This is a genomic window from Desulfobacter hydrogenophilus (assembly GCF_004319545.1).
GTDB classification, from domain to species: domain Bacteria; phylum Desulfobacterota; class Desulfobacteria; order Desulfobacterales; family Desulfobacteraceae; genus Desulfobacter; species Desulfobacter hydrogenophilus.
Map to the genome: position 1 here is coordinate 173,014 of NZ_CP036313.1, position 57,671 is coordinate 230,684.

The following is a 57,671-nucleotide window of genomic DNA, read 5'->3' on the forward strand; positions in this document are numbered from 1 at the left end:
TCCTGATTAAATTAAATAAAGATAAAATTAAGACATACCAGTCCTGAATGCAACGCGAATAAACAATATATTGGACTTAAGGGCCTCAGATGTACATTAAATATTTAAACGAGAGCCAGAAATGAGAAGCACTACCCAAAATGACAAAGCAGTGCCAGATCTCGTGAAAACCCAGAATCCGGGGAAAGGGATTGGGCCTTTTCAAGCTGTAAATAACAGCGCCGACGGTGTAGAAAAGCCCCCCTGCGGCCAGCCACATTAAAGCACCGGGTTCCAGATTTTTAACCAGGGGATATGCGGCAATCACGCAAAGCCAGCCCATGACAAGATATATCACGGTGGAAATCCATCTGGGCGCTCCCATAAAAAGAATCTTAATGAATATACCGGCACACGCAATGGCCCATACGGCCCCCAAAAGGCTCCAGCCCCATGCCCCCCGCAAAGGGACAAGACACAACGGGGTGTAGGAGCCTACAATGACAACAAATATCATGATATGGTCGATGCGGCGGAAAACTGTTAATGCCCGGTCTGAAATTTTTAAGGCATGATAGAGGCAACTTGAAGCGTACATTAGAATGAGAGTTCCGCCAAAGATAGAGAAAGACACCACATGCCAGACATCGGCATACAGGGCCGCAGATATCACCATTAACGTCAATGCAGCTATGGCGCCCACTGCTCCGGCCCCGTGAGAGATGGCATTGACAGGTTCCCTTAGAAATTTTTCACATATACACATAATTTGTCATTTATCCCTGAGATATGATTTAGACAAGGTGCGTCAGATCTAATTTACATTATTTTTACCCAATTCGGCCAATCTATTTCTTACAAATATGAGCATAAAAGGTTCTACATATCCGATCTATGCACAAAACAAGAAAATCTTTTGAAAAATAGACATAATATGCTAAATATTTACGAATGTTTCTTTAAATATCAAAAATCATTATTAAGGAGAAAGTTATCTATGAAGCGGTTAAATATTGCGTTTATCTGTATCATTTCACTGGTTCTCGTATCTGTTGCCGGAGCAGGAACACTGGATGACGTTAGAGCCCGCGGCTATCTTAAAGCCGGTGTAAACGGCGACCTGTTCGGGTTCAGCAAGCCAGACAAAAACGGCGAATGGAAAGGCCTGGATGTTGATGCAGCCAAAGCCGTTGCAGCCGCTGTTTTTGGCGATGCAACCAAGGTTCAATTTACTACATTGACCGCTGTACAGCGTTTGCCGGCAGTACAATCCGGTGAAGTGGACGTACTGTGCCGCAATACGACCGTAACCCTTTCTAGAGAAACCAAAAACGCCCTTAACTTTGTTCATCCCAACTACTATGACGGCCAGGGTTTTCTTGTATCCAAAAAACTGGGTGTCAAAAGTGCAAAAGACCTGGACGGTGCGACTGTCTGTGTTCTTCCCGGTACCACCACTGAGATGAATGTTGCCGACTACTTCAGGGGCCAAGGCATGGACTGGAAACCCGTTGTTATTGAAAAAACCGCAGAGCTGGCCAAGGCCTTTTTTGCCGGCCGTTGCGATGTGCTTACATCTGATGCGTCCCAGCTGGCTGGTGCCCGGGCGATAGCGCAGACACCGACTGATTATGAAATTCTACCGGAAATTATATCAAAGGAACCTTTGGCGCCTGTTGTCAAGCACGGTGATGACCAGTGGTATGATATTGTTAACTGGACCATCATGGCCATGATCCAGGCTGAAGAATTCGGCATTACGTCCCAAAATGTTGATAAAATGCTCAAATCCAAAAAACCGGATATCAAGCGTTTCCTTGGCGTAACGCCGGGTATGGGCGCCCAATTAGGCCTTGATAACAAATGGGCCTACAATATTGTAAAACAGGTGGGCAACTATGGTGAAAGTTTTGACCGCACCGTCGGCCCCAATACTCCACTTAGGCTGCAAAGAGGCCTCAATGCCTTGTGGACCGAAGGCGGTCTGATGTATGCATCGCCCATCAGATAGCAATTTTCCAATATAGCCCGGAGTCTGAGCATTCAGCCTCCGGGCCTTTTCATCTGAATTAATAAATTATGAAAAACAGTATTTTGGAAGAAAAAGTACCGTTTTGGCTGGACCCGGATAAACGGGCCATTGCCTACCAGGCACTGACCGTAATCATGGTGGGCCTTTTAGCCTGGTATCTGATCTCAAACACTCTGGCCAACCTTGAGCGACAAAATATTGCCTCTGGTTTCGGCTTCATGGATAAAGAAGCAGGCTTTGAAATCGGTGAAAGCCTGATCCCCTATTCGGCTGCAGACTCCTACGCCAGAGCGTTGGTCGTCGGCATCCTGAATACGCTTAAAGTCAGTGTCCTCGGCATTGCTTTGTGTCTTGTCCTCGGCGTATTTGTCGGTATATCCAGACTATCCGACAACTGGTTGGTGAAAAAACTGGCCGGCATTTACATTGAAGTCATGCAGAACATACCGATTTTGCTTCAGCTTTTCTTCTGGTATGCCCTTTTCTACGAAGCCCTGCCCCCGGTCAAACAAGCCCTGAATCCTTTTCCCGGTATGTATCTGTGTAATCGGGGAGTCATCATGGCGGCCCCGGTCTCCCATCCGGCCCATGTCTACATGTTTATTGCTTTCGGCTTAGGGATTGTGGGAGCATTGATCCTGAAATCCTGGGCCTGGCGGCGACTGACATCATCCGGAAAGGATTTTCCTGTTTTCTGGACCTCTTTGGGCATTATTATCGGCCTGCCGTTTCTGATATGGTTACTCTTTGGTGCACCGCATACCATGGATGTCCCTAAACTGAAGGGATTTAATTTCAAAGGCGGACTGATGCTTTCGCCTGAATTCATTGCCCTGCTGTTAGGCCTTGTAATTTACACATCAGCCTTTGTGGCAGAGATTGTACGCGCCGGTATCCAGGCCATCGACCGGGGCCAGACAGAAGCGGCCATGTCCCTTGGGCTTAAAAAAAGCCTTATCCTCAACCTGGTTATCCTTCCCCAGGCCCTTCGCGTCATCATCCCGCCGTTGACAAGCCAGATGCTCAACCTGCTTAAAAATTCGTCGCTGGCCATTGCCATCGGATATCCGGACTTTGTTTCTGTGGCCAACACCACCATTAACATCACCGGACAGTCCATTGAGGGGGTTGCACTGATCATGGGATGCTATCTTATGTTTAGCCTGACCACCTCCCTGTTCATGAACTGGTACAACAAAAAATCGCAATTGGTGGAAAGATAATATGACTGTCACCCCCATAAATATTGAGGAAATAAAAAGTATCAAACTACCGGTGACCCAAAGAGGCGTCATTGGCTGGTTTAAGGAAAACCTGTTTAATGGAATTTTTAATTCCGTTTTAACCCTCATTATCCTTGCCTTCCTCCTTAAATTTCTTCCACCCTTTATTCAGTGGGCCTTTATCAAGGCATCCTGGTTCACGACCCCGGATGTCTGCAAACAATGCGAAGGGGCCTGCTGGTCCGTGGTATTTAAAAACTTACGGTTTGTTATTTTCGGTTTTTACCCCCATGATCTTCACTGGCGGCCCTTTACGGCCATGATGATCCTTTTTGTGCTGTTATTTTTCTCCAGCAACCGCAGATTCTGGGTAAGAAAGCTGGCATACGCTTGGCCGATCGGTCTTGTGGCCATGGGGATTCTCATGAAGGGCGGAATTTTAGGATTAACCTCTGTGAACTCCATGAAATGGGGGGGGCTACCTTTAACACTGCTGCTTTCCGTCTTTGGACTGACCGCAGCATACCCCCTGGGTGTCATTCTCGCCCTTGGCAGGGGATCAAAGATGCCGTTGATCCGGCTGATGTCTGTTGCCTATATTGAACTTATCAGGGGCGTACCTCTCATTTCACTGCTTTTTATGTCATCCATTATTTTCCCATTATTTCTGCCCGAAGGGCTCACCATCAACAATATTCTTCGGGCACAGGTCGCCATTATTCTGTTTACGGGCGCCTATGTGGCCGAAGTGGTCAGAGGTGGGTTGCAGGCCATGCCCAAGGGGCAGTTTGAGGCCGCAGATGCCATAGGCCTGAACTACGTCCAGACCATGCGCTTGATTATTCTACCCCAGGCCCTTAAAATCGTCATCCCGCCCACAGTCAGCGTTCTGATTTCCGCGTTCAAGGACACCTCCCTTGTGGTTATCATTGCCCTGTTTGATTTTTTGATGACCGCAAAAAACGTCATCCAGAACCCTGAATGGATGGGATTTTCCACCGAAATGTATCTTTTTGTGTCCCTGATTTATTTTTTAGGCTGTTTTTCTATGTCCAATTTTTCACGCAAGCTTGAGCGGGAACTGGATACGGACAAACGATAAAGATCTTTTTTTGAAAGCATAAACTATGAACGATACCAGACAAGACGACGTAATTATCCAGATACAGAGCCTGAACAAATGGTATGGCGATTTCCATGTATTAAAAAACATCAACCTGGAAGTCAGAAAGCAGGAGAAAATAGTCATCTGCGGGCCTTCGGGTTCGGGAAAATCTACTTTGATCAGATGTATTAACCGTCTGGAAGAACACCAGAAGGGAAAAATCATTGTTGACGATATAGAACTGACTAACAATTTGAAAAATATTGAAAAGATTCGTACGGAAGTGGGTATGGTTTTCCAGCATTTCAATCTTTTCCCCCATCTGAGCATCTTGGACAACCTGACCATAGGCCCAATATGGGTAAGAAAAACACCAAAAAAAGAAGCCGAAGAAACCGCCATGTTCTATCTTGAAAAAGTCAAAATCGCAGAACAGGCAAATAAATTTCCAGGCCAGCTTTCCGGTGGGCAGCAGCAGCGGGTGGCCATTGCCAGAAGCCTTTGCATGAAGCCCAAAGTGATGCTTTTTGATGAACCCACCTCGGCCCTGGACCCAGAAATGGTCAAAGAAGTTCTGGATGTCATGGTCCAGCTTTCCGAAGAGGGCATGACCATGATTGTGGTCACCCATGAAATGGGGTTTGCCAAAACCGTAGCCCAGCGGGTCATGCTCATGGATGAAGGAATGATTCTTGAGGAAAATAATCCCACGGATTTCTTTGAGCATCCCGAGCATGAACGCACCAAGTTCTTCTTAAGTCAGATTTTAAACTAATTTACGGAAACACGTCCCATGAAATGCGTCAAAGGCGATTTAATTCAGCTGGCCCGGCAAGGGCAGTTTGATCTCATTATTCACGGCTGCAACTGTTTTTGCACCATGGACGCCGGAATTGCCAAACAGATCCGCACCCAATTTCCCCAAGCCTGGGAAGCCGACCTTGCAACGGAATCCGGTGACAGATCTAAACTTGGCAGTTATTCAAAGGCATGCGTAAATACGCCATCCAGCAAGTTATATGTGATCAATGCCTACACCCAATATCACTATTCGGGGGACGGGGTGCTGGTTGATTATGATGCCATAGCAAAGGTTTTTACCACACTGAAAAGACAATTCAGCGGTAATCGCATGGGATATCCTAAAATTGGGGCCGGGCTTGCCAAAGGCGACTGGAAAATTATCCGTAAAATAATAGACAGCGCTCTGGAAGGCGAGGCTCACACGCTGATTGAGCTTAGTTAATTACATCAGATAATTAAAAAATAATCAAATTAGGGTTTGCACAATTGCTGATTTTATCTTAGTGTTTGGACGAAAAATATACATTAAGACTAAAGATAAAGATTAAAAAAATGATTAAAACAGCAATTGTGGGCGCATCAGGCTATACCGGCCTGGAACTTGTCAAACTGATTTCCAACCACCCTGAGGCCAGCCTCGAAGCAGTCACCTCAAACTCGTACCAGGGCAAATCATTTACCGACATCTTTCCTTCCATGCGCGGATTTGAATCCCTGATATGCACGTCCTTTGATGCCAAAGCGCTTTCAGGTAAAGTGGATGTCGTATTTCTGGCCTTGCCCCACAAGGTTTCCATGGCATTTGCACCCGAACTCATAGATCAGGGTATAAAAGTTATAGATCTATCAGCGGACTTCAGGTTTGATGATGCCAAAGCATATGAAGCGGTATATCAGCCCCACACCGCCCTCAATCTTCTGGAAGAAAGCGTTTACGGTTTGTGTGAACTCAACCGTGAGCAGATCAGAAACGCAAGGATAATTGGGAACCCCGGGTGTTACCCAACATCCATCCTTATGCCTCTGGTTCCGCTGCTCAAGGAAAAGCTGATTTTCCCCCAGGGCCTGATTTCAGATTCGAAATCCGGGGTCAGCGGGGCAGGACGCTCTCTTTCCCTGACCACCCATTTTTGTGAGGTAAACGAGTCCTTTGGTCCCTATAAAGTGGGTAATCACAGGCACACCCCTGAAATCAACGAAGTGTTGACTAAAGCTGCCGGGGAAACAGTGTCCCTGACCTTTGTTCCCCACCTGGTACCCGTAATCCGTGGTATGGTTTCAACCATTTATGCCCAAATTTGTGAAGGTGTCGACGAAAAACAAATTCGCAACGCCCTAAATAAATGGTATAAAAATGAACCGTTCATCAGGATTCTGCCCCCGGATAAATTTCCGAACATGTCCCATATCAAGGGAACAAACTGTTGCGATATCGGTTTTTACCTGGAAGCTGAATCGGGCCGTCTTATACTGGTTTCAGCCATTGATAACTTGCTCAAGGGAGCTGCCGGCCAGGCAGTACAGAATATGAACATCATGTTCTCCATTGACGAAAAAGCAGGGTTGGATTGGGTGCAAACCCCGCTGTAAGTAAATTTCCACTTGACCGGATAATATATACCTTGTATTAATAGGCAGATGAAAAGTCGAATTAAAATATGGCTTCATTCAGGGGATAGTTCAAGGATCAAAGAAATTTCGCTTAGAAAATCATTTTTACTTTGTTCTATGTTTCTCTTCCTATCCTGCGTCGGGATAGTATCCTACTTCGGCTATGATTACTATTTGCTTAAGCGGACTGAGCGTGATAATGGCGTACTATTTGAAACCATCACCGCCCAAAAAACTGAACTTGAAGACCAGAGACGCCAAATTCAGATGTTTGCCGGAGAAATTCAGGGATTAAAAGAGCAGATCACAAAACTTGGACAATTAGAGAATCAGGTACGTCTTATTGCAGATATCGACAAATCAGGACGATCATCAGGCTTTTTGGGCATCGGTGGCGTATCGAAAACCGATCTTGATCAAGAAATCCCCCTTAACACCCACCATAACGCTCTGATACGGGAAATGCATCATCAGGTAAAACAGATCAAATCGGTTGCTGATAAAGAAAAACTTGATTTCAATGACCTGATTGACCAACTGACGAAAAAGAAAAACCTGCTGGCCTCCTCCCCATCCATCAAGCCGGTCTCAGGTGTTATCACCTCGCCCTTTGGTTACCGTAGATCTCCTTTCACCGGAAGGAGAAGCTTTCATTCAGGCCTTGATATCTCCAACCGAATAGGTACTAAAATTGTTTCAACTGCGACCGGAAAAGTGGTATTTGCCGGAAGAAAAACTGGATACGGAAAGGTTGTCGTTATTGACCACGGATATGGAAAAGCAACCAAATATGCACATTTAAGAGACATCCTCGTTCATAAAAGCCAACAGGTCAAACGAGGGGAAGCAATTGCCACATTAGGCAATACCGGTCGAACCACCGGCCCCCATCTTCACTATGAGGTTCTTGTCAACGGTACACCTGTCAACCCCTCAAAATACATCCTCAATTAGTGTATAGAGGTTTATTGTTCGTTGTTTCACCACCTGCTCAAAAAAAATTTGTATCTATTGAGAAATAAGCATGTTTGTTCAAATTCAAATCGGATAAAAATTTTAACTACAGTCATACACAACATATTTACGAAGAACTCTCCTTCGAGTCCGAGGATTAAAAATTTCATCCAACGAGTTCGAAAAAGAACTCTACTCAAAATCGGGCAAAAAACTTATTTCTGAATGAACACGAATTATTTTTTTCTTTTATTTCCTATAAGAATGCTTATATGTTGTACTGACAAATTAAATGACCTCATAATATAAACAGGCAGCGTTTACATGGTACTCAATTTTCTTACTAAACTCTTCGGATCCAACAATGATAGGATACTTAAAAAAATTCAGCCTATTATTGACCAGATAAACGAATTTGAACCCCAAATCCAGGCTTTATCGGATATCCAAATCGGTGAAAAAACAACTGAGTTTAAAAACCGTCTGGCAAAGGGAGAAACCCTGGACGACATTCTTCCCGAAGCTTTTGCCCTGGTCAGGGAAGCGTCGGTGCGTACCCTTGGACTTCGCCATTATGACGTCCAGCTCATTGGCGGCATTGCATTGCACCGCGGGACCATTGCAGAGATGAAAACGGGTGAAGGTAAAACCTTGATGTCCACCCTACCCGCTTACCTGAATGCCCTTTCGGGCAAAGGCGTTCACATTGTTACGGTCAATGACTATCTGGCCAAACGTGACGCTGAATGGATGTCCCAGGTGTATGATTTTTTAGGACTGAGCGTAGGGGTAGTTCTTCATGACCTGGATTCCCAGGAACGCAAACAGGCCTATGCCGCAGACATCACATACGGCACTAATAACGAATTTGGTTTTGACTACCTGCGGGACAACATGAAATTCGACCCCGAAGAGCTGGCCCAGGGAAATCTAAACTTTGCCATTGTGGACGAGGTGGACTCCATTCTCATTGACGAGGCAAGAACCCCGTTGATTATTTCAGGCCCGGCTGAAAAATCGACCCATCTGTATACCCAGATCAACACGATTATCCCGGCATTCGAAAAAGATACCGACTATACCCTGGATGAAGAATCAAAAACCGTGTCCCTTACCGAAGACGGCATTGCAAAGGGTGAAGAGCTGCTCAATGTCGATAATCTTTATGATCCGGCCAATATTGAACTTTTGCACCACCTCAACCAGGCTTTAAAGGCCCATGTAATTTTCAAACGTGACACAGACTACATTGTAAAAAATGACCAGGTTATCATTGTAGATGAATTTACAGGCCGGCTTATGAGTGGCCGGCGGTACTCGGAAGGTCTTCACCAGGCCCTTGAGGCCAAGGAGGGGGTTAAAATTGAAAATGAAAACCAAACCCTTGCCTCCATCACCTTTCAGAACTATTTTAGAATGTATGACAAACTGTCTGGCATGACCGGAACAGCGGAAACGGAAGCAGAAGAATTTAAAAAGATTTATAATCTTGATGTGCTCGTCATTCCGACAGACAAGCCCATGGTCCGTGAAGACCGGGCAGATCTTATCTACAAAACCCAGAAGGAAAAATACGATGCCGCCATCCAAGAGATCATCCGGCTGCATAAAAAAGGACAGCCTGTACTGGTGGGTACCATTTCAATTGATGTCTCAGAAGCCCTAAGCGAAAAGCTCAAAAAAAAGGGGATTAAGCATGCTGTTCTCAATGCTAAGCATCACAAAGAAGAGGCGGAAATTGTGGCCAATGCCGGCCAGAAAGGCGCTGTGACCATCTCCACCAACATGGCCGGCCGTGGTACTGACATAAAACTAGGAGAAGGGGTTAAAGCGCTTGGTGGCCTTCATATTCTCGGCACATCCCGCCATGAATCCCGGCGTATTGACAACCAGTTACGGGGTCGGTCCGGGCGCCAGGGCGACCCAGGAAGCTCCCGGTTTTATTTGAGTCTGGAAGACGATCTGCTCAGAATTTTTGGCGGTGATCGTATCCATTCCGTAATGGACCGGCTGGGCATAGAAGAAGGCGAGCATATTGAGCATAAATTTATTTCCAAAGCCATTGAAAACGCCCAATCCAAGGTGGAAGGACACAACTTTGAAATCAGAAAGCACCTGCTCGAATATGACGATGTCATGAACCAGCAGCGCGAGATCATTTACCGCCAGCGTCGTCAGGCACTGACAGCCAAAGATCTCAGACAGGTGACCCACGATATGATGGAAGATGTTTCCTATGACCTTTTGGAAGGATTCGTTTTAGACAAAACAGCAATCACGGAGTGGGACCTGGAAGGACTTTCGGCAGCGATCAAAAGTCAATTCAATATGGATCTGTCCTTAGATGAGCCTGTGCAAAAAGCTTTTTCGGCCGACCAGCTGGGGCAATTTATATTTGATGCAGCCCAGGCCCGATACCAGAGTAGAGAAGAGATGTACGGCCCTGAAATCATACGCCACGTTGAACGGTTTATTATTCTTCAGACCGTAGACACCCGATGGAAGGAACATCTTTTGAACATGGACCATCTAAAAGAAGGCATCGGCCTTCGTGGGTATGCCCAGCAGGATCCTTTGCGTATCTATAAAAAAGAAGGGTTCGATATGTTCCAGGACCTGATGAACCGGATCAAACAGGAAGTGGTGGATATCCTGTTTAAAATTCAAATCGCCTCCCCCAACCAGGTTGAAGAGATGAAGCAGGAAGAACAGCAGGACCTGACTTTTTCTTCCCATTCTGACGAATCCGCCCCCAAACAGCCGGTCAGGCGCTCATCTGAAAAGGTCCAAAGAAATGCCCCCTGCCCCTGCGGCTCAGGCAAGAAATATAAGAAATGCTGCGGGCAATGACAACCATGGGTCGGCCTCTGGTCTTTCAACCCAGACTCAACCCACAACAAAATATGAAATGTAATTTAACAACTTATTGGGACCTTTATATAAATCAATTGAACCCAAGGTTAAGGTATGACATCCACTGATTCCAAAACCCGACCCAAAGTATCCCATGATGCAAGTGAGGATCATCCGCCTATGTATAAAGTGCTTTTACACAATGATGATTATACAACCATGGATTTTGTGGTGGATATTCTGGTCCGGGTATTCGGAAAATCTCTTGAAAAAGCCACACAAATAATGCTTAATGTACATAATAAGGGGAAAGCCGTGTGCGGTATTTATCCCCGGGAAATAGCGGAAACAAAAGTTCAGACAGTGCATAATCTGGCAAGCAGCAAAGGGTTTCCCTTAAAAAGTACAATGGAAAAGGAGTAAATGGTATATGATCAGCAAAGAACTATCCACAGCTCTCGGGTTTGCCGTTCGGGAAGCAAAAAAAAGAAGACATGAGTACGTATGTGTCGAACATGTTCTTTACGCCATTGTCAATCATGAATCCGGTTTTGAAACCATTGAAAAATGCGGGGGCAGCCCTGATCACATCAAAGAGGATCTTGAAAAATTTTTTGATGAGAAACTAACCAAAATAGAGACCAGTGAAGAGTATGTACTCCAGCAGACCATCGGTTTCCAACGAATGATTCAGCGAGCCATTAATCATGCCAGATCCGCTGAAAAATCTGAAGTAAATCTCGGGGATATCCTGGCATCCATTTTTCAGGAAAAGGATTCCCATGCAGCCTTTTACCTGGAATCCGAAGGCATTACACGCATCGATGTACTCAGGCTCATCTCCCATGATGGAGATAAAGAAAAAAAAGAGTTGCCTAATGAGGACAAGCCCCAGCAACTTTTCCAGCATGCCGACCCAAAACCCAAGCGCCAGAAGAAAAAAGATCCGCTGGCGTTATTTACTTCAGATCTGATTAAGCGGGCCCAGGACAATAAAATTGATCCCCTTATCGGTAGAACGCTTGAAACCGAGCGGGTGATGCAGGTCCTTTGCCGACGGCGGAAAAACAATCCCATCCTTGTGGGGGATCCCGGCGTTGGAAAAACTGCCATTGCAGAAGGCCTGGCATTGAAAATAAATGGCAAAACCGTGCCGGATCTGCTTCAAAACTGTGAATTGTACTCCCTGGATATGGGCGCTCTTTTAGCCGGCACCAAATACAGGGGCGATTTTGAACAGCGACTCAAAGACGTCATTTCCGCTTTGGAAGAAAAGGAAAATGCGCTTTTGGTGATTGATGAAATTCATACGGTTGTGGGTGCCGGTGCCACCACATCAGGCTCCATGGATGCCTCCAACATCCTCAAACCGGCCTTATCCTCCGGAGACATCAAGTGTCTTGGTACTACCACCTATGAGGAGTACAAAAACCATTTTGAAAAAGACCGGGCCTTCTCCAGACGGTTTGAAAAAATAGAAGTTTCAGAGCCCAGCGTGGAGGAAACCACCGAGATTCTCAAAGGTCTACGCACCTGCTACGAAGAACACCATGGCCTGAAATACCCGGATAAAACCATTGAAGCTGCGGCCTACCTGTCAGATAAATACATCAATGACCGATTCTTACCGGATAAGGCCATTGACGTTATCGACGAGGCCGGTGCCTTTTTAAAGCTTACGGCAAACGGCCGGCGTAAAACCGTCAGTCCTAAGGATATTGAAAAAATTGTGGCTAAAATAGCCAAAGTGCCGGTTTCCAGTGTGACTGCGACGGACAAGTCGTCCCTGGAATCTTTGCCCGGCAAACTGCTCAACGTTATATTTGGCCAGGATGATGCCATCGAAACCTTGACCACAGCGATCAAAAGATCCCGGGCCGGACTTGCAGCGCCGGACCATCCCATTGGTTCTTTTCTTTTCATGGGTCCCACAGGGGTTGGCAAAACAGAAGTGGCCAGGCAGCTGGCCGACAACATGGGCATTAAATTCCTACGCTTTGACATGAGCGAATACATGGAAAAACATGCCGTTTCCAGACTTATTGGTGCGCCTCCAGGGTATGTAGGGTTTGAACAAGGCGGCATTTTAACCGACAGCATCCGAAAACACCCCCATTGCGTGCTTCTTCTGGATGAAATTGAAAAGGCCCATATGGACCTTTACAACATTCTGCTCCAGGTTATGGATTATGCCACCCTTACTGACAATAATGGTAAATCCGCTGATTTCAGAAATGTGATCATTATCATGACATCCAATGCCGGTGCCAGGGAAATGAGCACCAACAGCATCGGGTTTGGGTCCCAAAACGCCAATTCCGATTCCCAAGGCATAAAAGCGGTGAAAAACACTTTCAGTCCGGAATTTAGAAACCGCCTTGACGGTATTGTCCAGTTTAACCATTTATCTAAAAAGGTGATGGAACTGATTGTGGACAAAAACATGAAGGAACTCAAAGCCATGCTCAGTGACCAGGGTATTTCTTTAAGCTATTCAGCCGGTGTCCGGACTCATCTGGCCAAGAAAGGCCATGATCCCAAATTCGGTGCCAGACCCCTGGCCCGTCTAATCCAGACCGAAATCAAAGACAAGCTCACCGATGAAATTCTTTTCGGACAGCTTGCAAAAGGGGGAAAACTCTCGGTGGGCCTAAAGGACGGTAAACTAACATTTAATATCAAATCGGCCTGATGCCCCTTTTCAGGTTATCTGAAAAAATTGAATTCCCGCCGGCTTGGCTGGCGAGATCTGACGGTTTGTTATGTATTGGGGGAGACCTGTGCGCAAAGCGTTTGATCCTGGCATATAGAAACGGTATTTTCCCCTGGTTTTCCAACAGTGAACCCATTCTCTGGTGGTCCCCTGATCCCCGGCTGGTACTTTTTCCCTCCAAAGTAAGGGTGTCGAAAAGCCTAAAAAAAACCATTCGAAAGGCTTGCTTTTCCATTCGGATCAACACCGCCTTTGAACAGACCATTGTGGCCTGTTCACAACCCAGGCAGGACAAACCAGAAGGCACCTGGCTGGTGGATGAAATGATTGATGCCTATATCACGTTGCACAAAATGGGGATCGCCCACTCCGTGGAAGCCTGGCAGGGTGACCGGCTGGCAGGCGGCCTGTACGGGGTCAGCCTGGGAAAAACCTTTTTTGGAGAATCCATGTTTTCCCTTGTACCCAATGCATCCAAGGTCGCTCTTGTGGCCCTGGCCCGGGAACTTGACAGTCAGGGATTTGGGATGATTGACTGCCAGGTCACCTCCGGCCATCTGCTTCGCATGGGAGCCCAGGAAATAACCAGAAACTTGTTTCTTGATATTCTATACCACGGTGTCGATCAAAAAGTACCGGAGAGCCTGTGGCAGTTCGGACGACATCTTTTCCCCCAAAACAAAACAGATTCAGCCCCAAGTAGTTTTGCACATGCCGTATAAGCAATGTATTGCTTGTACCTTGACAACCCCGGGTCCATAGTCATTATTTGTTTAGGTATTTTTTAAGCTAGGAGTATTATATGTTGTTCAGACTATTTTTATGTTTTACCCTGATCCCGGTGGCTGAATTATATATCCTTATCCAGCTTGGCGGTATTATCGGCGGATTAAACACCATAATTCTTGTCATTCTAACCGGATTCATTGGTGCCTATCTTGCCCGGATGGAAGGGTTAAACACCATGTTAAAAGTTCGCCAAAATTTAAACCAGGGAGTGATGCCGGCCGAGGAACTCCTGGATGCATTTATAATCCTTATTGCCGGATTAATGCTCATTACACCGGGTCTCTTAACGGACACAGCAGGCCTTTTGCTGTTATGGCCCCCCACTCGAAACAAACTTAAACGCTTTTTACGAAAAAAGTTTGACGAGATGGCTGCCAACGGGAGCATTAACATCACCCGATTTCATTGAACCGGTCAGGTAATCTGTATTCAATGGAAATAAGAAAACGCATCCTTGAAATGGTTCAAAAAAAGGAAAGCGATTTACCCACGCTCCCGGCTGTTGTGGATAACCTGATCCGGGCTGTTTCCAACGAAAATACGACCACCGAAACCTTAGCCAAAATCATTTCATATGACCTGGCTATGACCAATAAATTGCTCAAGCTTGCAAATTCTGTTTATTATGCCCAAAAAAATAAAGTCCAGACCGTTAAACGGGCCATTTCCGTTATCGGATTTGATGAAATCATCGGCATTGCACTAGGCATGGGCATCCTATCCAGCGTATCAGAAACGTCGAACCTAAGCCTTGATATGAAAGCATTGTGGATACACGGTATCGGCGTGGCCACGGCTTCAAAGCGGCTGGCAAAGCAGACCAATCCGGGAATTGCAGCAAAGATCTTTATCCCGGCCCTGCTCCACGATATGGGGAAAGTAATTTTTTCGATTTATTTTAAAAACGAATATAATGAAGTCCGGCAGTATGCACTGGAAAACAAACGTCCCCTTTATTTAAGTGAAAACAGTCTGTTAAAGCTTGATCATGCAGCATTATCCGCTCTTTTGATGACACGGTGGAATTTTCCTGCATCCATCATTCTGCCCTGCAGGTTTCATCATGCCCCGGAATCGGCGCCGGTTAAATACCGTCATCAGGCTATGATCATCAATCTTGCAAACTATCTTACACAGAAAGCCCAACTGGGTCATTCCGGCAATCCGGTACCTGTTACCATCAAAAATGCGTCCCAAAAAGTCGGCGTTAATGAATCCGGAATGATGCAGATGATAGGGTTGCTAAAGGCCCGAGAACCGCAGATCAAAGAATTTTTCAACATTACCACAGGCGTTGGCTGATCATTTGCTCGGCATCCATCGCGTTGGTCAAACCCCACAGACGTTATTTGTCAGATATCTTTAATCAACCGCTCTCCATTACATGCCCGGGCTGCCCTGTCAAACCCATCCAGGCTGTCCTCCAGGGCTTGGGCCAGCAGGGTACCCGCCGTATACGCCCTTGAATCACCCTGATGCTCTACGGCACAAAGCACATCCATGATACTCATGCACTCAATATCCATGGCCGGGGTATACCCGGTTGTATTGCCTCCAAGATTGACTGAATACAAAACATCCGCATTCATCAGAATTTCTAGAAGATAATGTACAATAGTCAAGGGCAGATTTAGTTCCCTTGCAATACGGATATCTGTGGCCGGGGGCTTTTTTTCGGCAAAACGCTGCACACATCCCTTGACAATTTCCAGCATGACAAGTTTTCTAGCCCGAATGCTCGTGGCATTTAAAGTCAGGTTCGGGGTTTTTTCATTTTCGATATTTTCCCACTCAAAAGCGATTTCCGTGCCGTAGAGCAGTACCCCCCAGGAGACCTGCAACCAAATCAGAAACATGGGCAATGCGGTAAAACTGCCATAGATGGCATTATAGCCTGTGACAAAAACCTGAAATTTCAAAAAGGCGGTCTGGATAATCTGAAACAGGGTGCCGGCAAACACCGCCCCTATGGCCGCTGCCCTGAAATTTATCTTTTTATGGGGTATGATCACATAAAAAAACATGAATAGCGACCAGGTGACCACATAGGGAACAATGCTGATAAAAAAAGAAATTATACCTTTAATGTCAATGGGAACGCCAAGATAGGCCCATAAGGATTCCAGACGTGGAATCATGAACAAATTCACGGATCCGGACAAAAGGGCGAGGAGTCCTGCAGCCAGTGCAATGGTCAGATAATCAGTGAGCTTTCTAATCAAAGGCCGGCCATCCCTGACCCACCAGATAGAGTTGAATGTATCTTCAATATGAAACATCAATTTAATCAGGGAGTATAAAAGAAGCAGAACACCCAGCACAGCCATGAGCCCGCCCTGGGTTTTTTCCAGCAGGTTATTGGAGAAAACCAGGATATTTTGGACAATCTCCTCATGGCCCTCAAACAAAGCCATCACCTCTGCCTCAAGGAACTGCCGGAACCCGAAGCCCTTGGCAATACCAAAGGCCATGGCCATAACAGGCACAATACTGAAAAGGGTATACAGGCTCAAAGCCGATGCACGCAGCGCACAACTGTCCCGTTGATACCCCCTAGCCGCTCTGTAAAGCACCCGGATGGCCTTGACCCTAAATGACTCAAAGGAAAAGGGAAAGGATATAATCGGCTTCATTTCCGCTTCAGCCATACCTCCAGGCGTTTTAAGCCTTCCTGTGTGGAGATTTTCGGCACATAGCCCAGGTCTTTTTTTGCCCGGCTGATATCAAACCAATGGGAGGTGGCAAGTTCCTTTGCAGCAAACCGGGTCATGGGGGGATCCTTTTTAATTCCAAAGGTTCGATAAATGAATTCAAAGAGCCACCCGGCCACATAAGCAGTCCTTCCGGACACATGCCCTTTAATGGGCGGCAAGCCTGCGGCAGCCAGAAACGCATTGGCCAAGGTCCATTTGGACATGGGCTCATCCTGGCTGATAAAATATATGTTTCCAGACAAATCAGGATTTTTGGACAACTTTTCAGCTGCCAGGATATGGGCATCGGCTGCATTGTCCACATAAATGGTGTCCACAAGATCCGTATCCGGACCAATGATTTTCAGCCGTTGCGCCCTACTAATAATACCCGGCACCAGGTGACTATCTTCCGGTCCCCAGATCAAATGGGGTCTCAAAATGATGACACAAAGCCCCTGCCCCGCCGCTTTAATTACCTCTTTTTCTGCCAGCGCTTTGGTTTCAGGATAGGGGGCCAGATATTTATTCGGATAAGGGGCCCACTCATTTGCCCCGTGCATATCCTTATCATCAAACACCACAGAAGGTGAACTGGTATGAATCAGCTGACTCACCTTATTTTTCATGCAGGCGTCAATGACATGCACAGTTCCGGTTACATTAATACGGAAATATTCATCATAAGCGCCCCATATACCGGGTTTTGCCGCAGTATGAAATACGGTGTCCATGCCTTTTAAGGCATCGGCCACAGCATCGGCATCAGCAAGGTCCCCCTGAATCTGGAAAGCGCCCAGTTTATCCAGTTCCGAATACCGGGACCGGGAAAATGAAAAAACATGCTCCCCTTTATCCACTAATTTTCTGACCAGCGCCTTGCCCAAAAAACCGCCACCGCCAGTGACCAGGGTATTTCCCAAACTCATTTTTTCTTCCCCTGCTTATTCGAAAGTTTATAAATATTTACTTGACAAGGTGCAGCTTTTTTTATAAAAGTAACTCGCCTTTCAGCTGAGCGGGAATAACTCAGTGGTAGAGTGCGACCTTGCCAAGGTCGAAGTCGCGGGTTCAAATCCCGTTTCCCGCTCCATCTTTTTTAAATTCACTTAAAAATCCAACTTGATACCTAAATCATTTTCCTGTGCAAATTCATAAATTGTGGATGCCACTGTCAGGTCAAACAGAGCCATGCCCACAGACTTGAAAAATAAGGTGCCGAAAGCCGGATTATTTTTTTGTTCAGTGGTCAAAGGTTCACGGACAAGGTGTGCAAAGGCAAGTAAATCCGAGTCTTTAACAATGCCGTGTTCCAAGGGTTGGCTCAAATCACCGCACTCCTTTGACGCAAAGGGGGTATCCACAAAAACACGGTCTGCTGTTTCAATGACGGCATCAGGAAACTCTTTCATATCAGGCCTGAATGATCCAATAGAGATAAAAGTTTTCCCCTTTACCAGCTTGGGATCATTGCTGAACACAGGCGTTTTGCTTGTTGTGGCGGCTACGACAAGTTCACAGGCCTTGACCAGACTGTCCGCAGTCTGTGCGACCTTAAAGTTTACATCAGGATACGCCGTTGCAAGGACTGCGACCCTTGCAAAGGCAGCCTCGGGAGAACGATTAAAAATCATCATCTGCTTTACCCTACGATTGAGCAGCAGGTACCGGGCCTGGGCCAGCCCCTGGACACCCGCCCCAATCACACCGGCCGTTTCGATGTTCTCACGGGTTAAAATCTTAATAGCAAGCCCGCCCACAGCACCAGTGCGCTCGGCCGTCAAAGCAGCCCCGTCCATGACAGCCAGTGGCATACCGGTTTTATTATCCGCCAGGGTCATGATCCCGTTGACAGCCGGGGCCCCAAATTGAGAAGCGCCTGGGAAAACAGACACCAGCTTGGTGGCAAAATAGTTGTGTTCAAAACAGGGCATCAATAAAAGGGTGTTACCGCCGTCCTCAACATGAATTCGGTCAGGCATCGTGTAGTTTTGATCTAGTAGCAACTCGTAGGCATGAAAAATAGCGTTCAGAATCAGGGACCGGTCAATTTTTGCAATATCTTTTTTGCCAATATAAAGCACGTTATTCGCCTCAAACATTTAATAATTACAAATTTCACATATCATAGACATAAAAAAAAGGCCATGGGAACCACGGAAGGTATGCCTTATGAAACATTTATGCTACAACCAGTCCATTATTAATACAAACGTGGGAAATAATTATGAGCAAAAAACAAGAACAGGTCTTATGCATCGACCGAAAAACCCTTCCGGCATCCTGGGTCACCCAAAGAACCGTCCTTTCAATGGATTTTCCCACATTTGCCGCCACATGCACCAAAGCTAAATGTTCCTTTGTCCGCCGGGGCATTGCAGAAGAAGACAGACAAAAAAAACAGATCATTCCGTATATTCTTCTACAGACAGCTGATGGCGGCATGACTGCGGCCTACAACAGGCAAGGCAACGAAAAACGACTCCATGACCTATGGTCCATCGGGATCGGCGGCCATATCAACCCAGAAGACAGTGCGATAGGAACAGACAGCTTTGAAAGTATTTTAAAAAAAGGTATGCAAAGGGAACTGGATGAAGAACTGGCCCGGCGAGTTGCCGGTGATCCCATTGAATTCATAGGAATTATCAGTGAAGATATTACACCGGTAGGCAGCGTTCACATGGGGGCGGTATTTCTAATCAGAACACAAGACCCGGAAGGCTATCTGCCTGGAGATGAATTGCGCAGCTTTACCTGGCATGCAACACAAAAGCTCTCCCAGCTGAATTTAGAACTATGGTCCGAGCTATCCCTGGAACTTATCAATTCATTGAATCCAACACTTTAAGTGCAATAGAACCATTTTTTTTCAGCACCTTTGATCCCCTTGTGATTTTACACAGGCTAATACCGTATTTTTCAGCAATTTTTCGCTGGGTTATACCCGCATGCAGATCTTTTAAAAGCTTCCAGCGCAGAGAAAGGTCAGAAAGCTCCGCCGGTGTAAGAATTTCTTCAAAAAAAATTTCCAGTTCATCCTTATTTTTGATGGATAAAATGACTTCCAGTAATTCCTGATCTATACGCATATTTTTTTTTGCACCCTGGTGATCTATTTTTTTTCAGAAAATAAATGAACCCTGTAAATATGAACAGTTAGGCTGCCTTTGGTCCATTCATCGGCATCGAGCCCAGCCTTGATGCACAACTGAGATAAAAAGGAAACAGCGTCAGGCAATTGTTCCCAGACCTGGGGAAGAAAGGTCGCCTGCCTGCTTCCTTTTTTGATGATAACACCATCCTTGAACGGCACAAGCCCTTGGACCAACTCTTTTGCCGTACTGTATTCAAATTTTTCAGGCCGGGACAAAAGACTGATTTCCAGATCAACCTGGTCAAACTCATCCCTGGTAAGGGGTGCAAAACGCGAATCTTTGAAAGCAGCAAGTCTTGCGGTTTCCCCAACGCCTGTTTTCAAGGACTCAACCGGTTCTATTACACCAATACAGCCTCTTAAAGCACCGTTCTTATGCAGGGTCACAAACAACCCCAGTTTAATTTCCAGAAAGGATTGATCTATATTAATTTGCGTTTTATCCACAGGAAGACCAAGTTTCTCGGCAATACTAATGCGCGCCATCTTCAGCAGCATCTGCCCTTGTTTGTCACTTATCATTTATCCCGCCTCCTTGTTTACCTTTCCATTAATTATCACACCTTCTCTTTGGCGGTAAATATCCTTGAGACAAAAAGGCTTCAACCGTCTGGAGTACAAATCCGCTCCCTGGTACTTATATAGCTTTAATGCCGGACAATCTCCGGTAATATATTAGAAGCCATCTTAAAAAAATTTTAAGATGGCTTCTACAAACCGCCTAAAAACGCCAATAATCATTGATTTTGGGTTACTATTTCTTTAATTTTTCCTCAAAATACCTGTCCACCAGGGATTCGGCCAGTCCCAGGTATGTCTGAGGTGAAAGCGCCCTCATACGTTCTTTAACTTCAGGCGGCACCTTTTCAAGTCCGTCTACAAATCGGGCTAAATCCTCTTTCTGAATTTTTCTGCCCCGGGTCAAGTCTTTAAGCTGTTCATATGGATTATCCTCACCATATACCCGCATAACGGTTTGAAACGGTTCGGCCAGAAGTTCGGGATTATTGTCAAGATCCTTTTCAAGCGCCTGCTGGTTTAAATCTACTTTTGACAGACCCTTTATGGCATTTTTTATCCCAATGGTAAAATACCCGAATACGGTACCAAGGCTGCGTAGCACGGTGCTGTCACTCAAGTCCCTTTGGAACCGTGATTTCTGCAGTTTAACCGACAAATGCTCCATCATGGAAATCGCCAGGCCCATATTACCCTCACTGTTTTCAAAATCAATGGGGTTGACCTTATGGGGCATCGTGGATGATCCGGTTTCACCCTCCTTAACCCGCTGGTTGAAATATCCGAAACTGATATACCCCCACATGTCACGGTCGAAATCAATCATTACCGCCGCGACCCGGACCATGGCATGAAGCATCCTGGACAGAGCCGTATTTGGATTGATCTGGGTGGTGTATAAAATGGGTTCAAGGCCCAGGTAATCCCGGATAAACCGTTCAGAAGCAGCCATCCAGTCAATTTCGGGAAACGCAAACACATGTGCGTTGTAATTGCCCGTGGCCCCGTTTATTTTTGCCTGGATCACAGTGTTTTCCAGAACCTGAATTTCCTGATTCAAACGCCAGGCAAAATTGATAAACTCCTTTCCCGGGGTCGTAGGGGTAGCAGGTTGCCCGTGGGTGCGGGACATCATTGGGATACTTTTATAAAGCAGGGCTTTTTTCTCAATTTCCGCCACAAAGGTTTTGAGCAGTTCTACCACCAGGTCCTTGCCTTTTTTAAGCATCAGTCCGTATGACGTATTGTTAATATCTTCGGACGTGCATGCAAAATGAACCCATTCCCGTATTGGGGCCAGCCCTGTCGCATCCAGTTTTTCTTTAATAAAATATTCCACGGCCTTTACATCGTGGTTAGTCCGGGACTCTATCTCCTTAACCCTGAGCGCATAATCTTCATTGAAATCATTTATAAAAACGTCCAGACCTGATAAGTCCAAGGTCTGGTCAGCCTTTATCAGCTCATGGACCTTCAAATCCGTGATTAGAAATTTCAGCCACTTAAGTTCAACATGAATCCTGTGATGAATCAGTCCGGATTCACTGAAAATATTTGAAAGAACACCAGTAAGACGGGCATAACGTCCGTCTATGGGTGTGATGGATAACACCTGTTTCATTTTCTCTCCATAAATAAATAATTATGTTGATTTTGCAATAAAACACAATAACAGATCAACCTTATCTTGACAATCCTGAAGGATTTAAAGTATTTTACGAACCTGTTTTTATTAATCTTTCAAGAAGCGAGCTTTGTGTGCCGCAGGAGTAAATAGTTATTATGGCACTGACCAAAACGATTATTGCAGAAAAAATACAAAATGAATTAGACCTGTCAAGAACCTTTGCCTATGATGTCATGGAAGAATTTCTTGAAATCATAAAAGAGACCATTTCAAATGGTGAAGATATTATGATTTCAGGTTTCGGCAAATTTTGTGTAAATGAGAAAAAAGCAAGAAAAGGACGCAACCCGGCAACGGATGAAGAGATGACGCTTCCGGCCAGACGGGTTGTCACATTTAAATGTTCCGGAAAACTCCGGGATTTGATCAATTCGGATATCCAATAGCACAATGTTTTTATCTGACCTAACGATCACCAACATTATTATCGTTACACTCATTGTGGATTTTACAATGAATTATGTGGCTGATCGTCTGAACATAGGTAGGCTGACAACGCATCTGCCTGAAAAATTTTCAGATATCTACGACAAAGAACGGTATGAACAGTCTCAGCATTATCTTAAGGCGACCACCCGATTTGGTACGATCACGTCGACCATTGATCTTGGTGTTCTTTTAGGGTTCTGGTTTCTGGGCGGATTCGGTGCCCTTGATAATTTTGTCAGAGAAACCGGATGGTCTTCCATTGCCTGCGGACTTTTGTTCATCGGAGTCCTTGCAGGATGCAAATTTATTATATCCCTGCCCTTTTCCATCTATTCCACTTTTGTCATTGAAGAAAAATTTGGGTTTAATAAAACCACACCAAAGCTTTTTGTTCTGGATTTGCTAAAATCCATGGTTTTATCCCTGGCATTAGGCATCCCCTTGCTGTCTGCCATATTCTGGTTTCTGGAAAGCACAGGCCCTTGGGCCTGGGTGATCTGCTGGGGTGTGACCACCGTTTTTATCCTGGCGGTTCAATATATTGTTCCCACATGGATCATGCCGTTGTTCAATAAGTTTTCCCCCCTTGAAAACGGTGAATTAAAGAACAAACTTTTTGCCTATGCGAAAACCATTGATTTTCCTTTAACTCAAATCTTTGTCATGGATGGTTCCAAACGCAGCACCAAGTCCAATGCGTTTTTCACAGGGTTTGGAAAAAACAAGCGCATTGTGCTGTTTGATACCCTGATCAACGCCCATACTCCGGATGAACTTCTGGGTGTACTCGCCCATGAAATGGGGCATTTCAAAAAAAAGCACATCCAGCGCCGTCTTATTTTCGGCATTCTTCAGATGGGGGGGATTTTTTACCTTCTGTCTTTATTCATCACCCAACAAAGCCTGTTCACGGCATTTTATGTGGATACGCCGTCCATATATGCCGGTCTTGTTTTTTTCAGTATTCTGTTTTCCCCGGTTGACCTGGTCATCTCCATTATTATGCAGTTCTTCTCCAGAAAGGATGAGTACGAAGCAGACCGATTTGCCGCGGTGACAACCCAAAAGGCCGGGGCCTTGATAACGGCTTTAAAAAAACTCAGTGCCGACAATCTTGCCAATCTTACCCCGCACCCCTTTTATGTATTTTTAAATTATTCCCATCCGCCACTGGCCCAGCGCATTGCTGCCATGGAAAAAATTAAAGGTACGATCTGATATCATGGAACGACTGCTAGTCTTTTCCGATCTTCACGGCTATTTCCCGGCCTGGCTGACGGTAAAAGCCTTGGTCGGTCCCGGTGATGCCGTTGCCATTGCAGGGGATTTGTTTGATACAAGGTATGGCAGCTACAATGACTCCGATTTTGCCCCGGAACACATTCGAGCAACCATGGCCGACCTGGATTTTAAACTTTTTTATATTTATGGCAATTGTGACGTGGAAGGATTCTGTAAAGGTTATTCCCACGAATTGAGATTTAAGGCCTTTGATAAAACCATTTTTATGCATCACGGGCACAAGAATCCCCTGATAATCCCCCAAGGTACAGATATCGTTATCCAAGGTCACACCCACCTGCCCCAGTTAGAAAAAATTCAAAATTGTATCCACCTGAATCCAGGCTCCATCGCACTTCCCAGAAACGAGACACCGACCTTTGCCGTCATTGACAACAACAGTGTAAATTTAATGACGCTGTCCGGCAAAAAACTGGCATCACTGAATTTTTAACTTTTTGCCCGCTACCGACCGTACCAGGAACAGTTGTGGGTACAGTTTATCAATGTCTTTTCACCGGTGATACCGGTGCCGTTAGGCTTCATTTATTCAACAAAATCCACGCCTCTATTTTTCACGCAGCTCATGTGTCTTGGACGTCCAAAAGCCGGATCAAAGCGCTTTCGATAACGGCCATGGGCTACCTGATCTATCGCCACCTATACTCAACCCACAACGAAACATGATAGTAATTTAAAATTAACCTTACTGTAATTACTGCATTGACAATAAAATTATAGATTAATAAACTACCTATGTTTATTTTAATCGATAACTTTAGTTTTTTGTTCAGTTTCTTTTACTTTTAAAGAAGCGACCTAATGTTTTTACGACCTGTATTTTTCACAGGTCGTTCATAAATCGAAAACGATAATTTGAAAAGGAGTGGCAATTCATGGATATGAGATTTTCAAAGGGCAATGATGCACTGGGAACCAAAAACCGGGGAGATGTTTGTGAATCAAGCCTGTGTACCCTGTGCCGGGCTGACTGCGTCGGGAAATGCGAAACCTGGCTGTCCAGCATGGTAGGCCGGGAACTGCTGTACCCCCGCAGCTTTGGCCTGGTAACAGCCGGAGCCAACAACACCAGCCATGTGGGGGTTTCCTACAACAGCCTGAGAGTACAGGGGTATGCGTATGGAGCCAACGGTATGACAAACGAACTTACCAACAGCCCGGATGATTGTGTTTTCCCCAATGTTTCCCTGGAAACCGAATTTGGCAAAAAACAAAAGACCAAGATAAAAATGCCTTTAATGACCGGCGCCTTAGGCTCAACATTCATCGCAGAAAAATATTGGGATTCTTTTGCCATCGGCGGTGCACTGGTCGGTATCCCTGTGGTCATTGGAGAGAATGTGGTGGGCGTTGACCGTAATTCTGAAATTTCGAACACCGAAACCAAGCAGGGAAAAATAAAAAGTGCCCCTGAGCTGGACCGCCGTATTGATACTTACCTGCGGTACTATGACGGGTACGGCGCCATCATTGTTCAGCTCAATGTGGAAGATACCAGAAACGGTGTGGCCGAATACGTTGTGGACAAGTATGGCGACAAATGTATCATTGAGTTAAAATGGGGACAGGGAGCTAAAAATATCGGCGGAGAAATCCAGGTGCGCTCCCTGGAATATGCAACCTTTCTGAAAAATCGCGGTTACGTAGTGGACCCGGATCCCACAAAAGAGGATGTCCGTCAGGGATTTGAGCAAGGCGCCATCAAGGCCTTTGCCCGCCACAGCCGGCTGGGGGGTACCAACCTTTCCTCTGTGGGCCAGGTTCAGGAAGATTTTATGAGCAGTGTGGCATACCTGCGCAGCATCGGATTTGAACGGATCACTCTGAAAACAGGTTCCTACGGCATGGAAGAATTGGCCATGGCCATCAAATTTGCTACGGATGCGGAACTGGATCTGCTCACCATTGACGGCTCCGGCGGCGGCACGGGCATGAGCCCCTGGAATATGATGCAGAGCTGGGGAGTTCCTTCCATCATCCTCCATGCAAAAGCCCATGAATACGCAAGTCTTCTGTCTGCCAAGGGAAAAAGCGTGGTGGACATGTCCTTTGCCGGTGGGTTTGCACTGGAAGATCATATATTTAAAGCCCTGGCCGTAGGCGCACCCTACACCAAGCTGGTGTGCATGGGCCGGGCAATCATGATACCGGGATTTTTAGGCGCCAACATTGAAGGGGCTATCTACCCGGAACGCCGGGCCGAGGTCAATGGAAACTGGAATGAACTGCCAAAGAATGTTCTGGAAGTAGGCAAGACTGCGGATGAAATTTTTGCCTGTTACCACGATCTGGAAGATAAGCTCGGCAAGGACGAAATGAAAAATATCCCCTATGGCGCCATTGCCTTTTACACCCTGGCGGATAAGCTGGGATGCGGCCTGCAGCAGCTCATGGCAGGGGCCAGGAAATTCTCACTGAACAAAATCACCCGGCAGGAAATTTTTTCCGGAAACCGGGAAACTGCCAAAGAGACAGGAATCCCGCATGTCGCAGACGTTAACGATGAAAGTGCCAGAAAGATCCTGAACTCTTAGCTTGAGCCTGAACAGAAACCCCATGCTTAAACGAAAAGTTGCCTAAAGGCAACACCGCAGATGGATGACTTTTCGTTCAAACAATAGCCTAGGACCATGATCGGAATAAAACCTTCCAAAAGATGGTTTAGAATTTTCATCCGTATTCAAGGCGTGGCAATGGGAGCATATTGAAATATGTGCTCATTGTCACAACGAATAAGACGGATGAAAAGGCCAACCATATGGGAGGGTTTATTTTGATTATGAGCCTTAGGACCGCAAATTCGTCTACCTTAGGGCCATGGAACTTTTAAAATTTACCAACATGGCCCTTATTTCATGCGGTCCTTATTGAGCTTTCATATTGATCCAGAACAAGGTGGCAGGCTCTGTCAGGGGATTGACCCACTGACTTGGGAAATCTTTACCCAGGAAAATGGTATCCCCCGCTGACATATCCTGCGCCCTGTTATCCAAAACCAAATCAAGGCGACCGGACACCAGGTGTCCCAGTTCAGGACCTTTGTGAACCATAAAATGGGCGTTGAGCCGTTTTCCAGGAAGAACGGTTATCAAAAAGGCATCCATGGGCAAATCCAGGTCCGGTGGGGTCAACTGGGCGATTTCAACACTATTTTTATCCAGATCCGATCGGATGATGCGCACGGATTCATCACTGGAAAAAATGTCCTTGGGACCGGGAATCCGGGGCCTGAAAAAAGAGGCCACGTCCACGGACAGATTTTCGGCAATGCGGTAAAGCGCCGGTAAAGACGGAAACACATTGTTATTCTCTATCTGTGAAATGGTGGAAGGGGTAACCCCGGCCAGGCGGGCCAACTTTCTCTGGGACATTCCCTGATGGCTGCGGAACGCCTTGACTGCCTGGCCAAGATCCAGAATGACAGCTTTTTTTGTTCCGGATTTTCGGAGCCGGATTTCCCCGTTTTCACAAAAATAAGGAACCGGGATGCCCAAGTCGGCGGGATAGCGTTTGTCTGCCTTAAGAATTTTAATGCAGGATCGACCCTGGGTCATGGTCAAATCCACCGCCACCTGGGCGATCTGATTGATATGAGCCCTGAGTCGGCCCGAATGGGCGTTTTTTTCAACGATCCAATAGGCAATAGTATCCATTTCATAGAGCCTGGGACAGGAATGGGAGTAGAATTTCAGGATCTGATCTTCCCCTTCCCACAGGTCCTGCATACCCGTGAGACTTTCCATGACAAACCGCACATCTCCGGAAAGAGTTCGGTGCAGGGCGTCAATGGCGTCAAGCACCGTATCCGGCTTCCAGGGATCAGTCACCCGGATAATCTGATAAGGCCACTGGGCACCGTTTTTTTCGTAAAATTTATTGAACACTTCGGCCTTATCACCCTTACCGTTGGTAAAGCAGTCCAGAATAGTCAGCTGGGGGTTATCCGCCAAGGGGCCCAGGGTCTGGATAAGATTTTTCGGAGACCTGTCAAAGGATACATATACAATGGGTTTTTCCTGCTGGTGGGACGCCTGGATGAATTTCATACAAAAAGGATAGGCCAGGCTACCGGCATCATCATACAAAACCACGTTGTCACCGATAAACAGTCCGTTGAGCAACCGGTCCAGTCCGGGGATTCCTGAAGACACCTTTTTTTTAACCATAAATAATAATTCCAAGTTTTTTTCAATTGGTTGTTCAATGCTTGGGCATCATATCAGAAACAATTTGATAAAACTATTTTCATGCATTCCAGGTACAAGGATAACCTGCTTTTTGAAGGGAACGTTTATCAATGCTCTTTCACCGATGATACCGGAGCAATGGGACTAATTTTCTCCACAGGTCCCACGCCTCTGTTTTTTATGTGACCCATGTTTCCAGGGCGCCCAGTGACTGAATTAAAGTACTTTCTATAGTTGGCACAGCAGCCGGGGGGCCTGTTTTTTTGGTAACCCCGGGGTTTCGTACCTGCCGGGTTATGATTAACCGCATTTTGAAACACTGTCTCAAACGGTGTTTTCCTCGTCCTATCGACTGTATCTGCCCGGCAATGCGCCCCGGACTTGTGTGTTTGACCAAAGCGGCCTGCGCCTTGGACTTTTGCCTTTTTTTTCCCTTTACAGCGTTTTGTTAAGCCGGCGACCAGGGACGAAAAAAAGCCCTGGAACCTTTTCCCGCTGCAATGGATTGAGGCGCAACCCTGGCTAGAAGTCGAAGGGTTTTGCCCGACGCCCGGCTCGACAATGGTATCCGGCAGCAAAGGCAACAGAAAATGAAAGGCTTCATTAACCTGTTTCATTTTTTCTTCTGCTTTCTTTACCTTCAACGGATCCTTTGCAAACTTGTCCGGATGCCAGGTTTTGGCAAGCTGGCGAAAGGCTGTTCGGGCATCTGTACGGGTGGCAGACGGTACAAGGCCTAAAATATCGAACCCGCTTTGTTTATCCATGAATTCAACCATACTCCGGGGCCCAATCCCGGTCAAGCCTTTCAGGCAGACCTGCTGGGGCAATCGCATATATTCTATGGCTGATACTTGGTTTGAAAAACAAAACCGGGCATGATAATATCCCCTTCACTGCCACAGGACCCCAAGTGGTTCTGAAAGGCCTTTATGACGGCTGGATTCTTTATTGTTCGTTGATCTGTCTTTGTAAGCACTTAAGGAGAAAAAATGCCATCCTGTGAAGCTGAGTCTAAACCCATCAATATAACTCCGGACCAAAATGCATGGTTTACAGCATTCTTCCTTGAAAACCATATTGATCCGTTTGCCTATCCCACAAAAGTAGGATCCCGGGAGCAGATGGAATTCATGGTCTATTCGGAAAACGACGAACGGTTCTATCCCTGCTCCGATACTATGTTTGCTGCGATTATGTCCCGGAAAAGGCCAAGATTTTTGTGTAACCGTTACCGAGAGGTGCTTGACAGAATTTTTGTCCTTATCAAAGAGTTCATTGATTCAGAAGAGGACCGCGCGTTCCTGTCCAGCTTGATACAAATAAAATATGATAATGAGATTCAAAGCCGACTGCTCATACCCTCCCGGCTTGAAAAACGCCTGTATAAAATTTTCTTAAGCCGCACCCATATAGAAGACCCCTATGAAAGCCAAAAAAAAAAAGAAAATGCCAGGGCATACAGATTCATGGTTTCCGAATCCTTTAAAAAAGCCTTAAACGAAGTTAACGGTGCCCTGGGCAAGATGAAAGGATTGACCCTTACACAGGTTAAGGCAAAGATCAATGAGATAGAATTCACACGGCGGCTCTCCCTCTTGACGGGCTCCGCCCTGTGGCAGGATGAGGATTTCAAGGTCCCCTCGACATCGGCCATAAAAACCTTGTTGAAAACAAAAATTACAGGCAACGGCATGGAACGGCTTCTTGAACTGGTGAATACGCCGAAATCAAAAATTCTGTGGCTTACCGATGAGTCCAGGGATGTGGTGGCGGACATTGCCATTGCCCAGTTCCTTGCAAACATAGGCCATGTGGTGATTCTTTCGGTCAAAGAAAAACCATTTTATAAAAAAGTCTGCCTGAACGACACCCGTACAGACCCGGTTTTATCCAAAATCCTGGACCAGGCCCATTTCATCCAAGACAAAACCATCAGTAAAAACAAGCTGGTCCAACGTCTGAAACAAGATGAACATCTGTATGTGATATCCGACGGTACCCAGGAAGCACTGAATCTATCGCTGGTCTCCACCACCTTTTCACGGGTTTTCAAGGAGGTGGACTGCGTGGTGACAAGAGGGCCGAAACAAAAAAATCGGATGATCCAGACCCATTTCAGGTTTACCAGGGATGTGATCAATATCTGCACAAAAGGCAACAAATTGGACATTGTCTTTAAGCCCAGGCACCCTGATTTTATCAATTTCAGCCACACGGACCTTGAAGAAAAGGCCAATAAAATTATTTCCGAAATGAAACAGGCCAAAAAGAAAAACATGACCGTAATGTTTTACTCGGGCATCATCGGTTCCATCCCCGGCAAAATTGATGTTGCAAAAAAAATAATGAGTCATTTTATTAACCATTTAAAAAACCAGTCCGACAATCTGTTTATCATTAATCCGTCTTCATATTATGAGGCTGGCATGGATGCCGATGATCTGATGTATATGTGGGAAATTGTTCAACGAAGCGGATACATTGATATCTGGCGGTTTCAAACCTCAGAAGACATCGCCCAAAGCTTTGAAATCATGGGACAGAAAGTACCGCCGGAATGGATCGGAAAGGATGCCACCTATTCCACCGGCTGCACCAAGGAGATGCGTATTGCCGAGGACGTCCAGAAAGAGAACCCGGAAATGCAGCTGATGGGGCCGGCTGTGGTTAAATTCATGCGCAGGAATGAATATGGGGTGGGCTCCATGTATGATCGACGCCTGACCCGTATATAAAGGATCGCATACACTATGGCCGTTTTCGAATATAACGGGCTGAGTGCTTCCGGCAAAAAAAAATCAGGCATTATAGATGCTGAAACTCCTGAGGCAGCCCAGGATGATTTGAAACAAAAAGGCATTTTCCCCACCTCAATCCTTCGAATTGAATCAGGGGCAGGCCACGTTAAAACAAAAAAAGGGACACCCGGGGAAAAGACATTTAACCTGCCGCCCCTTTTCTCTTCCGTAAAATCTTCCGAAATCACCATGATCACACGCCAGCTGGCCACGCTTCTGGCCGCAGGCTTTCCCTTGCTCAAAGCCCTTGCCACCCTGGTGCCCCAGGCTAGGACCAAGGCGTTTAAGCGGGTCCTGTCCAGGGTCAAGGACGCCATTGAAGAAGGAAACAGCTTTGCCGACGCTTTAGGCGCCCACCCCCAGGTCTTTTCTGCGGTATACATCAACATGGTCAAGGCCGGGGAGGCCTCGGGCACCTTAGAGGTTGTGCTGGAACGGCTGGCCGATTTCAGCGAAAAAAGAGAGGACACAAAGAAGAAAATTCAAGCGTCCCTTGCCTATCCCGTGCTCATGGCGGTCATTGGCTTTCTTGTACTTGTGTTTCTTTTGACCTTTATTGTCCCCAATATCACAAAAATATTTACAGATATGAACCATGAGCTGCCCATGCCCACCCAAATTCTTCTTGGTATCAGCAGCATAGTAAAAGCGTGGTGGTGGCTGATCATTCCCGCACCGTTTTTTGGCCTTTTGTGCCTGTACGGTATCCGCAGAACAGACAAAGGGGGGCGTGTTATAGACCAGATCATTTTATCCCTGCCGGTTTCCGGCGGCCTGACCAGACAGCTCATTGCATCCCGGTTTTCCAGGACATTAGGGTCTTTGCTTGACAACGGGGTGCCGCTTTTAACAGCCCTGGGCATTACCAAAACCATTTCCGGCAACCGGGTGATTGCCGAACTGATCGAAAAGTCCGCCCAGGCAGTGGAACAAGGCGGCAGTCTGGGTTCTGTTCTGGAAAAAAATTCAGCCTTTCCGGACCTTGCAGCCCAGATGATCAAGGTGGGAGAAAAAAGCGGTGAAATGGAAAAGATGCTGGAAAAATCAGCAGAACTGTTTGAACGAAATGTTCAGACTGCCATTACAGCCGCTACCTCAATCATCGAACCTTTGATCATTCTTATCATGGGCGTGGTCATCGGATTTATCATCCTTGCGGTTTGTTTGCCAATATTTGAAATTAACCAGTTAATAGGATAGGGACCGCAGATTAAATACGTTGGGCAAAAATAACGCCGAATGTTGGTTCATCTACAAGGCGCATTAAAGGTTGAATAGCAGGCCTGGGTGCCCGGTGGCAGGACGGAAAACCGGATAAGGAAGCAAAGTGCCATTATCCGTTTGCCTGTTAAAACGGTATAGAATCTGAAAAAAACAGGAGGATTATGAAACAAATTGAAAGCACCGGAATGACCCGGCGGGACTTTTTGCAAGGCTGTGCAGCAACGGCCGTAACCCTGGCAGGGGCGGGACTGTTCCAGGGGTGCGCCATTGATCCGGTCACCGGGCAAAAGCAGTTGATGCTCATGAGCCGGGACCAGGAAATATCCCTGGATCGACAGCAGTCGCCCTTTCAATTTTCTTCGGACTACGGTGTAACCCAGGATAACGAACTGAACCGGTATGTTTCAGGCGTGGGCAGATCCATGGTGCCCCGGGTGCACCGACCCGACATGCCCTATAATTTCCAGGTGGTCAATGCCACCTATATAAATGCCTATGCGTTCCCCGGCGGCTCCATCGCCGTGACCCGGGGAATTTTACTGAAGATTGACAATGAGGCTGAGCTGGCCTCACTTCTGGGTCACGAACTGGGGCATGTCAATGCACGGCATACGGCCGAACAGCAATCCAAAGGACAGATCTCGTCCATTCTGCTGGCAGGTCTTTCAGCGGCAGTAGAGACCCAGGGTGCCGGATTGGGCGATTGGGCCCAGAAGCTTGGAGGCCTGGGGCAGGGTCTATTTCTTTCCAAATACTCCCGGGATAACGAGCGTGAGGCCGATGCCTTAGGGCACCAGTACATGGCCCGGTCCGGATACAACTCCAAAGGGTTTACCGGCCTGATGGAAATGCTCAACGAAATGAATACCACAAAGCCCAGTTCAACCCAAATGCTGTTTGCCACCCATCCCATGAGCCGGGAACGGCTGGACGCCGCAAGAGACAGGGACAATGGAATATACCGGGACACCCACTCCCTGAGCCTGTATCGCGAAAGATATATGGACCACACAGCCAATTTAAGGTCAATGAAAGCCATGATTGTCAAACTCCAGGATGCCGATCATTTTCTGGCCAAAGAGCAATATGACCAGGCCGAAGGTGCTTTGATGGCTGCTCTCAGATTAAAAGACAATGATTATACGGCCCAGGTGATGACAGCCAAATGTATGCTGATCAGGGAAAAGAATCAGAACGCTGCATACCATGCCGGCCTTGCCAAACAGCTTTCTCCCCAAGAAAACCAGGGACATTATATTTCAGGACTTTCCAATCTGGCGTTAAAAAAGCCTATGCAGGCCTATAATGATTTTTCTGCTTGCAGCAGGCTGCTGCCGGGAAATCCCCAGACAACCTTTTACCAGGGCTACGCCCTTGATATGGCCGGTAAAAAACAGCGGGCAGCCCGGGCGTATGCGGCTTATCTAAAAGAGATCCATTATGCGTCAAATAAGTACAGCCAGTATGCGTATAAGCAGCTTAAAGCATGGAATTATGTTGATTAGTGTTCAATTCCGGCAATTCCGGGGACACTATATTTAATTTTAACCAGAAAAGGCACCGGTTAAACCGGTAATTTCCATGTTCGGTGAAGAAGAACGCAACTTAACATCACAAGGAGACTTAAATGAGGCAATTACTTTTTTGTATGACGATTATTTTTTTTATCACCTGGTTGTGAAGGCTTCTACCTTAAAAAAAGATGATGCGTCAATTATGGGCAAACAAATAGTGAGCAACATTAAGCAGGAAAAGTATATACTGAACCATGGACAGGGATGGAGTTTGTATGGGTTCTTGGCGGCTGTTTTCAGATGGGAACCCCAGAAGGTGGTTCATTTAATGCGGTAATCTCCGAGAATGGTGCAAGGACCTGTATGCAAAAGATGCCTGCAGCAATCATAGTCTCCAGAACCCTACGCACATAAGTGAGGATAAAAAAGAAAGTTAGTCGTACAATTCGTGGTGACAGTTATTATCTCAATTCTTGCGATGTTCGCTGTGATAGTCGAACTTGGAGCTGGAGAGACCACAACGAGGTAGACGTTGATTTTAGGCTTATCAAGAAAAATTGAAGGTATTATCAGTTGTCGATAAGTCAAGCGTGGTCGGAGTAGGGCGGACCATGGACCGCTGCATCCTCACGATTTTAAAAACCCTGGAAAAACACCCGGAATTGCAAGACCGCGTGATATATTGATGAGCGTATGCCGGAATATTAATTCCAATCTTTTGGATACATCTTTGTAATGCTTGGAATATTATATATACGCCTGGGGTTAAAATCTTCGTACACCTTGTAATCGATAGAATTTCCTGGCTTTCGTTCAGCCACTAATTACCATGTTGCCACACTGCCGAGGCTATGCTATAAACCCTCCTTCATAAGCATTCAGGTCTTTGATTTCAGTAGAAATTTTGCTAAATTTAAAGTCATTGAACAATATCATTGAAGATTTAACGTTTTACCCCTCTCCTCTATTTTGTAGGGGAGAAATGCAAGGAGAAAACTATGAAACAAACAGCTTTGCTATCAATGTTCTTATTCATCTTTTGTTGTTTTGCAGGAGGTGCTCAGGCAGAAAATACGTTGAAAATCGGTGTTCAGGCACCAATCACAGGTAAGTATGCCAATGAAGGCCAGGGAATTGATCAGGCGGTGCGTCTGCTTGCAGAGCAGATCAACGCTAAAGGCGGTGTTCTTGGAAAACAGATCGAGGTTGTCAGCTGTGATGATGAAGGCACCGCAATGAAAGCAGCCATCTGTGCTAAAAATTTGGTAAACAAAGGTGTAAAGATGGTTATCGGATCCTACACCTCAACCTGTGCAGAAGCGGCCCAGGCAACCTACTACCGTGCAGGTGTGCTGCAAACCACCGATGGAACCAGTGACTCTTTGACTGAGCACGGCTACTGGACCTTTTTCAGAAACTCCTTCCCCAACAGTGCAGAAGGCAATTTTGCTGCAAAATATCTTGTTAAAGAAAAAAAATATCAACGAATTGCCATTCTTTCCGATTTTTCCAGCTATGCTGACGGCCTGGGAACGGCAGTTGAAAAAGCGGTTAAAAACCTTAACGGCAACATTATCTACAGAGGCAAGATTAAATCCGGCGCCCAGAATTTTACGCCTGTTATTACCCAGATCAAATCCAAAAAGCCTGATGTACTGTTTTTCTCCGGTTATTTCAGTGATGGCGGCTTGATCCGTTCACAGATGGTCGGGTTGGGTCTGAAGGCTGATTTTGTTGGCGGCGATTCCAATGATAACCCCGATTTCTTAAAACTTGCCGGGAAAAGTGCACAAGGCGCTTATATCATTAACGTACCAACGCCTGAATTGCTTCCCTATGACCTTGCCAAGGATTTTCTTAAAGCCTATAAAGCTAAATATAACATGACGCCGCCTTCCATCTGGACTCTGCTTAATGTTGACGGCATGCGCGCATTTATTCACGCCATGGAACAGAATAACAGCTTTGATACCAAACAAGCATCTGAATTTCTCCATCAGATGAAAGACTATCCCGGTATCACCGGCCCTATCTCTTTTGCCAAAGACGGCAACAGAATCGGCTCCGGTTACATGGCTTATCGTATAGAAGCAGACGGTAGCTACAAAATCGTCTTTAAATAATAAGCTTTGGCGCAGCACTCGTCTATCGGGTTGCTGTGCCGGACACTGCGTGATACGTATGGATATTTTTTTTCAACAGCTTGTCAATGGACTTACCATCGGTGCAATGTTTGCCCTGATTGCTCTGGGCTATACCATGGTCTACGGGGTGATGAAACTTATTAATTTTGCCCACGGAGATATGGTTGCAGGTGCTGCCTTTGTCGGCTTGACCATCTACACCCATATCATGGGTGAGGCGGCTTCCCTGCTTGCGGTCATCGCTATTTTCCTTCTGACGGCTGCTGTAGTGGCTTTTTTGGGAATTCTCTTAGAAAGGGCAGCTTACCGGCCCTTGCGAAATGCGCCTCGTCTTTCTGCCGTGGTAAGTGCTCTTGGTGCAAGTCTGATCATTCAAAACGGTATTATGCTGGTATGGGGCCCCCAGATGCGAATTTTCCCGGAACTTATTCCCCAGGTCTCCTGGGAATTTGGAGGGGTTATCGTGAGCCTTATCCAATTTCTCATCATGGGCGTATCACTTCTGCTCATGGTTGCCCTGTACCTGTTTATCGAAAAAACACGTATGGGTGCAGCCATCAGAGCGGCATCCATTGACCAGGATGCTGCACGCCTCATGGGAATCAATGTTGACCGGATCATTGCCGTCATCTTTATAATCGGTGCGTCACTTGGTGCCGTAGGCGGACTTTTTATTGGTCTGTACTATCGCGGCATTACCTTTAATATGGGGTGGCAGTATGGGCTCTATGCATTTGTCGCCGCCATTATGGGAGGAATCGGCAACATTCCCGGCGCTATGCTTGGCGGTATTATTTTAGGCCTTTTTAATGCCTTTATTGCCGGCTATGTCTCAAGTACCTGGGCCGATGCTTTTACCTTTATCCTCTTGATAGTTATTCTTATTGTACGCCCGACAGGCATTCTTGGCGAGCGGGTAGCGGAGAAGGTATGAAACATTCTGATTATTACGGATATGCCTTGTTTTTTCTTGCTCTTGTCATTCTTCCTTCTTTTCTTGATTCAAGGTGGCAGGCCGTTGCCACAACCTTTATCATTTTTACCATCGTTGCACTCAGCCAGGATGTGGTTTTGGGAAAAAGCGGAATGTTCAATATGGGACAGGCTCTTTTTTTCGGACTTGGTGCCTATACGTCGGCCATCTGTAACACAAAATTAGGTATGCCCCTTCTGGCAAGCGTGCCTTTGGCAATCATTATACCTGCTTTTTTCGGCATTATTCTTGCCGGCCCCATTATCCATCTGCGGGGCGACTATCTTCTGGTGGTCACCATTGGTTTTAACATCGTTTTTGTCCAGGCGTTGCAGAATAATCTGCTCGGGCTGACCGGTGGACCCAACGGAATTTTCGGCATTGATACCTTACAGATTCCAGGCGTTGATTCCGGAAGCCAGGCGGCTGTTTACTATATTTGTCTTGCTGCGCTGGTCATGGTGCTCATGATGCTAAAAAATCTGGAGACAAGCAAAGCAGGCCGGGCTCTGCACTATTTCAGGGAAGATCCGCTTGCAGCCGAGAGCATCGGTATCAATACCCGGGCCTATAAAATTTTTGCATTTGCCCTTGGCGCCGGGATAGCCGGCCTTGCAGGCACTTTATATGCCAATCAGTATTCTGCAGTGAGTCCCGAGGCCTTTGACTTTGTTCAGTCTGTGCTTTTTTTCAGTATTGTGATCGTTGGCGGGTCTTCAGTGCCGGGTATTGTTTTAGGTGTCTTTGTCATGTTTGTACTGCCTGAAATTTTTCGTGATTTTGCTACATGGCGTTATTTCATTTTCGGTTTTGCCATGATTTTCACCATGATTTTAAGGCCTTGCGGTATATGGCCCGCAACTTACGGCAAAGTGCCCGCCTATATCCTTAAAGGGAAACAACATGGCAAAAAATGATCTTGTACTTGAAAACGTGACCAAAAAATTCGGCGGTTTGACTGCGGTTGACCGGCTTGATATGGAAGTTTGCCAAGGGCAGATCTACGGCCTGATCGGACCAAACGGAGCAGGTAAAACCACCATATTCAACTGCATCACCGGTATCCATCCCTGTGAGGAAGGCCGCATCCTGTGGAAAGGTGACGACATCACAAAGCTTCCTCCTCACCGGATTGCAGCAAAAGGCATTCTACGTACCTTTCAGACCATCCGGCTTTTTCCCCAGATGAGCGTTGCCGAAAACATCATGAGCGGACGCCATGTAAAAAGTTCCCAAGGGTGGTGGCACGGTATTATGCATACACCGAAATCTCGAAGAGACGAACGGGAAAATTGGCTCAAAGTTGAAGAACAACTTGAGTTTTTTCAGTTACACGAGTTTACGGTCCAACCGGTACAGTCCCTTCCCTACGGGCTGCAGCGCAGGGTTGAGATTGCCCGAGCCATGGCTGCTGAACCATCGCTTCTTATTCTTGATGAACCTGCTGCCGGTCTCAATGATAAAGAAACCATGGGGCTTTTGAAACTGGTGTTTCGCATCAGGGAAATGGGCGTTACCATTCTTCTTATAGAACACGATATGGACCTTGTAATGCAACTGACGGAAAAGCTTACCGTAATCAACTTCGGCAAAAAAATAGCCGAGGGGACCCCGGCGCAAATCCAGCAGAACAAGGATGTTATTGAAGCATATCTGGGAAGTGACGATGATGACTGAAGAACTTTTGCTTGAACTCAAAGATATTCATGTCTCCTACGGCAGTATTGCCGCCATCAAAGGAATTTGTCTTGAGGTGTACAGAGGTGAAGTGGTGACGCTTTTAGGCGCCAACGGTGCCGGTAAAACCACAACTATGCGCACCATCAGCCGCCTGTTAAAGGCAAAGAGCGGTTCCATCCTTTTTAAGGGAAGTGATATCACCAATGTTCCTGCCCATAAAATTGTTGCCATGGGAATCAGCCATTCTCCCGAAGGACGGCGGGTATTTGGAACCCTGACGGTTAAAGAAAACTTAGCGCTTGGCAGCTATACCAGGAAACAGATTGACCCCCAAAGGCTTGCCTGGGTGTATGAATTATTCCCCCGTCTCCAGGAACGAAGTCGCCAGCTTGCAGGCACGATGTCCGGAGGTGAACAGCAGATGCTTGCCATCGGCAGAGCACTGATGAGCAAACCGGAGTTGCTGCTTTTGGATGAACCAAGTCTGGGCATTGCTCCCATTCTGGTCAAAGAGATCTTTCGTCAGATCAGACAAATTGCAGACAGCGGTGTCACCGTTCTCATTGTTGAACAGAATGCCCGGGCAGCACTCAAGCTTGCCGACCGGGGTTATGTACTTGAAGTGGGTAAAATCGTTTTTTCCGGAACATCCGGTGAACTGCTCGGCTCTGCCAAAATCCAGGAAGCTTACCTGGGGAAAAAAAAGCACTCCGCCAAAAGTTCGGGATCCTGAAATGAAAAAACAAAAAAAGCTGATTCCTGCTGAATTTAAGGGAATTCTACTTATTCTCAGTGCCGCGGTGCTCTGGGGAACAACAGGAACATCCCAGGCGTTTGCCCCCATGGGGAGCACGCCTATGACCATTGGCGCTCTCAGGTTAGCCGTTGGTGGCGTCTTCCTGTTCATTATCGCAATTGTTCGTGATAAAAACTTCTATCGAAACATATCGATTAAACCAGTGCTTGCAGCAGGCATATTTGTAGCGGCTTACCAAATTTTTTTCTTTTGGGGCGTTTCTCTAACCGGCGTTGCCGTCGGTACCATCGTGGGCATTGGTTCCTCGCCTGTTTTTGCAGGTATTCTTGGGCTGCTGTTTCTCAAAGAAAAACTGCAGCCAAAATGGTTTGCAGCCACCATATGTTCGATAATGGGCTGTGCGCTTCTAACCGGCAGTTCATCAACCCTTACCATAAGCATTTCAGGGATTCTTCTGTCTGCCGGGGCAGGCCTGTCCTATGCAATCTTTACAATATTTATTAAAACTCTGCTGCCGGGAAGAAGAGCTGGGGCTGTTACTGCTGTAGTGTTTTGTACCGGAGCTGTTCTTATTCTTCCCCTTTTATACGGAACAGACCTAGGATGGACGTTGCAGCCGGCAGGTTTTCTGGTGATTCTGCATCTGGGAATTATTGCTACGGGGATTTCATATATTTTATTCAGCAGAGGTCTTGCAATGACCCAGGCATCAACAGCAGTAACCCTGTCACTGGCCGAACCGGTAACTGCAGGTATACTTGGCGTATTTGTTCTTGGAGAGCGGCTCTCCTTTATTGCCTGGTGTGGTGTATTTTGTATCATTTTGGGCCTGACCATTCTTATGCTTCGCAGACCCACTAAAATGCGGGGGGCTTTGCGTTAGCAATGAGACTGAAATCTTTTAATCTGGGAGCGCGGGCGTCCCGGATATAACACATTGAAAAAGTTATTTAAGACTCGTTCCTAAAGTTAAAAAGTTTTGTGAAAAACCAAAAAAAAGCATATTTTTTTGCCTTGGCCACAGTGCTGCTCTGGTCAACCGTTGCCAGCGCTTTCAAAATAAGTCTCAGATATATTTCTGTGGTTGAACTCCTCTTTTTTTCAACCATCTTCTCGGTCATTGTTCTGGCCATTATCTTGATCCTGCAGCAAAAGACGGCATTGCTTGTTCAGACAAGCGCCAGGGACTGGGCGCGCGGGGTGCTTTTCGGGGCAATTAATCCTTTTGTTTATTATCTTGTACTGCTGCAGGCTTATGATCTTCTGCCTGCTCAGCAAGCGCAGCCCCTGAACTATACCTGGGCCATTACGCTTAGTCTTCTCTCCGTCCCCCTGCTCGGCCATCGGTTAGGCGGAAGGGATTACGTTGCTATAGCTCTGTGCTACTTCGGCGTATATGTCATTTCAACATCGGGGGAGATACTCTCCTTTTCTTTTGAAAACCCCATGGGAATAGGCCTTGCCCTGGGTTCGACCATCCTTTGGGCCGTCTACTGGATTCTCAACACCAGAGATAACCGAGAACCAGTTGTCGGCCTTTTCATCAATTTCACCTGCAGTATTCCTATGATTGGCCTTGTTTTTCTATTTACAGGCGGGTCTTTAAAAATTCCATACCATGGGCTTTTAGGAGCTGCCTATGTTGGCTGTTTTGAAATGGGCATCTCATTTGTTTTATGGCTTATGGCTATGAAATATACCGAATCAACGGCAAAAATCGCCAACCTCATTTTTTTGTCACCTTTTCTCTCACTTATTTTCATCCATGTTCTTGTGGGAGAAGATATCAGACGATCTTCCTTTGTTGGGCTTGTTCTGATTGTCGGCGGTCTGGTTATCCAAAACAGGGGGAAATAATGTCCTTCAGTTTTTTTTATTGATCCAAAGGAACAAATCAACCATGAATACTTTCAAACCACAATTGAACGTTCATTCTTCTTCCGCGAAGATGGCACTGATAGCAGCCTGCGGAGCAGGAGTAATGTGGGGAACAGGTGCACTCGTTGTCAATATACTTGTCGCCCAATATGGCTTCACACCAGAGAATGTATCATTCTGGCGATTCTCTATTGGAGCGGTTGTTCTCGTTGGGGTCTTTGGTCGTGGTATCGTGTGGAGTAGACTACGTCCGCTACTACCCACGGTAATCCTTTCGGGCACTGCAATGGCTGGTTACGTACTGCTTTGGTTTCTTGGAATCGAACAAATGGGAGCCGCCGTTCCAACCCTGATTGCACTCTGCCTTCCGCCTGTGGTCGTTACAATAATTGGGGTAGCTCGCGGTCAAGAAAGAGCCGATTTACAACTACTACTTGTCCTTTCGGGAGCAATTACAGGCACAGTTTTAATCATCACTCAGCACGGGGCTACATCAGCAGACGTCGATTCGCACAGCACCTTGCTCGGAGTTGTGTTCTCGATTGGCTCCGCGCTACTGTACGCAAATTTTTCCATGATCAATGGAAGAATTTCAATAGCCCTTGGCGCTGGTCAGGCAACAGCTTGCCTGACAGTGGTTGCCGCTGTTGTAATGGGTTTAACTGCTCTTTTCAGACCGCTTAACTGGCCAACAGAATTTCCGCAGCAAGCGTGGTTTCTATATCTTGGCTTGGTAACAGCTGCCCTTGCATTACTTGCTTTCAGTTGGGGTGCGGCCCGTTTGAAACCTACTGCACTTACTGTAGCCACACTGCTTGAGCCACTCACTGCAGTAGTGCTTTCGGCCTTACTACTGGGACAGCACTTCGATTCGTTGCAATGGATAGGCAGTTCTCTCCTGCTAATTAGTATTTGGGGTCTTGGTCGCAGGGCATCTGAGAAAGGTAAAAATTAGCGAGATAAAGAGGTCTAATCCACGCTTATGTTTTGATGAGAAATCATGTTCATCTGTTGCTGACCCTTAAAAGTAGCAGCAGTGCCGAAAATTTGTTAAAACGCCTGGTGCAAGGGAATATATCAACCGAACATATAGAAGAACGGGGACCCTATGGGAAGGAAGGTCTCGATCCTGCCTGGTTCAAGAAAAGAAGTATTTCGGATAAAATCAGCATAATGCTGGGCAGACGTGCTTTTCCGGGTAAAACAGTTAGGCCGAGGACAAAAAAAAGATAAGATAAAAACGTAATCTGCTCATTGTTTTTTTAAGCTCCCATCTGTTTTATTTCATTGCAATTTTTACACGATCATGTATATTAGTCTCTTATATTTAGATAGAATCAAATTTTCCTTCAAGGGTTTTCTCGTTAACCTCGTTGTTTCACAAAACATCGTTTGTTACCGCCGAAGTTTCTGCTGATTCAATAAACAGGAGAAACGATGATGATACAAACTTGCTCTCCAGAGAAAGTATAACCCATTAAAAATCAATTGTTCCCGCATATCACAAGGGTATGTAAAGGCTTTATTTTTAAGAATATTGAAATCATTAATGATTTCATGGCAAAGACAAAAACATCTACGGAGTTGAAAATTTTTACGTCTATCCTTGATAAAAATTTTGAAACTGGTCGTAAGGTAGCGGACGGTTTTAAAAAAATATGAGAATTCAGTTTGATGAATATTTGCCGCAATGAAACCATGTTGATGTTATTAAATCCGCATTCCTTATCATGTTTTGAAAGCTATTAATTCATGCGGAGATCTACCGATTGCTTTTAGTGCCATGAGTATAATCAATTCGATTATTTCCCATAGAACTAAATAAAAGAATAATAAACGGATTCTAATGAAGATCTTTCAATCAGGAAAATAACCAGAAAGATCATTACGGAATACATAGGAGTATTAATGAGTTTTAAAAATTTTAAGTTTGACCCTAAGATAGATGCTGGCATCGCTGCCTGCAGTTATACACTTCCCACCCCGATTCAGAAAGAGGCTATTCCTCCAATACTCGAAGGTAGAGATATCCTTGGCCTGGCCCAGACCGGGACTGGAAAGACAGCAGCTTTTGTACTGCCGCTTCTTCAGCGACTGCTGAATGGTCCTCGAAAAAAAGTGCGGGCGTTGATCGTAGCACCCACAAGAGAATTGGCAGAACAGATTCATGCAGATATCAGCAAACTGGCACAAAAAACCGGTTTGCGAAGTATTTCCATTTATGGTGGTGTGGGCAAGCACCCCCAGGTCAAAGCAATCCGAAGTGGCGTGGAAATTATTGTTGCCTGCCCGGGTCGATTGCTGGACCTTCTTAATGATCGGTCTTTTTCTTTGAAAGCCGTTGAAACGCTGGTCCTTGATGAAGCAGACCATATGTTTGACAAAGGATTTCTACCTGATATTCGCAGAATTATCAAGCAGCTACCCACAAAACGTCAATCCCTGGTTTTTTCTGCCACCATGCCTAAGGAAATTCGTCACTTAGCGGAAAATATATTGATAAATCCGATAACTGTACAAATTAATCATACACAACCGGTTCTCGCAATTTCGCATGTCCTGTTTCAAGTTGCAAAAGAACAGAAGACCTCTTTGCTTAAGACCATTATTAAAGAAGAGGAAATGAAGAGTACACTGGTTTTTACCCGAACCAAACACAAGGCAAAAAGTCTGGCCCTAGTATTACAAAAAGCGGGTTATAAAGCAGCTTCAATTCAAGGCAATCTTTCCCAGCTGAAACGGCAGGAGGCCTTGAACGGTTTTAAAAACGGTAAATTCAAGATCCTGGTGGCCACCGATATTGCTGCCCGGGGAATTGATGTGAAGGGAATTTCCCATGTCATCAACTATGATGTACCGGATACACCCGAAACGTATACCCACCGTACAGGACGTACCGGACGGGCAGAACGAACGGGTCAGGCATTTATTTTTGCCGGTCAGGAAGACATCAAAATAATTTCACGCATAGAGCACAGTCTGGGAAAAAAGATGCGTCGCCAAGTAACCCCAGGTTTTTCCTGGGACCCTAACGCAACTGTGGTTGAACAAGAAAAAAAACACTTTTCACGACCAAAGCCGAGAGGGAAAAAACCGTCTGCAGGTGGACGCGGTAGAAACCAGCACAGCGGTGTTTTTTCCTTGGCAGCCAACAGAAGCAGGACAGCTCGTCCATAACAGATTTGTCTGGATACCCGGACTACCCGTCGACGCATCAAATGATGCGTCGACAATATAATAAAGAGGTTCTATTAAGGGACTGATTACAAAGGAGTAATACAAGATGGCTGAAGGAACAGTAAAATGGTTTAACGATGCAAAAGGTTTTGGTTTTATCGAACAAGATGGCGGCAAAGATTTATTTGTTCACCATACCGCAATTCAATCCGAGGGATTCAAATCCTTAACAGAAGGTGCACGGGTAACCTTTGATGTTGTTGAGGGTCCTAAAGGGCCTGCAGCAGAGAATGTTGTCCAGCAGTAATACTGGCATACGCAGTGTCAACTACCCCTCCTGAATCGATAGATTCAGGAGGGGCTTGTAAAAGCCCAGGAGGTTTATTTTAATTTTCAGGCGATGGAGAACCCGGACATTTCAGGCAAGAAATATCAGCATGGAGACTTATTGTATCACAAGAATTTCAAGCAGGCGTGTGATCAATTCACCAACACAACCAACCGCTTTACTTGAATGTTCCTTATATCCACAAACGATCTTTTCTCCATGTCAAAGTGGATCTCAAGCCTTCCTTTGCGACCAATGAGCCTTGGATCTCATCAAAAAGTGCAAAATTCACAGCATTTATTATATCAATGTTTACCGTGTTACTATCCTTAAATGGGGCTCGGTTGAGAACTTCTTGAAAAATAGTTCGAAAATCATCCAGCCTGCTCTTTTTGAACATATTCTGAAAAAATCGTGTAGAGCGCTGGGTGTAGCCTAATTTATTGAGCCGTTTCATGATATACGCAAGCGTTCTGTCGGTCACTTTAAACCCAAAAGTCTCTTCCAGTAACGTTTTAAGCGCTGGCGGCACCGTTAATTGATCAGCAAAATCTTTGGTTTTCTCATCACCATGTCCAATGGCAATGGAAAGCTTATTCTTTCCATCCGACATTAGCATCCCTGACGCTCTATGCGCCTCGACTTCACGACACAATAGCTCCGCCTGCATTGCGGCCGCCTGCAGATAGGCACTTAGATTATAGAAGCCTGAATGTATATGTTCCGGAAGTGATTCCCCGGTTCGGCTGTATCTATATCTGTATTTATGGTCAATTTCCCCCCAGGCTTCCTCAAGAATTGTCCGCAATTGCAGCTCAATCTGAATATTTTTAAACGCGTCGCCTGCATCTGCATTCTCACCCAGCATGATCTGGTAATGAATTGAAGAATATCCGCTATATTGAAGATTGATATCCTGTGGTGCTTCTTTACCCGGGTCTATGGGTAAAACAAAGGATCTTTTATAATCAGGTTCTTGTATGAATTGTAATATTTTCTCTTCAACCAGAAACTTAAGATATGCTTCAACGTTTACAATATCCGAAAGGCGCAAGCAAATAATCCTGATACCGATTAAATCCCCAATCCTTTCATGAAAATTTTTGTGTGTAACAGGCTCTTTATTAGGTTCCGAACCGGCATTTTCCTGGTCAATTTTTTCAATAAGCCTTGATTCACCTTTGATTCGATACAGTATCGTATGGATACTTTCCTTTGGCGCCGAAGGATCATCGCTTATAAGCCGAACAATATACTCAGCAAGTTTTTTGTATGTCTCTTTTCTCTTGAAAAAAGAGATCAGTAAATTGTCCCTTTGTTGTTTTTTCAATCGTTTAATCCTTGTTGAAAGACTGACAGAATAAGACCTATTCCTGGGTGACGCGCAACACCTCCCGAAGGGAAGTGATGCCCCGGGCCACCTTGGTCAACCCGTCGCTTCGAAGGGTTTTCATTCCTTTTCTGATTGCAGCCGCCTTGATCAGATTGGCATCCGAGGTTTCCAGGATAAGTGACTTCAATTCCTCGTCCAGGGGCAGAATCTCCATAATGGCCTGGCGTCCCAAATACCCTGTGTTAAAGCATTTTTGGCAGCCTTTAGGCCTGAATACCTTCTGCCCGGGGGCAAGGCCGTTTGTTCTTTGAAAACTGCTCAAATCTGCATGGGATAGGGTAAATTGTTCCCGGCAGTGGGAGCAGAGTACCCGGACAAGACGCTGGGCAATCACATGATTCACCGAGGAGGTGATCAGATAGGGCTCCACACCTAAATCCACTAAACGGGTCACCGCACCGGGGGCATCATTGGTGTGAAGGGTGGAAAACACAAGATGCCCGGTCAAAGCCGATTGAATCGCAATTTCAGCCGTTTCAATATCACGGATCTCACCGATAAGAATGACATCCGGATCCTGGCGGACAATGGATCTTAGCCCCCGGGCAAAGGTCAGGCCTGTTTTCTGATTGACCTGGATCTGTCCCACACCTTTCAAGTTGTATTCCACCGGGTCCTCAACTGTAATAATAGACCGGTCCGGGGTGTTAATTTCAGACAGCCCCGCATACAGGGTGGTGGTCTTTCCGCTGCCCGTGGGACCTGTAACCAGGACAATACCGTGGTTCTGCCGAAAAATATCATGCAAGTGCCGTTCATTTTCAGGAGACAGCCCAAATTCTGAAACCTGCATGAAATATCCGGACTTATTCAACAGCCGGATAACCAGGCGCTCACCAAAATTGGTGGGCACGGTTGAAATACGCATATCAATTTCCTGGTTGCCCAGCCGGACCTGGGCCCGGCCGTCCTGGGGAATCCGCTTTTCGGCAATATTCATCTTGGCCATGACCTTAATCCTGGAAATCAGACTGGACTGGAACATCTTGGGCGGGGTCATCATCGAATACAAAATCCCGTCAATGCGGTACCGGACAACGAGTTCGTCCTGGAACGGTTCGATGTGAATATCGCTGGCGCCGGCCTTGACCGACTGGGAGATCATCTGGTTGACCAGGCGGATGACCGGTGCATCGCTGGTGTCATCCAAAAGATCTGCGGTATGCTCAATGTCTTCAATGTAGAGAAATTCTTCATCTTCCATGTCGTCCATCAGTTTCTGGACATTGTGCGCATCCTGATCAAAAATCATATTGATGGCACTCAGAATCTGGGCCTTTGTGGCCAGTGCCAAGGTATAGTCCCCAAAGCCTGCATGCATGGCGACCTCATCCACATAGCTTAACTCCGATGGATCATTCAGAGCAATCACCGAACGTTTATCTTCAGGATTAAGCGGAACAATAAGATTTCTTTTCAAAAACTTGCGAGTGATCTTCTCGGAAACGGACTGATCCGGATTTAGAAAAGCGATATCTTCCAAAAAGTCAATGCCGTAGATCGCACCCAACGCTTTAAGGGACTGGGATTCGGACACAAGCTTGGTGTCACATGCCATTTCCGACATCCGGGCTGGGTCCTTGGTGCAGGCAGCCTTGATTTTTTCCCTTTGTTCACGGTCCAGGGTGACAAACATTGCTAACTTGTCAATAAACTGTTGGATTAATTTTTCCATATCAATTCAAAAGAATGCTTTTTATGGGCGCATCTTCATCATACAATTTTATTTCCTGTTTATGAAGTTCGTCCATCTTATCCTTTTTTTCCTGATAAATATCTTTTGCCTCCAGAGTAGTTTTAACCACCCTGGGAGTCAGGAAAATAAAAAGATTGGTTCTGTCACTGCCCGAAGACTGGCTTTTAAAGGCATTGCCCAGAAGAGGGATGTCACCCAGGCATGGTACCTTGCCCACTTCCTTGCTCAAGCTCTCGTCAATCAGTCCGCCAATCACCACGGTATTGCCGTCTTCCACAATAATGGTGGTTTCAAGTTCCCGCTTCAGAGTGGTTGGCCGGTCCGCATTGGTGGTATTTGCTGTGTCCAGTTTGGTAACCTCCTGATAGAAATCCAGCCTTACCAGCCGATCATGGCTTATGGACGGGGTGATTTTCAGAGTAATGCCCACATCCTTATATTCATATGAACTGTAGGTAGTAGAAGAGTCCTCGGCAGCGGACCGGGTCTGGTAGGCCACATTTTTGCCAATGGTGATGGTGGATTCTTCGTTTTCCGTGGTCAAAAGCTGGGGCGTGGACAAAATTTTCACATCTGAATCTAATTTATATGCCTGGACAATGGCCTGGAAATTTCCACCAAAGACCCCCATGGAAAAACCGCTGGGCAGCACCCCTCCCACCACGGAAGCCAAACCGCCGGAATCTGAAGCAGAGGTACCGAATCCACCAAACCCGGTATTGTCTCCATGAATCGATCCCTCAGCCTGCCATTCCATACCGAAATCAAGGGACCGGTCCGCATTCATCTCCATGATCAAACACTCAATGTAGACCATTGATCTTGGCACATCCAATTTTTTAATCACCTCTTCCAATACCGGATAATCATCTTTATCCGCAATAATAATCAAGGAGTTGGTGGCCTTATCCGCTGTGATTTTTATGTCATCGGACAAAAGGGGGGCTTTTTTCTGGCCAATCTTTTTTGAATCATTGCCGCTTTCGGGTATTTCTTGGAGTACGGCAGATAGTTCTTCGGCAGTGGCATGCTCAAGATAAAAGACCCGGATCTTTTCTTCCCCTTTTGGGACCTCTTTATCTAAAGCATCCACAAGTGCCGTAATCTGTGCGCTTTCCTGTTCACTGGCCAAAAGGATAATGGAATTGGTCCGTTCATCGGCCACCATTTCCACAGAAAAATCATTGCTATTTTTTCTCCTGTTTCCTGAAATTTTCCTTGTCTTTGCTGTATAGATATTGGTCAGATTGGTAACCATTTTTTCGGCATCTGCATATTTAATGGGCAAAACAGTGATTTTACGACCCACCCCTTCCACATCAATGGAATTGATCAGCTTGAGGAGCCGGTCAATGCTGGCAAGGGTTGCCGTGGCAATGAGCATGTTTGAGTCGGCATGGGATAAAAGGAGACTGCCCTTTGCAAGCATTGGAGATAAAAGGGATTTAAGCTCGTCTGAACTTGCGTAAGTCAGGGGGATCAGCCGGGTGACCAGTTTATCTGATGCCTGTTCAACATCCCTTGCCACACGGGTATCCACATTATCGCCCCTGGCATTCACAGCAGGAATAATCTTGACAACGCTTCCGCTTTCAACCGTAGCAAACCCGTAAATATCCAGAACCGATTCAAATACCTTGTACGCCTCATCCACAGATATTTTTTCAGGAGAGATAATGGTAACCTTTCCCCTTACCTTGGTATCCACCACAAAATTTTTCTGGGTCAGTTTACTGATGAATCTAATAAACACACCGATGTCAACATCATTGAAATCCATAGACACAAATCCTGAATCGTCCTGGTTCTGTGCCGCCTGCACCGGACAAAGCCATACCAGGGCCAACACCACAAGGATTAGGCAGATGTGTTTCAGCGTGAATGAGTTGCGACTGTCCTGCAACATATTTATTCTCCTTTGGTTGTTCATCGGCACTTTTATTTTTTTATATGAAAGTTCCAATAAGTTACTGAATTACTTTCATGCTTTGTTGTGGGTTGAACCTCGGTATTGATAGACCAAGTCAGCCCATGGCTGTTATATGAAAGAACTGAACTAACCGGTTAGTTTCTTTCATGATTTGTTATGTCCTGACCTCGGTGAAAGACCAGGTCGGCCATGACCGTTATTACCGGTAAAGCAGACAACAGGCTTCAAGGACCGCAGATTAAATAACTTGAACGAAATAGCTTGCCTTTTGGCCCATCTACTTCGTTGCATCAAAGGTCCAATAGGCATGCTATTCAACCTTTAATGCGCCTTGTAGATAAACCAAAATTCGGCGTTATTTCTGCCCAACTTATTTAATCTGCGGTCCTAACTTAAGATCTATTTTTTTCTCCCTTTAACGCCAGGGTCTGGGTTTCAATTACGGCATCCAGAAACTGTCCCTTGTCACCTGACTTTGTCAGGGACAATGAAATGACAGACACACCCTGAGGAGAGGTTTCAATTCTGAAAAGAAAATCCACCAGGCCTTTTAAATATACCTGCTGAAGCTTAACCGTTACCCGGGAGCGTATATAATCGCTGTTTTCCATATCCTGGGAAAACGGTTTCATATAGGCAACATTTTTTTTCACAAGACTCTTAGATGACAGGGATTCCAGAAAGGAAAACAGCGTAAACTTGGGCCCTCTTTTTTTAAGGGCCTCTTTTTCCAGATCAAAACTGTTTGCGTATTGTTGCCATGTCATTTCAAAGTTCTGCATCACCTCAAAATCCCGGGCTTTTGAAATCACCTTTTTTTCAAGCATTGCCCGTTTGTCCACGGCCGGCAGATAAACAAACCAGACAAGACTAAACAGCACAAGAAAAACCGTGCCAGCGGCTATAAATTTTTTATCCCGTTTTGACAATTCAAACATAATCAGATCTCAATAATGAATTTAAAATCCACCCGCTTGCCGCCCTTGCCTGCCACGGCACTGCCGATATTCACCTTTTTGAAAAACGGCGACTTTTCAATGAAGCCCTTTACCTGATCAATGGTATTATAATTATCCGCAGATCCGGACAGAATCATCCGCCTCTTATCCAGCATCAGCCGGTCCACCTGAACATCCACAGCGCCAGGAATACAACGGGAGAGCTCGACCAGGATACTGCCGGCCGGCACACGGTCTAAGTTTTCAGCGTCGGCATTTGCAGAGCCGCCCCGGGTCAATTCCCCGACACTTGCCTGCATGAGCAGCAAAGGATCAATGTTTCCTATTCTTTTATCCGGAAATGCCTTTTTATAAATGGCGGCCATGGCTTGGTTGTGCTGATCAACCTGTTTTTCCAACCGTGATATGTCCATATGAATATTGACCATGAATAAAATAAAGGCAAGCAGGGCCAGGGCACAGCAGCTTGCGATATATCCCGCATATGCCCGGATAAATGAATCTGAGCCGTACTTGCCCCGGCACATGTTCAGCATCCTAAGGTCCGGGGAAAGCAATACAATATTCCGGGATACATCCACAAAGGCCGATCCGGTGATTGATTCGGGCAGTTCGGGTTCCCAAGCATCCTGGCCGGTAAAATCAGACTGAAACTTAAAAAAATCGGCAAGGGCCTTATGCATCCCTTTTCGGGCAGATTCATCCAACTCCCCGGAAATATAAATATTAAAGGGCTCTGTTACACCGAAACGCTGCCAGACGCCTAACAACATCTGCCTGATTGCCTGAATCGGCAGTTGAGAAGCCGCCTCCCCGGCAAGGGTGCGAACCTGCACAATATTGCCCTGGGCCACCAGAATCAAAGCCAGCTCGCATCCATCCATGTCCAGGAAAACAAAATTTGTCTTGTCTTTGTTCTGTTTAAGAAAAGAGGCAACCATGGCCAGGGATCCGGGCGCAATGGCCACGGGTTTAAGCCCTGCTGCCGTAAGGCTTGCATGGTAAGACTTAAGTATATCTTCCTCAATGGATCCGGAAAATACCAGAGGGGTCGACTGTTGTGTTTTCAGTTCATACTGAAAAAAATCAGTCACGACAGGACCCATTTCCTTTGGAAAACGGGTTTTAAGTTCCAAGGGCAGAACCTGCCGAATTTTTGCCCGGGATGTAAAGGGCAAGCTGATATTTCGAAAATAAAACCTGCCGGCCGGCAAAAGGAGCATGACCTGGACCGCGCTGTCCTTTTTAATGGCCGGGTCAATGGCCTGGATAACAGATACCAGCCCCGCATCAAACAGGGTATGATCTTCCCCAACCGTTTCCAGATCTTCATAGACCACACGGCCCAACGCCTGAACCGGTTGGGATTTACCGCGTCCATTCACCAGCCAGGCATCAAGCCCTGTGCGATTTTCCCGGAGGATCAAAAGGGGGTCTGCCATGGTCTACACCCTTTCCATTTGAAGAATCCGGCAGGACCATTTGCCTGTCATATCCTGTTTTTCCCGTTTAATTACAGCGTGCAAGGTTACTTGATAATCATTTTTTTTTGCGGTACAGGTTACACTGAAAACATGACTTGAATAGGTAATCACCTTTTCAAATATTTTTTTTTCATTATCGCTTAGGGCAATAACATTCTCAAACCACCCGGATTCAAGGATATGGGTATATTCCTGGCCTAAGCTTGCCTTGTCAGACCGATAGTCGGCAAGGTCTTGGGCATTTGCGTCCCGGCCCTCGGGCAAAATCGCTGCAAGCACCGCCACAGGGGCCGTATTTATATTTACTGTGCCTGAAAATGAAAACCGATTCTCTTTTGAATCCTGGTCTTGTAAAAGGCCGTATACGGTGAACATATCCGTTACATCCGCCTGAAGCGATTCATCCATACCCTGACTGATATATGCCGAGGATAACATTGCGTCAACAACCCCTTTGACAAGAAACAACTCACTAATATGCATAAAGGGACCATTGGCACAGGTATAAGGCACATCCAGGGATTCGTAATAATTTGACTCGGCACCTGTCAACCCCGTTATGGCATCATCGTCCTTGGAGTCAAGCCAGTCTTTAAGCGCATTAACAATTTCAACGGCGCTACCGGCCTCTTCGGGCTTGTCTTCCGGGACTGCCAGGGTTAAAAACCGTTCCAGTACCACCATCTGGGCATCATTGGGTTCATTGCCGGGAAATTGTTTGAGCAATGCATTTAACTGTAATTTTCCCATTTCATCGGAAATTTTTAAGGATAAATCTGCCGGCTCCAGGCCCATGGCAGCCACAGCCTGGTCAATCTGTTCCGGATTCGCCCATGGTTCCTGGATGGAATCGATCTCGTTGTCAGCTGCGTCCATAGCCAGAATCATCATGGCCAGGTGGATGCCGGACATGGCCATTTCCCGGGCTGCAAACATATCGTTCTCAATGATGGTCCCAGAAGCCGCCTGCTTTGCAAGACGTCCGGCCTCCAGCGCCACCACGCAGAGAATGGCAACCACAGCAATGGTGGCAATCAGTGCCACACCCTTTTGATTTCTGTAAATATTATCCACCGGTCTGCCCCTGTACCGGTAACACCACGGCAGTTTCATATATTTTTTCTTTATTTTCACTTTTCAGGGTCAACCCGATGTTCAATACACAAGGCAGGGACACCCCATCACGGTCCGTATTCGTATCCTTATCCCCATCCCAGTCCTGGTGCTCATTGAGCTTTGCATCAACGAAATCAATGGTAAATCGGGTAATATTTTCTGCAAGGACCGGATCTAAGCACGGGTCTGTATCCCGATCACTGCCAATGGGACGTTCAGCTCGACAAAGATCAAACAATTCCCGGCTGTTTTTTCGAACGTAATAGGTTACACGGACTACACTGGACGGCCTGCGGCGGCCTGTCTGAAGGCCTGAAAGGCAGACAAATTCAAGGGTGGAAAAGGTCTCTGTACCTACGCTGCTTTCACTGCCGGTCATCTGGAAAGTATCCACATCCTGACCATCGAGACTGTTCTGAACGCTTATTATCCTGGATTCCGGCACGTACAGATTGGTCAGATCATCCAGAATTCTTCTGAATGCATCTCTGGCCCGTTCATTATAGTCAACACCGTGTGCAATGGACTGCCCTGTGGATATGAATGAATTAAAAGATGAAAACAGCATTACCATAACAAATGAAAAAATAACAAGGGCCACCATCAGTTCCATCAAGGTGAATCCGTAGTCTGTTCGGCTAACTTGCAGGGGCATACCTGAATGTTTCAACATGATAGGACCGATCCCCGTGCTCCCGTGTTATTGTCAGATCAATTTTTTTCAATGTGCCGACCTTATCGGCCAAATTCGGCATGATATCAGAGAAGTTGGCGTTTACATCCGTCACCTCGCACTGCCAGGCATACCCTTTAAACGCCTGGTCAAACTCACCTTTCAACTCCGGGTCATCTATGGACAACTCTATTTGGGCAAGGGCCTTGGCAGCAAGATACCGGGCTGTTGTCTGAAAATCATCGGCCCCGGCAAGATTGATGGTTCCGGACTGCATTCTAAACAGCGCTACCATCACCGTTGCAATAATGGTCATGGCCACGATCACCTCGATCAGGGTAAAGCCACGCTGCCCCCGGCAGCCGCCATCATTCCCGGGTTGACAGCTTGTTTCAGATGCAATCGTCATAGGAGACATATCCATCAATCAGGTGAACTTTTTTCTGGAACATGCAGATTTGAATGGTCATCTCCCGACTCGCTTCCCGGACATGAATCAGGACCCGATCAGAATATCCTTTGCTGAAGAAGCAGATGCTTTTGTCATCATCGGCCCTGGTATCGTCATCCGGGAATTCCAGATTACGCAATTTCAGATCACCGTTCAGTGATACGCCATTATTCAGGGCAACCTGCCGGGCATCCTCATCCATTGTATCATCCGTCACACAAATTTTTCCGGAACCCGAATCCATATATAGGGTAAGATTTTTATTTTCCACCATGGCCCGAAGCTTTAATTTCTCCAGAAAAAGAATCAGGCCGGATACGTTATCAGAGGCGTTTGAAGTTAAATGAATCTGCCTGAACAATGGAATTGAAAACAATAGAATAATTGTAAAAATACCCACCACCACCATCAGTTCAACAAAGGTGAAGCCGGAATGATTTATATAAAAGTTCCAACAGGTTGTTAAACGACTTTCATATTTTGTTGTGGGTTCAGTCTGGAGGGGTGATAGACCGGACCTACCCATAGCTGTTATTCCTGCACTTCCCAGTTGGTGATGTCCGCATTGATCCCCTCCCCTCCCGATTCTGAGTCCGCACCATATGAAATCAGGTCAAACGTGCCGTGGACACCGGGACACAGGTAGACATACTCGGTGCCCCAAGGATCTTTGGGCACTCTTTTCTTTTCAAAATACCCGTTATCATTCCAGCTGCGGGGGACAGGATCGGTGGCCGGCTTTTCGATCAGTGCCAAAAGGCCCTGTTCCGTTGTGGGATAAAACCCATTGTCCAGTTTATACATTTTCAGGCTGGTTTCAATGGCAGCAATGTCCACCTGGGCTTTTACGATTTTTGCCTTGTCTGCCTTATCCATATACCTTGGCACAATGGTGCCGGCCAGAATCCCAAGGATTATGACAACCACCATCAGTTCAATAAAAGAAAAGCCTGCCTGATTTTCAACCTGCCTGCTGTACTGCCTGATAAATTTTATGCACACCTGTTTGATCCTTTTCATTTATGAACGCCTTTAGTTGATACCTTTTAGCCCGTTTAGATACGAATTTTAAATCGCCAATTGGAGTGAATTATTAAAAAATTAAGAAAAAATGACAAGAAAAAATATTCTGCTAATGTTTTGCTCAATGTCATGAATACAAAATCCGGTGCTGCCAACCTGATTTCGACCTTATACCATAATGAAATTTTACATGGCAATCGTTCCGAAAATTCTTCCCTGACATTGACCCTTAACACCCCCTCTGGTATAAAGCCTTGTACTTTTTAAAAAGAAACATCAAAGGCCTTTGATACACCATGTCTTACCAGGTTCTGGCATTAAAATACCGGCCCCAAACATTTTCAGAAGTTGTTGGACAGGATCATGTTACCACCACCCTGACCAACGCAATTTCCGGAAACAGGGTCCCCCACGCCCTTCTGCTGGCAGGCCCCAGGGGTACCGGCAAAACCACCATTGCCCGCATCATGGCCAAGGCCATGACATGTCAGACCGGGCCGACCCCTTCTCCGTGCAACGAATGCAGAATCTGCAAAGATATTATCAACGGTCATTGTGCAGATGTGTTTGAAATTGACGGTGCCTCCAACAACAGCGTGGAGCAAATCCGTGAGCTAAGGGACAATGTGGCCTACATGCCCTCTACCGCCAGGTACAAAATCTATATCATTGATGAAGTCCACATGCTTTCGGTGGCGGCCTTTAATGCCCTGCTCAAGACTTTAGAAGAGCCCCCGGAGCATGTTCTTTTCATCTTTGCCACTACGGAAGTCCATAAAATTCCGGCCACCATCCTGTCCCGGTGCCAACGCCATGACCTGTCTCGAATTGCCTTAGACAAAATCTGCGCCCACTTAGAGAATCTGTGCCGGAAAGAAGACTATACGGTTGAAAAAGAAGGACTGGAACTGATTGCGTTAGAAGCGGACGGTTCCATCAGGGATGGCTTAAGCCTTTTGGACAGAATTCTTTCAGCCGGGCCTGAAAAAGAAATTGACCGGCAAATGATTGCCCAAAGGCTTCGAGGCACAGATCGAAGAGTTCTTTTTTCCATCTCTTCGGCCGTATTGGAAAGAAACGGGGCGCAACTCATTGATCTTGTCAGCAAAATCAATGATTCCGGTATGGACTTGAAGGAATTTTATTCCGGTATCATTGCCCAGTTCAGGAATCTGAACATCATCCGGCTGTGCGGAAAAGACAGCCCTGTGCTCAATATGATTGAAACCGAAAAACTTGAGCTTGACCGGATGTGCAAAAATTTTCCGTCTGCCTATCTTGGTATGCTGCTGGATCTTCTTTTAAAAGAGGAGAGCATTGTGCGCTTTGCATCCCACACCCAGACCGCCGTAGAGATGGTATTGCTCAAAATGATCCAGATTGAACCTGAAACCCGGCTTGATGAAATCATCACTAAAGTGGATCTATTAGCGCGTCAAATGGAGAATCGCCTTGACCAAACCAATGTTGATTCACCGCCAACGCAATATGAGACTCCGGCCCTGACAACGGCACGGCCTGCAGAACAGCCCCCCGATCACAAGCCCACCGAAACACCGCCTTTAGCAGAACCCCGGCCGATGCCGATACCGGAGCCCCCACCCTATGAACCGGAACGGGAGCAGACACCGTCTGATATCCCAGACTATTCACCTGATTCATCCGATTCTCCCGGGTCTGCCCCCCCTGTGGAGCAGGTGAAAGAGCAACAGAGGCCTGCAACCTGGACGCAGTTCATGGATGTACTTCAACAAGAGCATCCCTTTATTTTCGGTTTATTTTCCAAGGGCCAGGCAAACACATCTGCCCTGGACAAAGTGATTGTAACCCTTGCATCCTGCTCCGGGTTTGAAAAATCCAGGCTCGACGCCAAAAGCAAAGCGCTGGCGGAACTGGGTCAAAAACATTTAGGTAAATTCATTGAGGTAAGCATAGAAAACAACGGCGGTCCGGCAGATGAGACTTGCCGGCAGCAGGCGTCCCTACAAAAGGCGGAACAAGCTGCGGCAGGCCACCCCATGGTCCAGCACGCGGTACGTTTATTTGACGCAGATATCATATAACAACCATGGGCTGACTTGGTCTATCAATACCGAAGCTCAACCCACAACAAAGCATGAAAGTAATTCAGTAACTTATTGGAACTTTATATAAAAACGGTTACAGGCTATCCTTGAACTGTCGATCAGCCAAGGCGGGTGCACAACAAGACATAAAAACCACTGACTGTAATATTCAACAAAAAGGAGTTAATCCATGAAAAACATGAATAGTATGATGAAACAGGCCCAGAAACTTCAGAAAAAAATGCTGGAGGCCCAGCAGGATCTGGCAACCAAAACCGTTGAAGCCAGTTCAGGCGGTGGTATGGTAAAAGTGGTGGCCAATGGGGCTCAGAAAATTGAGTCCATTGTTCTTGAAAAAGAGGTGGTT

The 57,671-nt window shown here is 46.2% G+C and carries 54 protein-coding genes, 1 tRNA gene and 1 pseudogene (1 of these 56 running past the window's edge); 37 read left to right on the plus strand and 19 right to left on the minus strand.

The annotated features are described in order from the left end of the window. Positions 1-85: 85 nt before the first annotated feature. Complete coding sequence (gene trhA, locus EYB58_RS00815; protein WP_111954162.1) at positions 86-745, minus strand: PAQR family membrane homeostasis protein TrhA; 660 nt, start codon at positions 743-745, stop codon at positions 86-88. Between the two features lie 231 nt (positions 746-976). Here trhA and EYB58_RS00820 point away from each other — a divergent pair, with 231 nt between their 5' ends. The 13 genes from EYB58_RS00820 to EYB58_RS00880 all read left to right on the plus strand — a co-directional run bounded on the left by EYB58_RS00820 (position 977) and on the right by EYB58_RS00880 (position 15,365). Next, positions 977-1,990, plus strand: coding sequence for an amino acid ABC transporter substrate-binding protein (locus tag EYB58_RS00820; RefSeq protein WP_111954164.1), 1,014 nt, complete (start codon positions 977-979; stop codon positions 1,988-1,990). A gap of 68 nt (positions 1,991-2,058) precedes the next feature. After that, positions 2,059-3,234, plus strand: a complete 1,176-nt coding sequence (locus EYB58_RS00825) for an amino acid ABC transporter permease (RefSeq protein WP_111954166.1) — start codon at positions 2,059-2,061, stop codon at positions 3,232-3,234. Position 3,235: 1 nt separating this feature from the next. Then, a complete protein-coding gene (locus EYB58_RS00830; protein ID WP_111954168.1) occupies positions 3,236-4,336 on the plus strand; it encodes an amino acid ABC transporter permease in 1,101 nt (366 codons plus the stop codon). 25 nt (positions 4,337-4,361) lie between these two features. Next, the gene (locus EYB58_RS00835) at positions 4,362-5,114 is read left to right on the plus strand and encodes an amino acid ABC transporter ATP-binding protein (RefSeq protein WP_111954170.1); all 753 of its coding nucleotides are present in this window, start codon (positions 4,362-4,364) and stop codon (positions 5,112-5,114) included. A gap of 18 nt (positions 5,115-5,132) precedes the next feature. Next, positions 5,133-5,585, plus strand: coding sequence for a macro domain-containing protein (locus tag EYB58_RS00840; RefSeq protein ID WP_111954172.1), 453 nt, complete (start codon positions 5,133-5,135; stop codon positions 5,583-5,585). 110 nt (positions 5,586-5,695) lie between these two features. Further along, a complete protein-coding gene (argC, locus tag EYB58_RS00845; protein ID WP_111954174.1) occupies positions 5,696-6,733 on the plus strand; it encodes an N-acetyl-gamma-glutamyl-phosphate reductase in 1,038 nt (345 codons plus the stop codon). 195 nt (positions 6,734-6,928) lie between these two features. Further along, positions 6,929-7,708, plus strand: a complete 780-nt coding sequence (locus tag EYB58_RS00850) for a M23 family metallopeptidase (protein ID WP_242637509.1) — start codon at positions 6,929-6,931, stop codon at positions 7,706-7,708. Between the two features lie 324 nt (positions 7,709-8,032). Then, positions 8,033-10,558: a preprotein translocase subunit SecA gene (secA, locus tag EYB58_RS00855; protein WP_111954178.1), complete on the plus strand. Its 2,526-nt coding sequence runs from the start codon at positions 8,033-8,035 to the stop codon at positions 10,556-10,558. 117 nt (positions 10,559-10,675) lie between these two features. Then, positions 10,676-10,984, plus strand: a complete 309-nt coding sequence (gene clpS, locus EYB58_RS00860; RefSeq protein ID WP_111954180.1) for an ATP-dependent Clp protease adapter ClpS — start codon at positions 10,676-10,678, stop codon at positions 10,982-10,984. A gap of 7 nt (positions 10,985-10,991) precedes the next feature. Next, positions 10,992-13,253, plus strand: coding sequence for an ATP-dependent Clp protease ATP-binding subunit ClpA (clpA, locus tag EYB58_RS00865; protein WP_111954182.1), 2,262 nt, complete (start codon positions 10,992-10,994; stop codon positions 13,251-13,253). Next, positions 13,253-13,996, plus strand: a complete 744-nt coding sequence (gene aat, locus EYB58_RS00870; RefSeq protein WP_111954184.1) for a leucyl/phenylalanyl-tRNA--protein transferase — start codon at positions 13,253-13,255, stop codon at positions 13,994-13,996. Before clpA ends, aat begins: the two co-directional genes overlap by 1 nt. Positions 13,997-14,076: 80 nt before the next feature. Beyond that, positions 14,077-14,472, plus strand: coding sequence for an FxsA family protein (locus tag EYB58_RS00875; RefSeq protein ID WP_111954186.1), 396 nt, complete (start codon positions 14,077-14,079; stop codon positions 14,470-14,472). A 23-nt stretch (positions 14,473-14,495) separates the two neighbouring features. After that, positions 14,496-15,365 (plus strand): HDOD domain-containing protein, encoded by an 870-nt coding sequence (locus EYB58_RS00880; RefSeq protein WP_111954188.1) that lies wholly within the window; start codon positions 14,496-14,498, stop codon positions 15,363-15,365. Between the two features lie 50 nt (positions 15,366-15,415). Here the strand turns inward: EYB58_RS00880 and EYB58_RS00885 are convergent, their stop codons facing one another. Both EYB58_RS00885 and EYB58_RS00890 read right to left on the minus strand, forming a co-directional pair. Continuing rightward, positions 15,416-16,711: a YihY/virulence factor BrkB family protein gene (locus EYB58_RS00885; RefSeq protein ID WP_111954190.1), complete on the minus strand. Its 1,296-nt coding sequence runs from the start codon at positions 16,709-16,711 to the stop codon at positions 15,416-15,418. Further along, on the minus strand, positions 16,693-17,685 hold the full coding sequence (locus tag EYB58_RS00890) for an NAD-dependent epimerase/dehydratase family protein (protein WP_111954192.1): 993 nt from the start codon (positions 17,683-17,685) through the stop codon (positions 16,693-16,695). Before EYB58_RS00890 ends, EYB58_RS00885 begins: the two co-directional genes overlap by 19 nt. An 89-nt stretch (positions 17,686-17,774) precedes the next feature. On the opposite strand from EYB58_RS00890, the gene EYB58_RS00895 reads away from it, so the two are divergent. Continuing rightward, positions 17,775-17,849 (plus strand) — tRNA-Gly (locus tag EYB58_RS00895). A 16-nt stretch (positions 17,850-17,865) separates the two neighbouring features. On the opposite strand, the gene EYB58_RS00900 is transcribed toward EYB58_RS00895, so the two are convergent. After that, positions 17,866-18,840, minus strand: a complete 975-nt coding sequence (locus EYB58_RS00900; protein WP_163354284.1) for an ornithine cyclodeaminase family protein — start codon at positions 18,838-18,840, stop codon at positions 17,866-17,868. A gap of 143 nt (positions 18,841-18,983) precedes the next feature. Here EYB58_RS00900 and EYB58_RS00905 point away from each other — a divergent pair, with 143 nt between their 5' ends. After that, positions 18,984-19,607, plus strand: a complete 624-nt coding sequence (locus EYB58_RS00905; protein ID WP_111954196.1) for a phosphoesterase — start codon at positions 18,984-18,986, stop codon at positions 19,605-19,607. On the opposite strand, the gene EYB58_RS00910 is transcribed toward EYB58_RS00905, so the two are convergent. The 3 genes from EYB58_RS00910 to purB all read right to left on the minus strand — a co-directional run bounded on the left by EYB58_RS00910 (position 19,582) and on the right by purB (position 22,053). Continuing rightward, a complete protein-coding gene (locus EYB58_RS00910; protein WP_111954198.1) occupies positions 19,582-19,848 on the minus strand; it encodes a Trp family transcriptional regulator in 267 nt (88 codons plus the stop codon). The genes EYB58_RS00905 and EYB58_RS00910 overlap by 26 nt on opposite strands. A gap of 23 nt (positions 19,849-19,871) precedes the next feature. After that, complete coding sequence (amrA, locus tag EYB58_RS00915; RefSeq protein ID WP_111954200.1) at positions 19,872-20,435, minus strand: AmmeMemoRadiSam system protein A; 564 nt, start codon at positions 20,433-20,435, stop codon at positions 19,872-19,874. A 232-nt stretch (positions 20,436-20,667) separates the two neighbouring features. Continuing rightward, entirely contained in the window at positions 20,668-22,053 is a 1,386-nt protein-coding gene (gene purB / locus EYB58_RS00920) for an adenylosuccinate lyase (protein ID WP_111954202.1), read from the minus strand. 161 nt (positions 22,054-22,214) lie between these two features. Between purB and EYB58_RS00925 the strand changes: the two genes are divergently transcribed. From EYB58_RS00925 to EYB58_RS00945, 5 genes are all read left to right on the plus strand, one after another. Beyond that, the gene (locus EYB58_RS00925) at positions 22,215-22,505 is read left to right on the plus strand and encodes an integration host factor subunit alpha (protein ID WP_111954204.1); all 291 of its coding nucleotides are present in this window, start codon (positions 22,215-22,217) and stop codon (positions 22,503-22,505) included. Positions 22,506-22,509: 4 nt separating this feature from the next. Then, positions 22,510-23,766 (plus strand): M48 family metallopeptidase, encoded by a 1,257-nt coding sequence (locus EYB58_RS00930; RefSeq protein ID WP_111954206.1) that lies wholly within the window; start codon positions 22,510-22,512, stop codon positions 23,764-23,766. A 4-nt stretch (positions 23,767-23,770) separates the two neighbouring features. Continuing rightward, positions 23,771-24,283: a YfcE family phosphodiesterase gene (locus tag EYB58_RS00935; RefSeq protein WP_111954208.1), complete on the plus strand. Its 513-nt coding sequence runs from the start codon at positions 23,771-23,773 to the stop codon at positions 24,281-24,283. A 35-nt stretch (positions 24,284-24,318) separates the two neighbouring features. Continuing rightward, positions 24,319-24,516, plus strand: a complete 198-nt coding sequence (locus EYB58_RS00940; protein WP_131071978.1) for a hypothetical protein — start codon at positions 24,319-24,321, stop codon at positions 24,514-24,516. A gap of 215 nt (positions 24,517-24,731) precedes the next feature. After that, positions 24,732-26,384, plus strand: coding sequence for a glutamate synthase-related protein (locus EYB58_RS00945; RefSeq protein ID WP_111954327.1), 1,653 nt, complete (start codon positions 24,732-24,734; stop codon positions 26,382-26,384). A 330-nt stretch (positions 26,385-26,714) separates the two neighbouring features. Here EYB58_RS00945 and EYB58_RS00950 read toward each other — a convergent pair whose 3' ends face one another. Together EYB58_RS00950 and EYB58_RS00955 are read right to left on the minus strand one after the other, a co-directional pair. Beyond that, a complete protein-coding gene (locus EYB58_RS00950; protein WP_111954210.1) occupies positions 26,715-28,016 on the minus strand; it encodes a helix-turn-helix domain-containing protein in 1,302 nt (433 codons plus the stop codon). Positions 28,017-28,144: 128 nt separating this feature from the next. Next, complete coding sequence (locus EYB58_RS00955) at positions 28,145-28,804, minus strand: J domain-containing protein (protein WP_163354286.1); 660 nt, start codon at positions 28,802-28,804, stop codon at positions 28,145-28,147. A 225-nt stretch (positions 28,805-29,029) separates the two neighbouring features. Between EYB58_RS00955 and EYB58_RS00960 the strand changes: the two genes are divergently transcribed. The 15 genes and pseudogenes from EYB58_RS00960 to EYB58_RS01035 all read left to right on the plus strand — a co-directional run bounded on the left by EYB58_RS00960 (position 29,030) and on the right by EYB58_RS01035 (position 44,492). Next, positions 29,030-30,775 (plus strand): ARMT1-like domain-containing protein, encoded by a 1,746-nt coding sequence (locus EYB58_RS00960; protein ID WP_111954214.1) that lies wholly within the window; start codon positions 29,030-29,032, stop codon positions 30,773-30,775. A 15-nt stretch (positions 30,776-30,790) separates the two neighbouring features. Then, positions 30,791-32,038 carry a type II secretion system inner membrane protein GspF gene (gene gspF, locus EYB58_RS00965; RefSeq protein WP_111954216.1) on the plus strand — a complete coding sequence of 416 codons (1,248 nt, stop codon included), beginning with the start codon at positions 30,791-30,793 and terminating at the stop codon, positions 32,036-32,038. Between the two features lie 185 nt (positions 32,039-32,223). Further along, the gene (locus EYB58_RS00970; RefSeq protein ID WP_111954218.1) at positions 32,224-33,567 is read left to right on the plus strand and encodes a M48 family metalloprotease; all 1,344 of its coding nucleotides are present in this window, start codon (positions 32,224-32,226) and stop codon (positions 33,565-33,567) included. A 76-nt stretch (positions 33,568-33,643) separates the two neighbouring features. After that, positions 33,644-33,913, plus strand: a complete 270-nt coding sequence (locus EYB58_RS00975; protein ID WP_111954220.1) for a hypothetical protein — start codon at positions 33,644-33,646, stop codon at positions 33,911-33,913. Between the two features lie 661 nt (positions 33,914-34,574). Next, on the plus strand, positions 34,575-35,699 hold the full coding sequence (locus EYB58_RS00980; protein WP_111954222.1) for a branched-chain amino acid ABC transporter substrate-binding protein: 1,125 nt from the start codon (positions 34,575-34,577) through the stop codon (positions 35,697-35,699). A gap of 58 nt (positions 35,700-35,757) precedes the next feature. Beyond that, entirely contained in the window at positions 35,758-36,654 is an 897-nt protein-coding gene (locus tag EYB58_RS00985) for a branched-chain amino acid ABC transporter permease (protein ID WP_111954224.1), read from the plus strand. Beyond that, entirely contained in the window at positions 36,651-37,610 is a 960-nt protein-coding gene (locus tag EYB58_RS00990; protein ID WP_111954226.1) for a branched-chain amino acid ABC transporter permease, read from the plus strand. Before EYB58_RS00985 ends, EYB58_RS00990 begins: the two co-directional genes overlap by 4 nt. Beyond that, entirely contained in the window at positions 37,597-38,370 is a 774-nt protein-coding gene (locus EYB58_RS00995; protein WP_111954228.1) for an ABC transporter ATP-binding protein, read from the plus strand. The genes EYB58_RS00990 and EYB58_RS00995 overlap by 14 nt, the downstream gene beginning before the upstream one ends. Continuing rightward, positions 38,363-38,857 (plus strand): annotated as a pseudogene (locus EYB58_RS01000) (ABC transporter ATP-binding protein); the annotation flags it as partial. The gene EYB58_RS00995 and the pseudogene EYB58_RS01000, both read left to right, overlap by 8 nt. Before the next feature lie 250 nt (positions 38,858-39,107). Further along, on the plus strand, positions 39,108-40,013 hold the full coding sequence (locus EYB58_RS01005) for a DMT family transporter (protein ID WP_111954232.1): 906 nt from the start codon (positions 39,108-39,110) through the stop codon (positions 40,011-40,013). A gap of 98 nt (positions 40,014-40,111) precedes the next feature. Then, complete coding sequence (locus tag EYB58_RS01010) at positions 40,112-40,987, plus strand: DMT family transporter (protein ID WP_111954234.1); 876 nt, start codon at positions 40,112-40,114, stop codon at positions 40,985-40,987. A gap of 43 nt (positions 40,988-41,030) precedes the next feature. Further along, the gene (locus EYB58_RS01015; RefSeq protein WP_111954236.1) at positions 41,031-41,963 is read left to right on the plus strand and encodes a DMT family transporter; all 933 of its coding nucleotides are present in this window, start codon (positions 41,031-41,033) and stop codon (positions 41,961-41,963) included. Positions 41,964-42,484: 521 nt separating this feature from the next. Continuing rightward, complete coding sequence (locus EYB58_RS24645; RefSeq protein WP_111954238.1) at positions 42,485-42,670, plus strand: ISAzo13-like element transposase-related protein; 186 nt, start codon at positions 42,485-42,487, stop codon at positions 42,668-42,670. Positions 42,671-42,916: 246 nt separating this feature from the next. Then, positions 42,917-44,185: a DEAD/DEAH box helicase gene (locus EYB58_RS01030; RefSeq protein WP_111954240.1), complete on the plus strand. Its 1,269-nt coding sequence runs from the start codon at positions 42,917-42,919 to the stop codon at positions 44,183-44,185. Between the two features lie 106 nt (positions 44,186-44,291). Beyond that, on the plus strand, positions 44,292-44,492 hold the full coding sequence (locus EYB58_RS01035) for a cold-shock protein (RefSeq protein ID WP_111954242.1): 201 nt from the start codon (positions 44,292-44,294) through the stop codon (positions 44,490-44,492). Positions 44,493-44,706: 214 nt separating this feature from the next. On the opposite strand, the gene EYB58_RS01040 is transcribed toward EYB58_RS01035, so the two are convergent. The 10 genes from EYB58_RS01040 to gspG all read right to left on the minus strand — a co-directional run bounded on the left by EYB58_RS01040 (position 44,707) and on the right by gspG (position 55,235). After that, positions 44,707-45,843: a GTP pyrophosphokinase gene (locus tag EYB58_RS01040; protein WP_111954244.1), complete on the minus strand. Its 1,137-nt coding sequence runs from the start codon at positions 45,841-45,843 to the stop codon at positions 44,707-44,709. Positions 45,844-45,880: 37 nt separating this feature from the next. Further along, entirely contained in the window at positions 45,881-47,581 is a 1,701-nt protein-coding gene (gspE, locus tag EYB58_RS01045) for a type II secretion system ATPase GspE (RefSeq protein ID WP_111954246.1), read from the minus strand. A 1-nt stretch (position 47,582) separates the two neighbouring features. Further along, complete coding sequence (gspD, locus tag EYB58_RS01050) at positions 47,583-49,508, minus strand: type II secretion system secretin GspD (RefSeq protein WP_111954248.1); 1,926 nt, start codon at positions 49,506-49,508, stop codon at positions 47,583-47,585. Between the two features lie 416 nt (positions 49,509-49,924). After that, positions 49,925-50,470, minus strand: coding sequence for a type II secretion system protein M (locus EYB58_RS01055; protein WP_111954250.1), 546 nt, complete (start codon positions 50,468-50,470; stop codon positions 49,925-49,927). Between the two features lie 2 nt (positions 50,471-50,472). After that, positions 50,473-51,933 carry a PilN domain-containing protein gene (locus EYB58_RS01060; protein WP_111954252.1) on the minus strand — a complete coding sequence of 487 codons (1,461 nt, stop codon included), beginning with the start codon at positions 51,931-51,933 and terminating at the stop codon, positions 50,473-50,475. A gap of 3 nt (positions 51,934-51,936) precedes the next feature. Further along, positions 51,937-53,088: a type II secretion system minor pseudopilin gene (locus EYB58_RS01065; protein ID WP_111954254.1), complete on the minus strand. Its 1,152-nt coding sequence runs from the start codon at positions 53,086-53,088 to the stop codon at positions 51,937-51,939. Then, positions 53,042-53,764, minus strand: a complete 723-nt coding sequence (locus tag EYB58_RS01070; RefSeq protein ID WP_111954256.1) for a prepilin-type N-terminal cleavage/methylation domain-containing protein — start codon at positions 53,762-53,764, stop codon at positions 53,042-53,044. Before EYB58_RS01070 ends, EYB58_RS01065 begins: the two co-directional genes overlap by 47 nt. Further along, positions 53,730-54,173: a type IV pilus modification PilV family protein gene (locus tag EYB58_RS01075; protein ID WP_111954258.1), complete on the minus strand. Its 444-nt coding sequence runs from the start codon at positions 54,171-54,173 to the stop codon at positions 53,730-53,732. Before EYB58_RS01075 ends, EYB58_RS01070 begins: the two co-directional genes overlap by 35 nt. Beyond that, positions 54,157-54,741 carry a pilus assembly FimT family protein gene (locus EYB58_RS01080; RefSeq protein ID WP_111954260.1) on the minus strand — a complete coding sequence of 195 codons (585 nt, stop codon included), beginning with the start codon at positions 54,739-54,741 and terminating at the stop codon, positions 54,157-54,159. Before EYB58_RS01080 ends, EYB58_RS01075 begins: the two co-directional genes overlap by 17 nt. 5 nt (positions 54,742-54,746) lie before the next feature. After that, the gene (gene gspG / locus EYB58_RS01085) at positions 54,747-55,235 is read right to left on the minus strand and encodes a type II secretion system major pseudopilin GspG (protein WP_111954262.1); all 489 of its coding nucleotides are present in this window, start codon (positions 55,233-55,235) and stop codon (positions 54,747-54,749) included. Positions 55,236-55,534: 299 nt separating this feature from the next. On the opposite strand from gspG, the gene dnaX reads away from it, so the two are divergent. Together dnaX and EYB58_RS01095 are read left to right on the plus strand one after the other, a co-directional pair. Continuing rightward, on the plus strand, positions 55,535-57,301 hold the full coding sequence (gene dnaX, locus EYB58_RS01090; protein ID WP_111954264.1) for a DNA polymerase III subunit gamma/tau: 1,767 nt from the start codon (positions 55,535-55,537) through the stop codon (positions 57,299-57,301). A gap of 193 nt (positions 57,302-57,494) precedes the next feature. Continuing rightward, on the plus strand, positions 57,495-57,671 hold the 5' portion of the coding sequence (locus tag EYB58_RS01095; RefSeq protein WP_111954266.1) for a YbaB/EbfC family nucleoid-associated protein. 132 nt of this gene lie beyond the right edge of the window; only the first 177 of its 309 coding nucleotides appear in the window; it begins with the start codon at positions 57,495-57,497; the stop codon falls past the right edge of the window.

What these genes read in the sequence shown, in the direction of transcription:
- amrA (WP_111954200.1), bottom strand. Translation starts at nt 20,435, where the DNA reads ATGATAAGTGACAAACAAGGGCAGATGCTGCTGAAGATGGCGCGCATT.
- clpA (WP_111954182.1), top strand. Translation starts at nt 10,992, where the DNA reads ATGATCAGCAAAGAACTATCCACAGCTCTCGGGTTTGCCGTTCGGGAA.
- EYB58_RS01065 (WP_111954254.1), bottom strand. Translation starts at nt 53,088, where the DNA reads ATGAAACTGCCGTGGTGTTACCGGTACAGGGGCAGACCGGTGGATAAT.
- EYB58_RS00875 (WP_111954186.1), top strand. Translation starts at nt 14,077, where the DNA reads ATGTTGTTCAGACTATTTTTATGTTTTACCCTGATCCCGGTGGCTGAA.
- EYB58_RS00890 (WP_111954192.1), bottom strand. Translation starts at nt 17,685, where the DNA reads ATGAGTTTGGGAAATACCCTGGTCACTGGCGGTGGCGGTTTTTTGGGC.
- EYB58_RS00880 (WP_111954188.1), top strand. Translation starts at nt 14,496, where the DNA reads ATGGAAATAAGAAAACGCATCCTTGAAATGGTTCAAAAAAAGGAAAGC.
- EYB58_RS00885 (WP_111954190.1), bottom strand. Translation starts at nt 16,711, where the DNA reads ATGGCTGAAGCGGAAATGAAGCCGATTATATCCTTTCCCTTTTCCTTT.
- EYB58_RS01015 (WP_111954236.1), top strand. Translation starts at nt 41,031, where the DNA reads ATGAATACTTTCAAACCACAATTGAACGTTCATTCTTCTTCCGCGAAG.
- EYB58_RS01060 (WP_111954252.1), bottom strand. Translation starts at nt 51,933, where the DNA reads ATGGCAGACCCCCTTTTGATCCTCCGGGAAAATCGCACAGGGCTTGAT.
- EYB58_RS00985 (WP_111954224.1), top strand. Translation starts at nt 35,758, where the DNA reads ATGGATATTTTTTTTCAACAGCTTGTCAATGGACTTACCATCGGTGCA.
- EYB58_RS01075 (WP_111954258.1), bottom strand. Translation starts at nt 54,173, where the DNA reads ATGACGATTGCATCTGAAACAAGCTGTCAACCCGGGAATGATGGCGGC.
- EYB58_RS00820 (WP_111954164.1), top strand. Translation starts at nt 977, where the DNA reads ATGAAGCGGTTAAATATTGCGTTTATCTGTATCATTTCACTGGTTCTC.
- EYB58_RS00995 (WP_111954228.1), top strand. Translation starts at nt 37,597, where the DNA reads ATGGCAAAAAATGATCTTGTACTTGAAAACGTGACCAAAAAATTCGGC.
- EYB58_RS00975 (WP_111954220.1), top strand. Translation starts at nt 33,644, where the DNA reads ATGTTCGGTGAAGAAGAACGCAACTTAACATCACAAGGAGACTTAAAT.
- EYB58_RS01035 (WP_111954242.1), top strand. Translation starts at nt 44,292, where the DNA reads ATGGCTGAAGGAACAGTAAAATGGTTTAACGATGCAAAAGGTTTTGGT.
- gspE (WP_111954246.1), bottom strand. Translation starts at nt 47,581, where the DNA reads ATGGAAAAATTAATCCAACAGTTTATTGACAAGTTAGCAATGTTTGTC.
- EYB58_RS01080 (WP_111954260.1), bottom strand. Translation starts at nt 54,741, where the DNA reads ATGGGTAGGTCCGGTCTATCACCCCTCCAGACTGAACCCACAACAAAA.
- EYB58_RS00945 (WP_111954327.1), top strand. Translation starts at nt 24,732, where the DNA reads ATGAGATTTTCAAAGGGCAATGATGCACTGGGAACCAAAAACCGGGGA.
- EYB58_RS00910 (WP_111954198.1), bottom strand. Translation starts at nt 19,848, where the DNA reads ATGCGTATAGATCAGGAATTACTGGAAGTCATTTTATCCATCAAAAAT.
- gspF (WP_111954216.1), top strand. Translation starts at nt 30,791, where the DNA reads ATGGCCGTTTTCGAATATAACGGGCTGAGTGCTTCCGGCAAAAAAAAA.
- EYB58_RS00955 (WP_163354286.1), bottom strand. Translation starts at nt 28,804, where the DNA reads ATGGATAAACAAAGCGGGTTCGATATTTTAGGCCTTGTACCGTCTGCC.
- EYB58_RS00980 (WP_111954222.1), top strand. Translation starts at nt 34,575, where the DNA reads ATGAAACAAACAGCTTTGCTATCAATGTTCTTATTCATCTTTTGTTGT.
- aat (WP_111954184.1), top strand. Translation starts at nt 13,253, where the DNA reads ATGCCCCTTTTCAGGTTATCTGAAAAAATTGAATTCCCGCCGGCTTGG.
- EYB58_RS00835 (WP_111954170.1), top strand. Translation starts at nt 4,362, where the DNA reads ATGAACGATACCAGACAAGACGACGTAATTATCCAGATACAGAGCCTG.
- EYB58_RS00830 (WP_111954168.1), top strand. Translation starts at nt 3,236, where the DNA reads ATGACTGTCACCCCCATAAATATTGAGGAAATAAAAAGTATCAAACTA.
- gspG (WP_111954262.1), bottom strand. Translation starts at nt 55,235, where the DNA reads ATGAAAAGGATCAAACAGGTGTGCATAAAATTTATCAGGCAGTACAGC.
- EYB58_RS01030 (WP_111954240.1), top strand. Translation starts at nt 42,917, where the DNA reads ATGAGTTTTAAAAATTTTAAGTTTGACCCTAAGATAGATGCTGGCATC.
- trhA (WP_111954162.1), bottom strand. Translation starts at nt 745, where the DNA reads ATGTGTATATGTGAAAAATTTCTAAGGGAACCTGTCAATGCCATCTCT.
- EYB58_RS00930 (WP_111954206.1), top strand. Translation starts at nt 22,510, where the DNA reads ATGTTTTTATCTGACCTAACGATCACCAACATTATTATCGTTACACTC.
- secA (WP_111954178.1), top strand. Translation starts at nt 8,033, where the DNA reads ATGGTACTCAATTTTCTTACTAAACTCTTCGGATCCAACAATGATAGG.
- EYB58_RS00960 (WP_111954214.1), top strand. Translation starts at nt 29,030, where the DNA reads ATGCCATCCTGTGAAGCTGAGTCTAAACCCATCAATATAACTCCGGAC.
- EYB58_RS00925 (WP_111954204.1), top strand. Translation starts at nt 22,215, where the DNA reads ATGGCACTGACCAAAACGATTATTGCAGAAAAAATACAAAATGAATTA.
- EYB58_RS01055 (WP_111954250.1), bottom strand. Translation starts at nt 50,470, where the DNA reads ATGTTTGAATTGTCAAAACGGGATAAAAAATTTATAGCCGCTGGCACG.
- argC (WP_111954174.1), top strand. Translation starts at nt 5,696, where the DNA reads ATGATTAAAACAGCAATTGTGGGCGCATCAGGCTATACCGGCCTGGAA.
- dnaX (WP_111954264.1), top strand. Translation starts at nt 55,535, where the DNA reads ATGTCTTACCAGGTTCTGGCATTAAAATACCGGCCCCAAACATTTTCA.
- EYB58_RS01070 (WP_111954256.1), bottom strand. Translation starts at nt 53,764, where the DNA reads ATGTTGAAACATTCAGGTATGCCCCTGCAAGTTAGCCGAACAGACTAC.
- EYB58_RS00990 (WP_111954226.1), top strand. Translation starts at nt 36,651, where the DNA reads ATGAAACATTCTGATTATTACGGATATGCCTTGTTTTTTCTTGCTCTT.
- EYB58_RS00825 (WP_111954166.1), top strand. Translation starts at nt 2,059, where the DNA reads ATGAAAAACAGTATTTTGGAAGAAAAAGTACCGTTTTGGCTGGACCCG.
- EYB58_RS00950 (WP_111954210.1), bottom strand. Translation starts at nt 28,016, where the DNA reads ATGGTTAAAAAAAAGGTGTCTTCAGGAATCCCCGGACTGGACCGGTTG.
- EYB58_RS01005 (WP_111954232.1), top strand. Translation starts at nt 39,108, where the DNA reads ATGAAAAAACAAAAAAAGCTGATTCCTGCTGAATTTAAGGGAATTCTA.
- purB (WP_111954202.1), bottom strand. Translation starts at nt 22,053, where the DNA reads ATGAAACAGGTGTTATCCATCACACCCATAGACGGACGTTATGCCCGT.
- gspD (WP_111954248.1), bottom strand. Translation starts at nt 49,508, where the DNA reads ATGTTGCAGGACAGTCGCAACTCATTCACGCTGAAACACATCTGCCTA.
- EYB58_RS00905 (WP_111954196.1), top strand. Translation starts at nt 18,984, where the DNA reads ATGAGCAAAAAACAAGAACAGGTCTTATGCATCGACCGAAAAACCCTT.
- EYB58_RS00840 (WP_111954172.1), top strand. Translation starts at nt 5,133, where the DNA reads ATGAAATGCGTCAAAGGCGATTTAATTCAGCTGGCCCGGCAAGGGCAG.
- EYB58_RS00970 (WP_111954218.1), top strand. Translation starts at nt 32,224, where the DNA reads ATGAAACAAATTGAAAGCACCGGAATGACCCGGCGGGACTTTTTGCAA.
- clpS (WP_111954180.1), top strand. Translation starts at nt 10,676, where the DNA reads ATGACATCCACTGATTCCAAAACCCGACCCAAAGTATCCCATGATGCA.
- EYB58_RS00935 (WP_111954208.1), top strand. Translation starts at nt 23,771, where the DNA reads ATGGAACGACTGCTAGTCTTTTCCGATCTTCACGGCTATTTCCCGGCC.